Origin of the sequence: Streptomyces sp. NBC_00353 (genome assembly GCF_036108815.1) — a bacterium.
Lineage (GTDB): Bacteria > Actinomycetota > Actinomycetes > Streptomycetales > Streptomycetaceae > Streptomyces.
The window spans coordinates 912194-969864 of record NZ_CP107985.1; the positions used below are offsets into that span (position 1 = coordinate 912194).

45 protein-coding genes and 8 pseudogenes (2 of these 53 running past the window's edge) are annotated in these 57671 nt (G+C 67.3%); 29 read left to right on the forward strand and 24 right to left on the reverse strand.

What is annotated here, in order from left to right; genetic code table 11:
* Together OHA88_RS04405 and nadE are read right to left on the reverse strand one after the other, a co-directional pair.
* Positions 1-531 (reverse strand): annotated as a pseudogene (locus OHA88_RS04405) (hypothetical protein) (its annotated part extends 56 nt beyond the left edge of the window); the annotation flags it as partial.
* Between the two features lie 24 nt (positions 532-555).
* Positions 556-765: pseudogene (gene nadE / locus OHA88_RS04410) on the reverse strand (NAD(+) synthase); the annotation flags it as partial.
* A gap of 995 nt (positions 766-1760) precedes the next feature.
* On the opposite strand from nadE, the gene OHA88_RS04420 reads away from it, so the two are divergent.
* Positions 1761-2213, forward strand: a complete 453-nt coding sequence (locus OHA88_RS04420) for an SRPBCC family protein (RefSeq protein WP_326624364.1) — start codon at positions 1761-1763, stop codon at positions 2211-2213.
* Positions 2214-2371: 158 nt separating this feature from the next.
* Here OHA88_RS04420 and OHA88_RS04425 read toward each other — a convergent pair whose 3' ends face one another.
* Positions 2372-3106, reverse strand: a complete 735-nt coding sequence (locus OHA88_RS04425; protein ID WP_267009686.1) for a VOC family protein — start codon at positions 3104-3106, stop codon at positions 2372-2374.
* 288 nt (positions 3107-3394) lie between these two features.
* On the opposite strand from OHA88_RS04425, the gene OHA88_RS04430 reads away from it, so the two are divergent.
* From OHA88_RS04430 to OHA88_RS04450, 6 genes and pseudogenes are all read left to right on the forward strand, one after another.
* Positions 3395-4549, forward strand: a complete 1155-nt coding sequence (locus tag OHA88_RS04430) for a magnesium and cobalt transport protein CorA (protein WP_328624302.1) — start codon at positions 3395-3397, stop codon at positions 4547-4549.
* A 910-nt stretch (positions 4550-5459) separates the two neighbouring features.
* On the forward strand, positions 5460-5921 hold the full coding sequence (locus OHA88_RS04435; protein ID WP_328624303.1) for a methyltransferase: 462 nt from the start codon (positions 5460-5462) through the stop codon (positions 5919-5921).
* A gap of 164 nt (positions 5922-6085) precedes the next feature.
* Complete coding sequence (locus OHA88_RS04440; RefSeq protein WP_328624304.1) at positions 6086-7216, forward strand: site-2 protease family protein; 1131 nt, start codon at positions 6086-6088, stop codon at positions 7214-7216.
* Positions 7217-7431: 215 nt separating this feature from the next.
* Complete coding sequence (locus OHA88_RS04445; protein WP_328624305.1) at positions 7432-8031, forward strand: hypothetical protein; 600 nt, start codon at positions 7432-7434, stop codon at positions 8029-8031.
* A 567-nt stretch (positions 8032-8598) separates the two neighbouring features.
* Positions 8599-8696, forward strand: a pseudogene (locus OHA88_RS44510) (IS110 family transposase); the annotation flags it as partial.
* Between the two features lie 525 nt (positions 8697-9221).
* The gene (locus OHA88_RS04450; protein ID WP_328624306.1) at positions 9222-11192 is read left to right on the forward strand and encodes an Ig-like domain repeat protein; all 1971 of its coding nucleotides are present in this window, start codon (positions 9222-9224) and stop codon (positions 11190-11192) included.
* 239 nt (positions 11193-11431) lie between these two features.
* Here the strand turns inward: OHA88_RS04450 and OHA88_RS04455 are convergent.
* Positions 11432-11738 (reverse strand): annotated as a pseudogene (locus tag OHA88_RS04455) (GNAT family N-acetyltransferase); the annotation flags it as partial.
* Positions 11739-12063: 325 nt separating this feature from the next.
* On the opposite strand from OHA88_RS04455, the gene OHA88_RS04460 reads away from it, so the two are divergent.
* Positions 12064-12498: a VOC family protein gene (locus OHA88_RS04460; RefSeq protein WP_328624307.1), complete on the forward strand. Its 435-nt coding sequence runs from the start codon at positions 12064-12066 to the stop codon at positions 12496-12498.
* A 69-nt stretch (positions 12499-12567) separates the two neighbouring features.
* Here the strand turns inward: OHA88_RS04460 and OHA88_RS04465 are convergent.
* Positions 12568-12949: pseudogene (locus OHA88_RS04465) on the reverse strand (transposase); the annotation flags it as partial.
* Between the two features lie 172 nt (positions 12950-13121).
* Here OHA88_RS04465 and OHA88_RS04470 point away from each other — a divergent pair.
* Positions 13122-15410 (forward strand): ATP-binding protein, encoded by a 2289-nt coding sequence (locus OHA88_RS04470; RefSeq protein ID WP_328624308.1) that lies wholly within the window; start codon positions 13122-13124, stop codon positions 15408-15410.
* Here the strand turns inward: OHA88_RS04470 and OHA88_RS04475 are convergent.
* Together OHA88_RS04475 and OHA88_RS04480 are read right to left on the reverse strand one after the other, a co-directional pair.
* Positions 15392-15859 carry a response regulator gene (locus OHA88_RS04475; RefSeq protein WP_328624309.1) on the reverse strand — a complete coding sequence of 156 codons (468 nt, stop codon included), beginning with the start codon at positions 15857-15859 and terminating at the stop codon, positions 15392-15394. The genes OHA88_RS04470 and OHA88_RS04475 overlap by 19 nt on opposite strands.
* Positions 15856-17628, reverse strand: coding sequence for a PP2C family protein-serine/threonine phosphatase (locus OHA88_RS04480; RefSeq protein ID WP_328624310.1), 1773 nt, complete (start codon positions 17626-17628; stop codon positions 15856-15858). The genes OHA88_RS04475 and OHA88_RS04480 overlap by 4 nt, the downstream gene beginning before the upstream one ends.
* Positions 17629-19109: 1481 nt before the next feature.
* Here OHA88_RS04480 and OHA88_RS04485 point away from each other — a divergent pair.
* Positions 19110-20477 (forward strand): phosphatase PAP2 family protein, encoded by a 1368-nt coding sequence (locus OHA88_RS04485; RefSeq protein ID WP_443044173.1) that lies wholly within the window; start codon positions 19110-19112, stop codon positions 20475-20477.
* A gap of 517 nt (positions 20478-20994) precedes the next feature.
* Here OHA88_RS04485 and OHA88_RS04490 read toward each other — a convergent pair.
* Both OHA88_RS04490 and OHA88_RS04495 read right to left on the reverse strand, forming a co-directional pair.
* Positions 20995-21468, reverse strand: coding sequence for a hypothetical protein (locus OHA88_RS04490; RefSeq protein ID WP_328624312.1), 474 nt, complete (start codon positions 21466-21468; stop codon positions 20995-20997).
* A 31-nt stretch (positions 21469-21499) separates the two neighbouring features.
* A pseudogene (locus OHA88_RS04495) lies at positions 21500-21763 on the reverse strand (IS256 family transposase); the annotation flags it as partial.
* On the opposite strand from OHA88_RS04495, the pseudogene OHA88_RS04500 reads away from it, so the two are divergent.
* A pseudogene (locus OHA88_RS04500) lies at positions 21714-21908 on the forward strand (hypothetical protein); the annotation flags it as partial. The pseudogenes OHA88_RS04495 and OHA88_RS04500 sit on opposite strands and share 50 nt — an antisense overlap.
* Positions 21909-21924: 16 nt before the next feature.
* A pseudogene (locus OHA88_RS04505) lies at positions 21925-22194 on the forward strand (hypothetical protein); the annotation flags it as partial.
* Here the strand turns inward: OHA88_RS04505 and OHA88_RS04510 are convergent.
* Positions 22175-22678: an AAA family ATPase gene (locus tag OHA88_RS04510; protein ID WP_328624313.1), complete on the reverse strand. Its 504-nt coding sequence runs from the start codon at positions 22676-22678 to the stop codon at positions 22175-22177. The pseudogene OHA88_RS04505 and the gene OHA88_RS04510 overlap by 20 nt on opposite strands.
* A 213-nt stretch (positions 22679-22891) precedes the next feature.
* On the opposite strand from OHA88_RS04510, the gene OHA88_RS04515 reads away from it, so the two are divergent.
* A complete protein-coding gene (locus OHA88_RS04515) occupies positions 22892-23428 on the forward strand; it encodes a GNAT family N-acetyltransferase (RefSeq protein ID WP_328624314.1) in 537 nt (178 codons plus the stop codon).
* A 159-nt stretch (positions 23429-23587) separates the two neighbouring features.
* Here OHA88_RS04515 and OHA88_RS04520 read toward each other — a convergent pair whose 3' ends face one another.
* Positions 23588-23941, reverse strand: a complete 354-nt coding sequence (locus OHA88_RS04520) for an antibiotic biosynthesis monooxygenase family protein (protein ID WP_328624315.1) — start codon at positions 23939-23941, stop codon at positions 23588-23590.
* 1104 nt (positions 23942-25045) lie between these two features.
* Here OHA88_RS04520 and OHA88_RS04525 point away from each other — a divergent pair.
* Positions 25046-25564: a hypothetical protein gene (locus OHA88_RS04525; protein ID WP_328624316.1), complete on the forward strand. Its 519-nt coding sequence runs from the start codon at positions 25046-25048 to the stop codon at positions 25562-25564.
* Between the two features lie 74 nt (positions 25565-25638).
* On the opposite strand, the gene OHA88_RS44515 is transcribed toward OHA88_RS04525, so the two are convergent.
* Positions 25639-25929 (reverse strand): transposase, encoded by a 291-nt coding sequence (locus tag OHA88_RS44515; protein WP_443044347.1) that lies wholly within the window; start codon positions 25927-25929, stop codon positions 25639-25641.
* Between the two features lie 502 nt (positions 25930-26431).
* On the opposite strand from OHA88_RS44515, the gene OHA88_RS04530 reads away from it, so the two are divergent.
* Together OHA88_RS04530 and OHA88_RS04535 are read left to right on the forward strand one after the other, a co-directional pair.
* Positions 26432-29119: a bifunctional acetate--CoA ligase family protein/GNAT family N-acetyltransferase gene (locus OHA88_RS04530; RefSeq protein WP_328624317.1), complete on the forward strand. Its 2688-nt coding sequence runs from the start codon at positions 26432-26434 to the stop codon at positions 29117-29119.
* Between the two features lie 264 nt (positions 29120-29383).
* On the forward strand, positions 29384-30301 hold the full coding sequence (locus OHA88_RS04535) for a pyridoxamine 5'-phosphate oxidase family protein (protein ID WP_328629589.1): 918 nt from the start codon (positions 29384-29386) through the stop codon (positions 30299-30301).
* A 151-nt stretch (positions 30302-30452) separates the two neighbouring features.
* Here OHA88_RS04535 and OHA88_RS04540 read toward each other — a convergent pair whose 3' ends face one another.
* Positions 30453-30722, reverse strand: a complete 270-nt coding sequence (locus OHA88_RS04540) for an SHOCT domain-containing protein (RefSeq protein ID WP_328624318.1) — start codon at positions 30720-30722, stop codon at positions 30453-30455.
* Between the two features lie 399 nt (positions 30723-31121).
* On the opposite strand from OHA88_RS04540, the gene OHA88_RS04545 reads away from it, so the two are divergent.
* Positions 31122-31403 (forward strand): dsRBD fold-containing protein, encoded by a 282-nt coding sequence (locus OHA88_RS04545; protein ID WP_328624319.1) that lies wholly within the window; start codon positions 31122-31124, stop codon positions 31401-31403.
* Positions 31404-31689: 286 nt separating this feature from the next.
* On the opposite strand, the gene OHA88_RS04550 is transcribed toward OHA88_RS04545, so the two are convergent.
* From OHA88_RS04550 to OHA88_RS04570, 5 genes are read right to left on the reverse strand one after another with little or no spacing between them, the layout of a single operon-like run.
* A complete protein-coding gene (locus tag OHA88_RS04550; RefSeq protein WP_328624320.1) occupies positions 31690-33057 on the reverse strand; it encodes a Ni/Fe hydrogenase subunit alpha in 1368 nt (455 codons plus the stop codon).
* Positions 33054-33836 carry an oxidoreductase gene (locus tag OHA88_RS04555; RefSeq protein ID WP_328624321.1) on the reverse strand — a complete coding sequence of 261 codons (783 nt, stop codon included), beginning with the start codon at positions 33834-33836 and terminating at the stop codon, positions 33054-33056. Before OHA88_RS04555 ends, OHA88_RS04550 begins: the two co-directional genes overlap by 4 nt.
* 1 nt (position 33837) lies before the next feature.
* On the reverse strand, positions 33838-34671 hold the full coding sequence (locus OHA88_RS04560) for an FAD/NAD(P)-binding protein (RefSeq protein ID WP_328624322.1): 834 nt from the start codon (positions 34669-34671) through the stop codon (positions 33838-33840).
* Between the two features lie 2 nt (positions 34672-34673).
* On the reverse strand, positions 34674-35132 hold the full coding sequence (locus OHA88_RS04565) for a Crp/Fnr family transcriptional regulator (protein ID WP_328624323.1): 459 nt from the start codon (positions 35130-35132) through the stop codon (positions 34674-34676).
* Positions 35129-36289 (reverse strand): 4Fe-4S dicluster domain-containing protein, encoded by a 1161-nt coding sequence (locus OHA88_RS04570; protein WP_328624324.1) that lies wholly within the window; start codon positions 36287-36289, stop codon positions 35129-35131. Before OHA88_RS04570 ends, OHA88_RS04565 begins: the two co-directional genes overlap by 4 nt.
* 180 nt (positions 36290-36469) lie before the next feature.
* Here OHA88_RS04570 and OHA88_RS04575 point away from each other — a divergent pair, with 180 nt between their 5' ends.
* The 6 genes from OHA88_RS04575 to OHA88_RS04600 all read left to right on the forward strand — a co-directional run bounded on the left by OHA88_RS04575 (position 36470) and on the right by OHA88_RS04600 (position 42878).
* Positions 36470-36973, forward strand: a complete 504-nt coding sequence (locus OHA88_RS04575; protein ID WP_328624325.1) for a hydrogenase maturation protease — start codon at positions 36470-36472, stop codon at positions 36971-36973.
* Between the two features lie 330 nt (positions 36974-37303).
* Entirely contained in the window at positions 37304-38125 is an 822-nt protein-coding gene (gene ppk2, locus OHA88_RS04580) for a polyphosphate kinase 2 (RefSeq protein ID WP_328624326.1), read from the forward strand.
* 45 nt (positions 38126-38170) lie between these two features.
* The gene (locus OHA88_RS04585) at positions 38171-38386 is read left to right on the forward strand and encodes a hypothetical protein (protein WP_328624327.1); all 216 of its coding nucleotides are present in this window, start codon (positions 38171-38173) and stop codon (positions 38384-38386) included.
* Between the two features lie 27 nt (positions 38387-38413).
* Complete coding sequence (locus OHA88_RS04590; protein ID WP_328624328.1) at positions 38414-39760, forward strand: nicotinate phosphoribosyltransferase; 1347 nt, start codon at positions 38414-38416, stop codon at positions 39758-39760.
* Between the two features lie 156 nt (positions 39761-39916).
* Complete coding sequence (locus OHA88_RS04595; RefSeq protein ID WP_328624329.1) at positions 39917-40540, forward strand: CBS domain-containing protein; 624 nt, start codon at positions 39917-39919, stop codon at positions 40538-40540.
* A gap of 640 nt (positions 40541-41180) precedes the next feature.
* Positions 41181-42878: a multicopper oxidase family protein gene (locus tag OHA88_RS04600; RefSeq protein ID WP_328624330.1), complete on the forward strand. Its 1698-nt coding sequence runs from the start codon at positions 41181-41183 to the stop codon at positions 42876-42878.
* Between the two features lie 339 nt (positions 42879-43217).
* On the opposite strand, the gene OHA88_RS04605 is transcribed toward OHA88_RS04600, so the two are convergent.
* The 3 genes from OHA88_RS04605 to OHA88_RS04615 are packed head-to-tail and all read right to left on the reverse strand — an operon-like array spanning position 43218 to position 47586.
* Positions 43218-45791, reverse strand: coding sequence for a cation-translocating P-type ATPase (locus OHA88_RS04605; protein WP_328624331.1), 2574 nt, complete (start codon positions 45789-45791; stop codon positions 43218-43220).
* 35 nt (positions 45792-45826) lie between these two features.
* Entirely contained in the window at positions 45827-46684 is an 858-nt protein-coding gene (locus OHA88_RS04610) for a universal stress protein (RefSeq protein ID WP_328629590.1), read from the reverse strand.
* Entirely contained in the window at positions 46684-47586 is a 903-nt protein-coding gene (locus OHA88_RS04615; RefSeq protein WP_328624332.1) for a universal stress protein, read from the reverse strand. Before OHA88_RS04615 ends, OHA88_RS04610 begins: the two co-directional genes overlap by 1 nt.
* A 271-nt stretch (positions 47587-47857) precedes the next feature.
* Here OHA88_RS04615 and OHA88_RS04620 point away from each other — a divergent pair, with 271 nt between their 5' ends.
* From OHA88_RS04620 to OHA88_RS04645, 6 genes are all read left to right on the forward strand, one after another.
* A complete protein-coding gene (locus OHA88_RS04620) occupies positions 47858-48559 on the forward strand; it encodes a CBS domain-containing protein (RefSeq protein WP_328624333.1) in 702 nt (233 codons plus the stop codon).
* A 128-nt stretch (positions 48560-48687) separates the two neighbouring features.
* Positions 48688-49557: a universal stress protein gene (locus OHA88_RS04625; RefSeq protein WP_328624334.1), complete on the forward strand. Its 870-nt coding sequence runs from the start codon at positions 48688-48690 to the stop codon at positions 49555-49557.
* Positions 49558-49585: 28 nt separating this feature from the next.
* Positions 49586-50275 (forward strand): CBS domain-containing protein, encoded by a 690-nt coding sequence (locus tag OHA88_RS04630; RefSeq protein WP_328624335.1) that lies wholly within the window; start codon positions 49586-49588, stop codon positions 50273-50275.
* A 241-nt stretch (positions 50276-50516) separates the two neighbouring features.
* The gene (locus OHA88_RS04635; RefSeq protein WP_328624336.1) at positions 50517-51119 is read left to right on the forward strand and encodes a CBS domain-containing protein; all 603 of its coding nucleotides are present in this window, start codon (positions 50517-50519) and stop codon (positions 51117-51119) included.
* A 12-nt stretch (positions 51120-51131) separates the two neighbouring features.
* Complete coding sequence (locus tag OHA88_RS04640; protein WP_328624337.1) at positions 51132-51758, forward strand: CBS domain-containing protein; 627 nt, start codon at positions 51132-51134, stop codon at positions 51756-51758.
* A 137-nt stretch (positions 51759-51895) separates the two neighbouring features.
* Entirely contained in the window at positions 51896-52771 is an 876-nt protein-coding gene (locus OHA88_RS04645) for a universal stress protein (RefSeq protein WP_328624338.1), read from the forward strand.
* Between the two features lie 144 nt (positions 52772-52915).
* Here the strand turns inward: OHA88_RS04645 and OHA88_RS04650 are convergent, their stop codons facing one another.
* The 3 genes from OHA88_RS04650 to ppsA form a co-directional block, all read right to left on the reverse strand.
* Positions 52916-55600, reverse strand: a complete 2685-nt coding sequence (locus OHA88_RS04650) for a cation-translocating P-type ATPase (RefSeq protein WP_328624339.1) — start codon at positions 55598-55600, stop codon at positions 52916-52918.
* Positions 55601-56020: 420 nt separating this feature from the next.
* Positions 56021-56476, reverse strand: coding sequence for an Hsp20/alpha crystallin family protein (locus OHA88_RS04655; protein ID WP_328624340.1), 456 nt, complete (start codon positions 56474-56476; stop codon positions 56021-56023).
* 55 nt (positions 56477-56531) lie between these two features.
* Positions 56532-57671: the 3' end of a phosphoenolpyruvate synthase gene (gene ppsA, locus OHA88_RS04660; RefSeq protein ID WP_328624341.1), read on the reverse strand. Its footprint extends 1323 nt past the window's final position; the window shows 1140 of its 2463 coding nt (coding positions 1324-2463); its start codon lies beyond the right edge, outside the window — the gene reads right to left on this strand; it ends in the stop codon at positions 56532-56534.

Below are 57671 nucleotides of genomic sequence, written 5' to 3' on the forward strand. Positions count from 1 at the left end.
GCGGGCGATGGCGCCGCTCCTCCAGGTGCTGCCTGCTCCGCAGTGGTGGGACGGGCGAAGTGATTGCCCGCAGATACATACGGCCGATCCGGCGGATCTCCTCGAGCGCGTACGGGGTCTCCCTGCTCTCGCGCTGGAGCTTGCGAAATAAGTCCGCCATCACTGCGGTGAGCGGCGCATGGCGGGCGAGGATTGCCGCGGCTGCCGCCTCCGGGATTCCCCTGGGTCTCTCGCCCTGGGCGTACGCGCGCACTTGCTCCTCGCGGTCGTCCCTTCCCGTACCCGTACAGGGCATTGCCAGACCGTAGTCCGCAAAGAAAAGGCGCTGGCCGTCGGTCAGGATGCCCTCTCCACCATGGCGCAGGCCCGGTCGGCGGCTTCGCCGCCGGCGTCCATCTGCTCGCCCAGCCACTGGTGCAGGTTCTGTGGGATGTACTCCAGGAACAGCGCGACGCTCGCCGAGGACTGCTGGAGAGCCTCGATCCGGCGTCGTGCATGCGATCCGCCGCCCCAGTAGGCGACGGCCCGTTTGGAAGGCAACGCGCCGGAGCCGTCGGTACACGCGGCGTGGCCGTGGCGGTTGTCGTCGAAGGTGCCCATCCACTGGCGCTCCTGCCTCAGCAGGTCGAGGTCCACGTCGGCCACCGCGTACTGGTCGTCGAGCGGGAGCCGGTCGGTCTCGGCCGGACGGACCCCGTTCTCGTAGATCACGGTCTGGCCCTCCCAGGAGAGGTGAGCGGTCGACTCCCCCAGCCCGCAAGCCGCGTCTCCGGCCTGTGCATGCGAGGCGTCGACTTCGCGCTCCCCCAAGGGCCTGGTTCGAGTGACCATCGATCAGTCAACCCTCGCCGGTCCCGACGGCCGTCATCTCCCCCTCGCCGCGCGCCTCGGCCGCCAGACCCCAGCGTTACGAGGGCCGGGAGGCGCTCCGCCGAGCGGGCGCACTTCCGATGAAAGACGTAGGAAGGGACATCCTCCTCGCACGGTCGTTCGAATATTGGAGGCGACTCCCGTGCGCACACTCGGTGCTATGCGGCATAGACCCGGTATGCCCACCTTCGTAATGAATGGCAGAATTTTTGCAAGGGAGCTGCGAAGAGTTTTCGCGTTCGCAGACCGGACCCCACCCCCCATAGGCAGGCAGGCCTACTCATGCCCAAACATCCAAAGCCATCCCAGCCACCGCACGGCGAAGGTCCGAGCCGGCACAAAGGAACCCAGCAGCACGGCTGGGCGTCGGACGTGGACGAGACTCGCCAACAGGACAATCCAAGCGCGCATCGCTCCTTCCACCCCGAGGAGCACGCACCCGGCCCGGGACGCGGCAGGAAGATCTCCAAAGAGGAAAACAAGGACGTCCCCGGCGACACCGCGAAAAGCACCGGTCGCAGAGGCGAAGAGCGCGCCAAGGGTTCCGAGGAAGGCATGCACGACACGGGCCGTAGAGGCCGTTCACAGCGCCCCAGCGGCACCAAGGACGCCTCGGCAACCACGGGGGTGGACCCTCAAGATCCTCCCGACAAGAAATCCAGGCAGGGGTAGGCCCACTCCATCGGATCATGCCGGGCTCGCGGCAGGGCTGATCCGATAGACAGGCCTCCAGCCACCTGAGGAGATGCGGCGGCAGAACGCACCAGCTCCGTTCCCTCAGAGTTCTGCGTTCGTCCTGGGCCCGCCGGCAGTCGGCGCAGTGCGCTGGCTGCCGGCGGCCGAGCAATCGAACGACCTCGACAGCGGAGCCGAATGCGTAGGAGGCGATCATGGCCGTACGACACCAGCTCATCCTCCGTAAGCCAGGTGTGGTGTGGTCCCTCCTCGAGGACGAAACGCGCTACGGCGACTGGGTCGTCGGCACGCACGAAACCGGCCCGGGGGAAGGCCGATGGCCCGAGGTCGGATCTACGATCGACTACACGGTGCGTCTGGGCCCCAAGGAGTTCCAGGGCCACACCACCGTCCGTCGCATCGATCGGCCCGGTGCACTCGAACTCGAGGCCGACAACGGTCCGCTCGGCACAGCACGAATCTCCTTCGACATCCGGCCCTGGGGCGACAACACCCTCGTGATTGTCGACGAACACCCTTTGCGTGGGCCGGGAGGGCAGTTCCACAACGCCGCCCTCGACGCCCTCCTGCAGATCCGGCACCGCACCATGCTCGGGCGACTGGCCAAGGTCGTCGAGGACATGCCGCCCGACGCCGACCGCCCGTGACGCACTGGCGACTAACCGCAATAGCGGTACGGAACAGCCGTCCGTCAGCGACGGCTCCGAACCGGTCGAAGTGCCCGCGTGTCGTTCGTTCCCGGGCCGTCGGGCGGGGCCTCGGCCGGCTCTCTCGGCGGATGCCCGGCGATCCGCCTCCGGAGGGCTCAGTCCCCGAGCCGGGGCGAGGTGACGGTGAACAGTCCACCCTCCGGGTCACGCAGCGTGATCCAGCGATCGGTCTCGGATTGCTCCACGGGAGAGACGCTGCTGCCTCCGAGGCCAGTGGCCGTGTGAACGGCAGCCTCGATGTCAGGCACCCGGAAATGGACGTGCCAGCGCGGTCGGACCTGCGGGTCGGGAGCAGCCTCCACGGCTCCGCCGCTGAGCCGCGCCACCGTGTCTTCGCCGTGACGGAGCACGACGTGATCGTTTTCGTAGGCGACTTGGCAGCTGCCCGGTCGCTCGCCGCCCCAGTCGAGGACCTCGCCATAGAAGATGGCGGCATCGAAGGCATCTCTGGTACGCAGTTCGAGCCAAGCGGGGGCCCCTTTGCGACCCACCCCCCAGTCCGGGATGACCTCTCCCTCCCAGATCCCGAAGACTGCGCCGTCACGGTCCGCGGCCAGTGCCGCCCGGCCGGTGCCGAAGGAGAGGGGGCCGACGGCCAGCGTGGCGCAGCGCTCGCGGATCCGTGCTGTGGTCACATCGGCGTCGTCAACGGCGAAGTACGGCGTCCACACCACGGCCACAGCGAGATCCCGTGCGAGCGCGCCGATACCGGCGACCGGAATCCCCTCGTGAAGACCGACGGAGCAGGCGTCCCCGACCCGAGCTCGGCGGAACGTCCAGTCCAGGACAGAACCGTAGAACTGCTGCGCCGCTTCGAGATCATGGGTCATGAGGCTGACCCAACACGGAGCGCCGAACATCGCGTGGCTTGAGGTTGACATGCCTGCCATCTCCTCCACCGTCACGTACTACCGGCACGTCCCACAGTAGCGCCGGGCAGGTCGAGCCACTGGGGCTCAGCGCCCTACCGGCCGCGACACGACAGGTGTCGCGGCCGCCCATAGGCTGTTTTGTGCCGAGGGCCGGTTTGCAAGAGACCTCGCCCGGCCAGGTACCACCTGATTCGGAGCCGCCACATGGACCGAACTCAGGTGGATTTCCTTCTGGAGGTTTCTGTCATGTCCGATTGGCGATCGCGTGCGGCCCGAGCGGGTAAGTGGCCGCTGAGCCCGGGCGGACACGGGCCGGACCCGGCCCCCGAGCATTCGATGGATCCACGGGCGGAACAGGAGGAGCCCCCCGCGTCGCTGGCCCGCAGTGTGGTGGACGCGGCGATCTACCGTGCCGGACGGCGGATCGCGACGCCCTCGACGCTGGAGGAGATCTACGAGCGGCTTCCGGGGGAACCTGGCACCATGGCGTGGATCGGGCTGTACCGCCCTTCCCCCGCGCAGCTGTGGGAGGCGGCGGAGCAGTTCGGGCTGCACGAGCTGGCCGTCGAGGACGCCATCGTGGCCCACCAGCGGCCGAAACTGGAGCGCTACGGGGACACGCTTTTCGTCGTGCTGCGCTCGGCCCGGTACATGGACGAGGCCGAGGAGGTGGACTTCGGGGAACTCCATCTGTTCGTCGGCCCCGGATTCGTGCTGACCGTACGGCACAGCCAGGCACCCGACCTGGCCATCGTCCGCAAGCGACTGGAGGGCGACCCCGAGCTGCTGGCGCTGGGCCCCGAGGCGGTGCTGTACGCGATCCTTGACGCGGTGGTCGACGGTTACGCGCCCGTGGTGGCCGGCCTCCAGCACGACATCGACGAGATCGAGACCGAGGTGTTCGGCGGCGACCCGAAGGTCTCCCGCCGCATCTACGAACTCTCCCGCGAAGTCGTCGAGTTCCAGCGCGCCACCCGGCCGCTCCTGACCATCATGCGCGGGCTCGAGGCCGGTTTCGAGAAGTACGGCACGGACGAGGAACTTCAGCGTTACCTGCGAGACGTCGCCGACCACGACACCACCGTGGTCGAGCGCGTGGACAGCTTCCGCGAGATGCTCGGCGACATCCTCACCGTCAACGCCACTCTGGTCAATCAGGCCCAGAACGAGGAAATGAAGCAGCTGGCCGAGGCCGGCCACGCACAGAACGACGAGATCAAGAAGGTCTCCGCCTGGGCGGCCATCCTCTTCGCGCCCACCCTCATCGGCACCGTCTACGGCATGAACTTCGACCACATGCCCGAGCTGCACTGGGTCCTCGGTTACCCCTTCGCCCTCGCCCTGATGGCCGTGGTCTGCGTCGGCCTATACGTAGTTTTCAAACACCGCGACTGGCTCTAGCAACCCCGTGGCCATCGCGCCGGATCAGCACGAGGTCGACGCCGTGGGCACGCAGCGTGCCAACCGCGACGACACCCGGCTGCTGCCTGGTAAGCCGACCGGCCGACGCCAGGACGCAGACCGTCGGCAGACAGCGTCCTGCCGGCGTCCCCACCACCGTCAGCAGGTTGTGAACGTCGGAAAGGCATCAAGGTGCTGCGACCTCGACACGTCAATAGGACGCGAAATATTTCTTCCGGAACGCCCAGGTCGCCGCCCGGGCATCGAACATCGGCTCTCATGGGAGTTGATGTTCTGGTATTTCGCGGACGGTACCCCACCCCCTGAGCGCATCGTCACTGCAGAGGACACCATCAGCGTCGCTGCGGCGCACCAGCTGATCGGCGAGGGCACCGCCGTGCTTTTGGCGCGGCGATTACCCGTCCGCGCGCAGGCTCCTTGCCGCCCTGAACCATCGCGCCGAGCGCAGGCACTCGGCCTTGGTCCAAACCGTTCCTGGGCAGTGAGCAGGAGTGAGTCCTGGATCACTGGCGCGCCCCGAACGGTGTTGGGCGCGCTGGTCCTCCGCTTTCGCGTCCCGGTCGGCGACGCATATCCCGTATGCGGTCCGTCCCGGGCGGGCGGGATCCCTACGACCTGGCCATATGGGTGTGGCCAGAGGCGACGGGGAGGCCCCGCACCATCTCGCTGGTGACACGGGGGCCCCGACCGCTGACGCCACACCCGGCGTCCCAGATCGCACCGAGAACATTACGCACACCCCGCCAGACATACCGACAGACCGTCACACCGTTCACCCAATCGTGGCCAACTGCGCCAAAGCAGCTCGCGTGCGCAGCAGTTGTGAACCCCTGCCGAGGCTTTTCGGCTGCACCGCCGGGAACATGCGCGCCGGGCGCGGCTGCTCGGCATGCTGCTCATTCCCTATGAGGGCGACTGGACGATCTCGCTGTGCCGCGGCCCCCGGGCGCAGGATGCCTGCGCCCACGCGCACGGCCTGTGCGCAGGGCCCGGAGTCGGCTCACTGCGTGAATTGCTCGGCGTGATCGGCGCGTACGAATGGCGCAGGAAAGGCGTGGAGATGCCGGCGCTCGGCGGCAACCGCATCCACCCGCACTACGGGGTCTTCTCCCCGGTCCACAGCGAGTACGTCGACCTGGTGGCCGAGACCAAACTGCCCGCGGGGGACACGGCCTTCGACATCGGCAAGGGAACGGGAGTGCTGTCCGCCGTCCTCGCCCGTCGTGGAGTGCGCCGCATCGTCGCCACCGACCAGGAGGTGCGCGCCGTGGATTGCGCCCGTGACAACGCCGCCCGCCTCGGCCTGGCCGACGGGATCGACGTTCGACATGCCCTAGGAACGGTTGCCTGAGCCTCAGCTACCTCGGCTCCAGCGCCTGTGGGCAGACCAGGGCTGTCGTGGGCGGGAGCTTCCGAGAGCGACAATTGTGGGTGGGTGCGGTGCTGGTCGGTTCACGGAGTCAGGTCGCGAGATCCTGCCCGATGGACCGGGTTCCGGGCCGACAGGAGACGACGATGAACGGATCGGTCCGTGTCGGACAAGTTGTCGGGGTACCACTGCGGATGCACTGGAGCATGCCGCTGCTGGTGATCCTGTTCGCGTACGGTCTTGGCCGCCAGACCCTCCCGGCATGGACTCCAGGGCGTTCGGATGCGGTGTACACGTTCGCCAGTGCCGTGGGGGCCGTCCTGCTCATGGGCAGCCTCCTGCTCCACGAGACGGCGCACGCTGCGACTGCCCGCAGGAAGAAGATCGCGGTACAGGATGTGACGCTGTGGGCCCTGGGTGGGATGACCCGGATGGGGCGACCGCAGACAGCGGCGGTGGCTTTCGCGGTGGCGGTCAGCGGGCCACTCACCAGCCTGGCCATCGGGGGCGTCGCGCTCGGAGCGGGAATCGGACTGCATTCGATGTCCGGCTGGGCGGTGCCCGCCGCCGTGCTGGTGTGGCTCGGCTGGGCGAACCTGTTCCTGGGGGCATTCAACCTACTGCCCGCTGCGCCGCTCGACGGCGGAAGGGCGGTGCAGGCGCTGTTGTGGTGGCGCACCGGAGACCGGGACCGTGCGGATCGGGCTGCCTCCCGAAGCGGTCAGGTCATGGGCGGGCTACTGATGGCCTTCGGCTGGATCTCCCTCCTCCGCGGGGTGCCGGGCGGGCTGTGGCTCGTCCTCGTCGGTCTCTTCATCACGGTCGTCGCCGGCGCCGAACGGCAGCGCGCCGTGATCCACACAGCGCTGCGGGGCGTCAAGGTCGCCGATGCCATGTCCAGCCCGGTGACCACCGGCGCCGACTGGCTGACCATCCGGCAGTTCATCGACGACGTGGCAGTGAACTCCCGCCATTCCTCCGTGCCGCTGCTCGATTTCGAGGGCCGTCCCAGTGGGATCGTTGAAGTACGCAGGCTTGCCCGGATACCGGGAGCGCGCCGGGAGGCCGTGCGCGTGCGCGAGGTGGCGATGCCGCTCTCACAGTGCGCGGTTGCCGCCCCGACTGATCTTCTGAGTGAGACTCTCGAGAAGCTCCGCCCGGGTGGTGGCATGCGCATTCTCGTCGTGGACGGGGGCCATCTGGTGGGGATCGTCACCGCGAAGGACATTTCACGGATGATCCAGCGGCACGGGTTGGGGGGCCAGGGGCCCGACTGAGTTGGGGGCCCGCAGCGTCGTCGGCGATGGTTGGCAGGGGCTGGCCCTGGTGTTGCGCCGCGAGGGCACGCTCGGGCGTGCGGCAGCTCACCTGCTCGCGGACCCGGCCCTGACGCCAGTCCCCCAGCGTGCTGCGCTGCTGTGCATGTTGAGGAGGCAGGCGCCCCAGGGGCGGGGCATGAGAAGGTGCGGTTCGACCCGGCATTGGGGGAAGAATGGGACTGACCTACGGCTACGACATCTACCTGCGTCCCCAAAACGTCGCCAAGGCGCTGGCCAATCTGGCCGAACTGGCGCCACCGGCCTCTCACGTGCCGCCGCTCGATGTCATCCTGCCCGGCGGTGACCGGCTCGTCCTCCCGTTCACGTCCCACTTCAAGAGCGAGCCGGTTGTCTGCTCCACAAGCAGCACGCTCGAGCTCGACACGTCCCTCATGTTCGACGTCGATGACGCACTGCGCGAGTACGCGGAGACGGGCGGCCCTGAACCCGAGGCGGACGGGCGCATCCAGATCGGGTACGTCTACGCGACGATCCGGTTCGAGTCCTTCCTGCACCCTGGTTACGCGTCGGTGGAGTGCTGGGCAGCGACGTCGGGGATGAGCCGCTTGTTCGCGCGGTCGACCAACATCAGGAAGGTGTTCACCGACCTCACCGCCGCCAGCGGCGGAGTGTGCTGCCTGTTCGACACCGGCGACGGCGGCCCCGAGCAAGTGTGCTGGCTCAACGGTGAGACGACCCAGGAGATGGTCTCCGGTCCCCGCTTCCCAGATCGGCGAGCACTTGTGGCGACTTGGCCCGCCCCCGAGAAGTGAGCGCCGGTGCCCTTTGACCAGGCACAACCCCGGACGGACCATCCGGGTCCCGTCTTCAGGAGGAGCCCATGCATGACTTGGCCGCCGTCAATGGCGGGTCTTCGGGAGAGGAATGCGGACCGAAAAGTTCCGCCCGTGCCTACACCATCAGGTGACAGTCACATCACTCAAAGCCTCACCCGCCGGAAGACGTCCTGCCCTGAGCAATCAGGCTTGCACAAATGCCGTCCTCTGCCGGCTTCGCACCACGGTCGCGCTTGCCGTCGCTCACCACGGTTGTCTGCCTCAGGTGGTACGACGTGGTACGCGCTCCGGAGCTGAACTTGTCCTACCTTCCAAGGCGTGGGTCCGAGGCGGTCATTCGTACGATCGTCGGCCCCAGGGGTTCCGGGTATGGCCGTATGGCTATGAGCTTGTCGCCGTCTGATGGCTCAAATGACTTGGTCGCCCGGAGCCCCGCGACGACTCGACCGCTACTTGGGATATGCGACTCGATCGCTGCGTGGGACAACGTCGGCGAGGTCGTCTGCGGGACTGCAGTTGGACGACGATCTGGCGGAGGTGACCGTGCCCCAGATCTGGCCGGCGTGGACATCGGCAAGGAACACCACCACTGCGTGGTGATCGACGCGCGAGGCGAACGCCTACTGTCGCGGCGAGTCCTGCCTCTGGCACCCGCGACCTACGAGGGGTGGCTTCGCCGCTGGGGCTGCAACATCCGGGGGTGTTGCAGCTGTCTGTAACCGGACACCCCGGACAGCTCCCCACAGCCACCACGACCACACGGTGGCTGTCACCGAGCTCGCCAACCGCACCGGGGCGCAGGTCCACGAGTCGTCGTCGACGCCGAACATCGGCCGCTCCGCAGGTCCGACTCGGAGAGGGCTGCACCGGTGCGCAGCCCTCTCATGAAACGCTTCCCTGCCTGGCTCACTCGTCGGCCTCTGGGCCGTACTCCGGGAGCGTCCGGTCGATGACGGCGGCGATGCACTCGAAGTCCCGGTCACGTGGGGAAGGTTCAGTCCGGCCGAGTGCATCGAGTCGCGGAATTCCAGTCCTCAATTGTCACTTGCATGCCATACGCTGCCTCTTCGGCGGCGTCCACGCACCCGCGTCGGTGCGAGGGGGGACGCGCGGCCTGTTCATTTCCGCCCGGTGAGCACCGGGCTTCTTCTGTGGGGGGCATCACTGTGCGCAGGCGCAGCATCTCGACCGCGACGGCACTCGCGGTCGTCCTCAGTTCCGCGTCTCTGGTAACGGGCGTGGCGAGTCCGGCGGCGGCCGACTCCGCGAAAACCCTGCCGGTGAAATCGGTCGGCGACATCGTCGTGGACGGCACCCACCAGCGGGTCTACATCTCCGATCCGACCGGCGGCAAGATCGTCGTCACCGACTACACGGGCACCGTGAAGGCGACGCTGACCGGGCTCTCCGGCGTGACCGGCCTCGCGCTGTCCGCCGACTCCGGGCAGGTGTACGCGGCCGTGAAGAACGGCAACCGGATCGTCTCGGTGGAGACAGGGACGTACACCCAGACCGCGAGTTACCCGGTCGGCGCGGCTCCCGGCGACCTCGAGGTGGTGGACGGCCGGGTCTGGTTCACCTACGACACCAACCTCGGCTCGCTCGACGTCTCCGGCGCCGAGCCCGTCGTCCACCTCGCCCAGCGCGGCGACGTCGACTTCTACGGCGCCTTCGGGATGTTCCTGGCTTCCGATCCGGCCGTCCCGGGCGTGCTGGCGGCGGGTAACGGCGGCAAGCTCGCCGTGTACGACGTCTCGGCCGACGGAGCCACGCTGCGGGTCAAGGGCGATATGGACACCGCGGTGAGGCAGCTGGACCTGACGCCCGACGGCAGCCAGGTCCTCACATCATGGGGCGACCCGGACTACGGCTACGGCCTCGGCGCCTACTCGGCCACCGACCTCACCGAGCAGGCCGGTTACCCCATCGACGCCTACCCGAACGCCGTGCGGGTCGCGCCCGACGGCAGCGTCGCGGGCGGCAGCTCCTCCTGGTACGAACCCGACGTCCACATCCACCGGACCGGTGACCCCACGCCGACGCGGGAGTACGACTTCCCCAACACCGGCAACAGCAGCGGCGCCGACACCCTCGTGGACGGAGCACTCGCCTGGGCTCCTGACACAAGCCGGGTCTTCGCCGTCTCCGTGAACACCTACGGCACGTACACCCTGCGCGCCCTGACCGACCCCACCAAGGAGCTGCCCACCCTCAAGGTGTCGGCCCCCACCAAGTGGGAACGAGCCAAGAAGCTCGCCGTCACCGGCAAGCTGACCTCGAAGACGTCCCTCGCCGCGGGCACCAGCCTGAAGGTGACCCGCACGGACATCGAGTCGTCGAACGGCAAGGCACTGGCCGCCGTCAAGACGAAGGCAGACGGCAGCTTCTCCTTCACGGACACCCCCTCCGTCGGCGGCAAGGTCACCTACAAGGTCTCCTACGCGGGCGACGCCACGCACGCGCCCGCCTCCGGCTCCGACGCGGTGGAGGTCTCGCGCAAGGCCACCTCGCTGAGCCTGAACAACAACGGCAAGCTGTACTCGTACGGCAAGGACGTCACTTTCACCGCGCACCTCGGTGCGACGTACAAGAGCCGCACCGTCGCGATCTACGCGGACCCGTTCGGCACCGACAAGCCGAAGAAGCTACTGAAGACGGCCAAGGTCAATTCCAAGGGCAACGTGTCGGCGATCGTCGACATGACCCGTGACACCACCGTCACCGCGGTCTTCGCCGGCGACGCCCGCTCCGCCTCAAAAACCGTGAAGTCAACGGCGTACGCCCACGCGAAGATCTCCACCACCGTCTCCAAGCACTACAAGACGGGCAAGATCGGCTCCACGACGTACTACTACTTCCACAAAAACACTGACCCGGTGTTCACCACAACGATGAACTACTACGCCGGCCGCAAGCAGCGCTTCCAGCTCCAGGTGTACTACCAGGGCTCCTGGTACGACTCAGGCTCCCAGTACTTTGCCCTGGCCACGAACGGCAAGTCGGCCGTGCGCCTGGAGGCAGCGGGCGAGTCCGGTATCCGCGCCCGAATGCGCTCGTCGTACATCAACAGCTCCTCCGGCGACACCGTCAACTCCACCACGCACGGCGCTTGGAAGTACTTCACCTTCACCAACTGAGCCCATCCCGAAGCGGAACCGGTACGGCCCCCGACTCCACCGGGCCGTACCGGCGGCGGCGCAGAGGCGGCCGTGTGCGTCGCAGGGAAGTCGCGCTGCCCGCCCTCGGCCCCGGACAACGCACCCACAGATGCGCGACGTCCTCCACGCCGCCGTGTTCCGCGACCCGGTGACGCCTTCGACACCCACGGGACGAACGCAGGCACGTCCTATCGTGCGGGGGGCGACTGATCTCGGCAATACCCGACCAGGAGTCCGTCCCGACGAACAGCCCAGACCTCGAACAGGGCCTGGGCATTGACCTTCGTGAAGATCCGCCCGAACAGGGCCCGGTCCGCCGCCTCGGAAGCAGGGCCGTCATCCATCCACTGCGACACCCTGGTGTCCTGGAACAGAGCGACGAAGGCCTCTTCATCCTCGGACGTACGACTCCAGGAGCAGCCGCTCGGTGCGCAGAGTCGGGGTCCCAGACGTCGACGCCACCCACGCGGTATCAAGGGCGGGAAACCACTTCACCTGCACCGATATCGCCCTCCCCGTCGCCATGCTGCCCATCCCCGGAGCCGCAGACCGAGCCTCGTACGCAGCCAACGGTGCGAGACGAGCCACTGGTCGCCGACCGCCCAGGGAAAGGCCAGTTCTGGTGGGAGTTGCGGCGCCTCAGGGATTTCCCGCAACTGATCTTGGAATGAAGGTTGGTTGTCAGGACTGGATCCTGGGGACCACTGGGGCGCTCCCTCGCCACGGTCGCGTCGTTCTCGCGGACTGTCCGGTTTGGTCACTTGGTGTCCAAGGTGCCCAGGGCGCGACGGGTGGCGGGCGGATCTGTCTGGGGAAATGAGCGGCAGAGTCCGCCTGCTATGGTGCGCCGATGTCAGCGATCAAGAGGTTCCAAGTCACCTTTGACTGCGCAGAACCGGAGCGCCTCGCTCGTTTCTGGTGCGAGGTGTTGGGGTATGTCATACCGCCGCCGCCGGAGGGGTTCGCCACCTGGGACGATTTCAACCGCACCCTGCCTCCTGTGGAGCAGGGTTCATGGTTCGCCTGCAGTGATCCCTCAGGCGTGGGCCCGCGCCTGTACTTCCAGCGCGTCCCCGAAGGCAAGATCGTCAAGAATCGGGTGCATCTCGACGTCCGGGTCGGCACCGGGCTCGTGGGGGACGAGCGCCTCGCCACGCTCGAAGCTGAGTGCGCACGACTGGTCGCGCTCGGCGCCACCCACGTGCAAACGCTGTATGCCGATGAGGAAAACGAGTCGTGCATCCCAATGCTGGACATTGAGGGCAACGAATTCTGTATCGACTGAGCATTCTCCGAGCCGGGGAGGCGGGGAGCCGCCTCTCCTGGGCCTCTCTGGTCTCGTACGGGGCGGGAGTTACCCCGTGAGGGCGAGGTTGTGCAGCCGGGCGCTGCCGAGCATGGCGGTGTGAACGCCGTCGCCTTTCAGACGGCAGTCATGAAGGATCTTCCACGCCTTCATCCGCGCGAAGGCGTGCTCGACGCGGGCCCGGACCTTGCGGTGGGAGGTGTTGTGCTCCTCTTTCCAAGCTGGCAGTTCGGTCTGGCCGCGTTCACGTCGGTGCGGGATGAGCAGGCCGGCCGCCGTCCGCGATGACCGTGACCCGGCCGACGGCAGCCTTCGCACCAGAAAGTTCCCACGCCTTGCAATCGTTGCGGTTACCCGTGACCGGTCGGCCGACGGTGACGACGAGTCGGGTATCGGCGTCGATGACGACCTGGTGGTTGGTCGAGTACCGGAGACGTGTGGTCCCAAAGTCTTGTCCACCGGCAGCCTGGCGACAGGTGGCCGCCGCCAGGAGCGACGACACGCGCCGCAGCAGCCCTTCGGCCCCAAGGTGCCGTGGAAGGATCTCGGCGAGCCGGACGGCCGACCAGACCGGATCGAGAACACGGTGCGTGGGAGAAGAGATGTCCCTTCCGGACCCGGGGCGGGAGGCCGAGGCCGCGGCGGCCCTGGGCTTCGACCTCAGCGAATGCGTTGAGGAGCCCATTCATCTGCTGGGCAGGATCCAGTCCCACGGCACCCTGCTGGCGGTGGAGGCCGATACCGGCACCGTGGACACCGCAGCTCTGAACACCGGTTGCTTGCTGGGGATCGAGGCCCAGGAGTTGGTCGGGGGACCCATCACGCGGGTGCTGTCCCCCGAGGACTGGGCCGAGGCTCTTGAGGTCAGCGCTCAGCACGAGGCGGCAAGCCTGGTTCTCCCTGTCACCGTCCACGTGGCAGGCGCACCCAGGATGTTCGACGTGACCGCACACCGGCAGGGGCCCCTTCTGATCCTGGAGTGCGAGCCGCGAGCCGTCGCGTTGCCACATTTCTCGCGCTACTACCAGGGGGTTAGGCGAGCCCTGACACGGCTTCGGTCGGCGACGACGACAGCCGAATGCTGCCAGGCGGCCACCCATGAGATCCGGGCGCTGACCGGCTTCGACCGTGTGGTCGCCTACCGCTTCGAGGGCGAGGACGGGCCAGGAGAGGTGGTCGCGGAGGAACTCACCGACGGCCACGAACCCTGGCTGGGGCTCTGGTTCCCCGCCAGTGACATCCCGCCCCAGGCGAGGCGGCTCTACCGCGACAACTGGATCCGGGTGATCGCTGACGTGGACGACGTCAGTGTGGGCTTGCACCCCCCGCGACGGGCAGGCTCAGGCCTGCCACTGGACCTGTCGAATTCCGTACTGCGCACCGTGTCCGGCTTCCATCTGGAGTACCTGCGGAACATCGGTGTGAAGTCGTCGATGTCGGTGAGTGTCCTCCGGGAGGGCGAGCTGTGGGGGCTGATCGCCTGTCATGGCGACGCCCCCGCCACCATTCCCCCGGAACTGCGAGCGGTATGTGAGTTCTTCGGTGTCGCTTTCTCCCTGCAACTCGCGGTCATCGAAGAACGAGAGCAGGCCGAGGCGCTCACCGCCTCCCGTGAGCGGCTTGATCAGATCATCTCCCGGGTCACGTCCGATCTGGAGGGCTCACTTCTGGCAGGCGACGACGCCCTCAGAACACTGCTGGACGCCGATGGTGCGGTGCTCTGCCGGGGCGGACGCAGCACCTCCAGCGGGATGCGTGTTGCACCCGCCCTGCTGGAGACCCTCCAGGCACGCGCGGCAGGGCTGTCACCGGGCACGGTCTGGAGTACGGACCGCCTGTCCGAGGAACTTGACGAACCCGGCGGCGACATGACGGAAAGCGGCCCTGCGGGGATCCTGATGGTGACGCTGAGCCGCTCGGGCGACTTCCTCGCCTGGTTCCGCAGGGACCGTCCCACCGCCCGCCAATGGGCCACCGACCCTTCCAGGCCCGTACAGGTCGGCCCGCGAGGCGAGCGGCTCACTCCTCGTGGGTCAGGTGCCGTCTTCCGCGCGGTGGTACGTGGACGGAGCCTGCCCTGGACGCCGACCGACCGCGCCACCGCGCAGGAGCTCTGGCGCACGCTGACCGGTCTCGTACTCCGGCACGAGGCCGAACTGACAGCGCTTACCGAACAGCTACGCGTCACCAACTCCGACCTCGACTCGTTCGCCCATGCGGCAGCCCACGACCTCAAGGAACCACTGCGGGGCATCTTCAACGCCGCGACCTTCGTCATCGAGGATGCCGCAGCGGACCTTGACGCGACGACTGTCCGACGGATGCTCACCATGCGGCGACTGGCCGGCCGGATGGATGACCTGCTCGACTCGCTGCTGCACTTCGCGCGGCTGGGCCGAGGTGGGTTGCACCGCATCCGTGTCCCACTGGACCGGGTGCTGGACTCCGCACTCGAGGTGGCCGGGGAACGTTTGACCGAGGCCCACGTGCGGGTCGTCAGAAGGGATCTGCCCGAGGTGTACGCCGATGAGCACCGGCTCTACGAGGTCCTGGTCAACCTCTTGGTGAACGCTGCCAAGTACGCCGCTGATCAAGGAGACCGCACGGTCGAGGTCCTGGTCGACACACTCCGCACGCCGGCCGGCGGGACCCCCCAGCAGACCGTCGTGGTCCGCGACAACGGCATCGGTATCCCGGCCGAACATCAGGGCGAGGTTTTCGAGCTGTTCCGCAGACTGCACGGGCAGGACGAGCGCGGCGGAGGCACCGGCGTGGGTCTCGCGATCGTCAAACGGATCGTCGAACGGCACGGCGGTGAGCTGTGGCTCGAGAGCGAACCAGGCTGCGGGACGAGCTTCTACTTCACTCTGGGTCACGAAGGCGGCGACTGAGCGGCAGGGCCCTCGTCCCCGCCCTTCGCTCTTCTCTGCCAGTAGTCCACGGCCCCCTTCAGGACGGTTTGGAAGAGGTCGAAGTTGACCGGCTTGTAGATGTAACTGTCGGCCCCTGCCTCGTAGGTTGCGTCGACCTCCTCCGGCGCGGTGTACGCCGTGAAGACAACCACGGCCACGTTGTTCAGTTCAGGCATGGAGCGGATCGATCGGAGCACCGCGGCACCGCTGAGACCGGGCATGTGCAGATCCAGGAGGACGAGCCCCGGTCGCCGGGTGGCTTCCAGCAACCGCTCGGCGACTCCCGTCCCCCTGTCGGTGAATTCCAGCGTCAGACCCGGATGAGTGCGCCCGAGCGCCCGCCGAATCGCCTCGGCATCCTCTGCCGAATCCTCGACCACCCAGACGAAATCGTGATCGATCCTCGGATCCTCGGCTGACCCGCTCACGCGACCATCCCCGCCTGCGCGACGAGCACGGCGATGTCGTCCGCGCCCGTCGCCCGGAATTCCACAACGGCCGCTGCCAGCCGTTCGGCGAAACCGTGAGCCTCACCGGCCCCCTCCTGCGCCACCGCGTCCTGCAGGCAGGACTCGAAGAACGTCCCGTCAGCCGCTCTCGCCTCAGTCACCCCGTCGGTGAACAGCACCAGCGCGTCCCCCGGCGCCATATGCGCCGACCCAGATCCGTACTCGATTTCTTCCAGCACACCCAGCAGATCCCCGTGGGCCGCGAGCTCCTCCACAGCGCCGTCCTCACGCCGCACCAGAGGCGCCGGATGCCCGGCATTCCAATAACGCAGGCGAAATCCCTTTCCGTCCGACACCAGCACCGCTACGAGCGCTGTCACGAAGCGGGACGTGCCCTCCCTGACCAGAGCCCGGTTCAGCCGTCCCAGCGCGTGCTCGGGCGTACTGCCGTTCTCGAGCAGGGTGCGCAGGGTATGGCGGGCCAGACCAGTGAGTGCCGCAGCCTCCGCCCCACGACCGCAGACGTCACCGATAAGGAGCGTCACACCGCCCTGCGCCCCCGGGACAGCGTCATAGAAGTCACCACCCACATCGAGCGATTCATCGCCCACTTCGTATGCCGAACTCAGAGTGAGACCCGAAATCTGCGGCAGCTCTCTCGGTAGCAGATGCCGCTGGAGGGAGACCATGTGCCGGCGCCGCTGTTCGTAGAGGGTGCTGGTATCGATGGCCAACGCGGCCCGGTCTGCAAGATCGGCAAGGAACAGCGAGGCCACCTCAGCGAGTTCCACCCGGTGGTAGAGGAACGTCAGAGTGCCCAGAGCCCGCCCCCGAGCCTTGAGCGGATTCACACTGAGCGCACGCACAGCATGCCCCGCCCCGGACGAGGTGGTCCCGAAGGGACCTCCTGCCAGATCGTCACCTTGCAACACCAGCCCCCGCTCGCGGTTGACGACCTGCTGCAACACATCCGTGAGCCAGAGGTCCTCGGTCGCGACCACACCGAGCCACTGCTGCTCGCCCGCGTCCATATGCGCGAAGGCCACGGGAGTCAGTCCGCCGGAAAGACGCAGATGCAGGACGCACCCCTCGGCGACAGCGGGAACAGCCGTCCGAGCCACCCGTCGCACGGTCCTCTCCACATCAAGGCTCGCATCCATTTGCAGCGACGCCTCCGCCAGGAAGGCGTCACTCACATGACGCAGCTCGTCCTCGCGCCGCGCCGCGATGCGCCTGTTGGAGACCATGGTGACCTCGGCCACCTGCTTCAACCGGGCCCGTAGCGTCGCATCGACGGCGTCCCTGTCTGCGGTGCCGACCATGAGCGACGCCCAGCCGCCCTGCCCCAGCGGCACGGCACACAAGGCCACGCTCCGCACGCCCGCTGCCGCCAGAACCTGGACATGCGGCATGGCGCCGTCGAGCTCCGACATCTCGTGAACCGTGACAGTCGGATCGCCCCCCGGAGCCCCGGCGGCGGCAGATTCGCCAAAATCCTGTTCGAATTCCACGAACGAAGGCGTCGGCTCCGTCAGGGTGACACTGCGCAGATAGTGCAGCAGCCCACCGCTCCAGCGGGTGCCCACGACGGCCAGCACACCGGGCATACGCAGCAGCATGTCGTAGAGGGAATCGGCCAGCTCTGTCACGTCCTGCGCCCTGTCGGCGAGACTCCAGAGCTCATGCAGACGGCCGGACCACCATCCGTCATCCGCCTGACAGGAATCTTTTCCCTCGTGCTGCTCCACCGCTGATCCGCCGTTCCGCATTGCCGCTGTCGGCTCCGGCCCGTCAGGGCAAACGCTATGTCACGCCGCGGCTGAGCGCCTCCAGGCGTGGTCCCCGCGGCGGCGCTCCGCACGAGACGCGCGAGGCTGATTGCCATGGGCCCGCACGCGCAGGGGCGCCGCCCGCCCGGTGCTGAGACGGTGCAGTGGATGCCGTTGCCGGTGAAGCGGCGACGGCGTCGTTCCAATCAGCCCACCGTCACTGAGCGCTGCCGACGACGGCCCACGCTCGCGCCCGAGCGGACTGGGGCGACGAGAAGCGGACGTCTCTGGCTCCACCGAGCCAGATCGTCTCTTCGCCTCTACTGCGGGGTACGGGCCCGTATGGACCGTCCGGCCCGGTCTTGCTGGTCACAGCTCTATCCGGACAGTCGGACAGCTGGGACACCCGTAGTCGTGCTGTTCATGGACGTCATCTTCTTGTGTGAAGCGACGGGGGGTGAGCCTGTGAACTCCTTGCTTGGGGACGGTCTGGTGGTGCAAGATCCGTCGGGCCGCCGGGTCACGGGGATCAGGGGCTTGACCTGCGGGGTTGTTGTGGCTGGTGCGGACAGACCGATGAATCTGTTGAGGGAACCCGATGTCCGCGCGAGCCGCCGACGGCAGTGGCTCGTCGCCCTCGTGGGCGTCTGTCTCATGCCCTTCATGACGGCCTGTGCGAACGAAGACCGACCCGGACCGTCGAGCGTCACGGAAGCTCAGGCGCGAGAAGTCCTCAAGAACGTGACTTCCGACATTGCAGAAAACAGCATCGAGCACTTTTGCGAGAAGTCCACTGTTCAGGTTGAAACTTGTGAGGATGCACTGGACGAGGCACGGGCCCAATTCTTCTCCCCTGGCTCAGCGCCGAAGGTAGTGAATTCTGCCCGAGTACCTAGGAAGCCAGGCATTGATGGTGGATGGGTCCTAGCTGTCGAGGGCCAAACTGATGGCGGGCAACAATATATCTCTCACTTCTTCGTTACTGCTCCGAAGGGAATACCTCGCGCTTCTATTGGCATCTACTGGACTGGAATCGGCTTGGGCGACCGTCCTTTCGACAAGTGGCGTACCGTCCTTCCTCGGTCCGAGTGCCTGAAGGGAGCTCGGGGGTGGCTCGATGGCGGCAGTCAGCGCCTTCGAGCTGGACAACAGAAAGCCCGGACCGCCGGCCTGGAGCGGCGGGACGTCGACGTAGACAACTCAGAATCCGTGTTCCCCTCGCCGAACCGGAGCGAGCGATCGGGCGACGCGTCCCATGCCGCACCATGAACGAGGCGGAACCCGGACTGTAATCTTTCCGTCTTCCACCTTCGGGCGGGCTGCTTTTGGTTAGGGAGAAAGCAGTCCCGACCAGAAGGTGGCGAGCGAACCCACCCTGACTTTTAACCAAAATATAGAAAATCGGCCGAAACTTGAGATATATACCATCGCAGGCTTTTTCGCGAATAAACAGCAGAACCGTGTTCTCCGTCTGGCGTCAACCACGGGTGAGACTCTGGGCCGTGGTGGGTGTCGCGGCCCTCGGATTCCTCATCGCGCTGGAGATCGCCGCACGTCGCTACGGCCTGCCGGGGCCGATCACCAACCAGGTGCGAGAGGTGATATACGCCCCCAAATCAGGCTTCCTGCTGTACGCCGGTATGGCGTTGATGATGGTGGTGCTCACCTGGCGGCAACGGTTCATCGCGGTTGCTGCCGCGATCGGTATCGACGTCGCCTTCTTGGCGGTCCGGTGGGCGGTCGACGCCAAGATGACCGGCGGCCACCCCTTCGGCAACGGTGCGTTGTGGGTGCTTCTGGGCCATGCGGTCATCGCTGTCACTCGCCGTACCGGCCGGGAACGTGTCCTGCTGCTGAAGGGCGTCGGGCTGGGCCTGCTGCTGGTGGCCGGCCGCAAGACCGGCGACACCTGGCTACTCATCACCTCAAAGACCCGCCCAGTGGTGCTCGACCAGTACGTGGCAACCGCCGATCACGCGCTGGGCAACCTGTCGTGGCTGGTGGGCCGGATCGTCACGGCCACCGGCCCGATCGGCTTCAATTTTCTCGACTTCGTCTACGGTCAGCTCGCAGTGGCCGCGGTCATCGTCGCGCTGTATCAACTGCGTAACGTGGCCGTCGAGCGCCGCTTCCCGGGCCATCATCTGGTGCGCACCTTTCTGGTGATCGGCCTCCTCGGGCCCGCCATCTACATGATCTTCCCCGTGGTCGGACCGATCTTCGCCTACGGCACCGGCGCCGGGCACTGGGCGACGGTCAGCCTGTGGTCGGATACGCCGCCCAGCGAGCAATGGGCGGTGGCCAACCTGTGGCCGGAAACGCCGCCGCCGATCAATATCCCGCACCACATGCCATTCGACGAGATCACCCCACGGAACTGCATGCCCAGCCTGCACACAGCGTGGGCCACCGCGATCTTCATTCATTCCCGAACGGGCCCACGGCTTCTGCGATTCGCAGGCACGTTCTGGCTGATAGCTACGCTCTGCGCAACGCTGGGATTTGGCTACCACTACGGCGCGGATCTCATTGCCGGCGTGGTGTTTACGCTCACGATCGAGTCAGCTCTGCGCTCGCTCGACCGCGGCTGGGATCGATCAGGGATCCAGCTGGTTGCTTGGGGCACAACCGTCTTCGCTGCACTGTTGGTGTCTTATCGCTATCTACCGTTGGAGATGGCGAAACATCCGTGGGTGTACGGACCAATTCTCATGCTGGCGACGACCTCAGTGGTCTACGGCTACGTAAGGACCAACGCACTGTCGAAACCGAGGACCGCACCAGCGCGGCAACGGGAACCCCAATCCGGACTAGGGGTTGTCCCCTAACCCCTGGTCAGGAGCCACGGGACAACACTTCGTCCCGGATCCGCGTTGGGTGTGAGGCAGAGGAGCAGCGCACATGGGAGGTTCCGCTCAATCGCCGCCGGTCTCGTGACTGCACTGCTCCCGGACCTCTACGACCACTCAAGCCGCTGCAGGGAAAGTCGGCGATATGGGGGCGCGGTGATAGGCGCACTCAAACCGGTGTTTTGGGCGGTCGACCGCTGGTTGGCTGGCGATCAGGCACCCCCGCGGTCACGCGGGCGGTTCCTGCGCCATCCGGTGCTCTGCGGGTTCGTCGGCGCCCTCTTTTTCGGCGGCCTCTGCGCCTTGGTCCTTGGGAGGGTGGCCCGCAGGTCACCCTTTACAGCTTGGCTATGGGCGCGTTTTCGGTCCTTCGCGTCATAGGCAAACGGAAGCGTTTGGATCACTACGGCTACCCATCGAGGAAGGGGCACGACGACTAGACAGGTCTCCCGTAGCCCCTGGTCAGCAGGAGGAATCGTCAAGACCTGTGGCTCGGCTACTTGCCTCGATGGGTGAGCGAGTCCCGATTCTGCGCCACTGCTGTAATGAGGTCGTCAAGTTCACATTCAACGGAGGCATCGGTGAAGGGGTCGAAGTCGTCGACTCTCGCTGCGGTATCGGCGAAGTCCGAAGGGTAGAAGCTCCACCCCTGGATGCCACTGCAGCCCGCCTGAATAGTGGCTTGGTTCCCGTCCGGTGACGAGACGCGCAACCAAGCGGTGCCCTCGTCGGAGAAGTCGAAGGGGAGAAAGACGTTGCCCCCAGAGGGGCGTAGCCGTTGAAGGTGCTCTCCCCACTGGTCGAGGAGTCGCCGGAGGCCGTCCATGACGCCCTGGCCCGCCTGCACGGAATCGTCGTTGGCGAAGTAGAACGAATCACAGGTGTGCCGATAGACGCCCAGCCGTAGCAGCAGGTCGTCGTGCACATCGCGATCGGTGGTGCGCTCCAAGCGCAGTGGAACGTGGTTCATGGTGAAGACTCCAGCCTGGTCGGCTCTGAGGCTATGCCACTGCCTGCTCGGGCCGTTCGACGAGGTGGCCGCGTTCGAGGAAGGCTCCGGCCCGGACCAGGGCGACGAGGTGAGGTGCGTTCACCGCTCGCCCTCGTGTCTGTGCAGACTCGACGAGCTTGAAGACCATCGCCAGGACGGCAGCCGCGCTGCCCGCGCCCTTGGTGACCTTCGTGCGTAGTCGCACGGTGGCGAAGGTGGACTCCATGGGATTGGTGGTCCGTAGGTGGATCCAGCGCTCGGCGGGGAAGTCGAAGAGCCCGCGCTGCCTCGACAAGCTGGTGACCGCGGTACGGCGCGAGTACGCGGCGGACGTGCACCAGGGTCGTCCGTGGAGCCTGCCGTTGGAGGATCGCATTCTGCTGGTCGCGGCGTACTGGCGCGTGAACTTGACGATGCGCCTCCGCTGTTCGGGGTACCTACGCGTCCTGGGCCAACCCGATCGAGGCCCACTTCGGACCGCCGCGGCAGTTCACCCTGGCCAACTCCAACCACCGCAACCACACCGTGCAGACCCGCGCCCGGCACGCCTACCTGCGCCGGCGCAACGCCAACGCGCGCCAGCACGACGTGCTGGCAGCCCAACACCGTGAGCGTGCGTGGATCCGCAGCGAGAAGGGCATTCGCTGGGACGGGCGTCCCCTCCCCGCCGAACGGTTTCAGGTGCTCAAGTCGAGGACTGCATGACGACCTGCTCACCCTCACCGTTCGGTTCCTCGAAGTTGGCAAGGTAGCGGTTGAACAGCGTCTCATCCACCGTGACGGAGTTAGCGCCTTCCTCGCCATTGCGTACTTCGAGGCGCCGCTCCAGCGTCGTCCGATCGGCCTTGAGGTGGACCAGTTCCCAACGGCAGCCGTGGTTCTCAATCAGCGCCTTGTAATCATCGCGGGCGGCACGACTCCAGAAGCTGTAGTCCACCACCACATCGCGCCCCGCCAACATCAGCTCGACCAGTTCCTGCCGCTGCTCGCGGCGGACCTCTGCCTTGAGCTGGTCGAACGCCTCCGCCTCCAGCACCAGGCCGGCATCGCGCTGCCCGAGTCGTTGCCAGACCACTTCGTCAATCGAGAGCCGAACGTAACCGCGTCGCACCAGCTCCATCGCGTAGGTGGTCTTGCCCGCTCCCGGATGACCACACATCAGCACCACCGTGCTCAATTGCTGCGTCACGAAGCCAGGTTAGACCCGAAAAAGACGCCCTCCTCCACGGCGACACGACAAGGGCGCCCGTTGGAAGCGGACCCCACCACAGCCGACCGCCCCGGCGAACCTAATCCGTAGTTAGTGGCGATCTCCAAGGCCGGAGGGTCCTAGGTCGTGTTTCGAAGGCGATTGGCGAGACTGATGCAGCGGCCGGGGCTGGTCCAGAATGCTCGGATGGTCATGCTTGAGACTCCCCGTCTACTCCTTCGCCGTTGGCGGGAGGAGGACGTTGCGCCCCTCGCCGCCGTCAACGCCGACCCTGAAGTCATGCGATGGATCGGTGATGGCAGCGTCCGTGATGAGCAGCAGACGCGCAGAGGGATCGAAGCGATGGAGCACGGGTGGGAGGCACAGGGCTTCGGCCTGTTCGCCGTGGAGATCCGCTCCACTCGGAAGCTGGCAGGGTTCACGGGCCTTTCGGTTCCCGACTTCCTGCCGGAAGTGCTGCCGGCGATCGAGGTCGGCTGGCGGTTGGGACGTGCCCACTGGGGACACGGCCTGGCCACCGAGGCCGCTGCGGCAGCGGTCCGGTTCGGGATCGAGGACCTGGGGCTGGAGCGAATCGTCAGCGTTGCTCAGGTGGGCCACGATGCTTCCGAACGGATCATGGTCAAACTGGGGATGCATCCGCTCCGTGAGACCGTCGACCCCAGCTGCGGCCGACGAGTACGCATCTTCGAGCTGTCTTCGGACCGGTACGTCACAACCACTCGCTGATGGCGGCGACGAGAACGGTGGCTTCGTAGCGGGTCGCCAACCCCGTGGTTACCCGCTGGATCGGGCTCGCGAGTGGCACGCCGACCCGTTCGATGCGAGCTTGTGGCGGGACGGTCGCTGCGGTGACTTCGGTTGGTCGGCCTGCTGGGTCTGCGGAACCTATGCTCGCGTGAACCCGTGGCTCCGCTCCACTTTCGCCACATGCAGCGTGTAGCTCTGGTACCACTCGGCTCGCCCGCGCTTTTGCGCCGCGCGGTGCTCGGCGTTGCTTCGCCACTCTGTGAGGGCATCTGCGTCACGGAAGTACCCGACGGTGATACCCAGCCCGCCCGGAGTCTGCGCGTGGTCCATCCCCAGGAACCCAGGAACGTCCTTCACCAGGTCTTCCATACGTGCGTTGGTCTCGCTGTAGCCGCTCTGGTCCTGGGTTCGCACCGTAGTGAAGACAGCCACGTAGTAAGGGGGTTCATAGGCCTCGACGGGCGCGACAGGCGCTTCGGAGTGATCGCTCATGGCGCCACCGTATGGCGGGATGCGCCCAACGATCCAGTGTCTTTCCTGAACGGGACACATAAGGGATCCGGCTCTTGGCCAAAGCTGTCCGAGCTGACGTTCTCCGGCCACCTTTTTGGTGACGGCGGCGCCGACGGGCGTAGAAGAGGTGGTCAGCGGTTCGCGCCCGGGACGAAGTACATCCCGCCGGATCGGCGGCTGAGGCACGTCTGACGGGTGTGCGCCAGAGCGGAGCGAACGGGGTGTGCGCAGCCGTCTCGCTGCGCGGCTGGTGCACGGGCGCTCAAGTCCGCCCCTCGGGCCGCCTATGGATCTTGTGGGTTCCGCTCCTGGTGGGATCCGCTTGTCGAGCGACGGCTGAGCTCGGCGGCGTACTGAGCGCGGGGGCCGCCGACGACGGCGGCCCAGCCGGTGGCCGTTCCGACGGAGACGCCGAGGACCTCGCTGAGGACGGCGGGGGCGTGTGTGCTGCAAGGTCCATCAGTGCGCTGTTGCGTCCGCGCCGGGAGGGCAGGCCGTATGAGGCGAGGCGCGTGCGCAGTTGGCGGGGCTGCGGCGCCGGTTGGGTGCCGGGCAGGAGCCAGGCGTGGTCGGTGGCCGAGCGCAAGGCCGAGGAGTCGCCGGGTTATGCCGCCGCCGGTTCCTCCATACCGCCCCCTTGATCGTCGTGCCTGCTCACCTTCTGTGCCCACGGCCGGGCGTCGAGGCTTGGCGCGGGGCCAGGTCGCGGTCCGTGTCTCCACCGCCAGCCTGACGAGCGTGCGTCCGCCGCCTGGGTGACCGACATCAATGGCCTGAAGGTGACGAGCACTCCTTGCGGGCCAGGGGCCAGCCCGAACACCGAAATGAAGCGCACACAGGTGCCCCTCACCGGCGGGAGGCGAGCAACTGGGGTGAGAAGTCTTCGCTGCCCGCCCGGTACAACCGGCCGGACACCATCGTCGACGCCACCGAGACCGATTCACTGGACGCCGTACCGCAATGTTTGACTCCCTGCGGCAGACGCGCCGCCCGAAGTGCGCCCCGACCTGCACGAGTAAGCCCCACGTCCAGCGGAATCTACGGGCTCTGGCCTGCGGTGAAGTCCCGCTCACTCACCAGGGCTTGAGCCAGCTCACCCCTTGGCGTTCAGTGGCCTACCTGCGTGATCTGCTCATCCAGGCCGGAGTCCTGCCACCGGCCGACCGGCACCTGCTGCTGTTCCAGCGATGGCTCGCTGAGAAGCTGCCCGCCATCGCTGACGCCGGGCACCGGCAGATGCTGGAGCTTTTCGCCACCAGTCGCTGTGCGGACAAAGCACGTGGCTTTCGGCAGGTGAGAGCAGACGACTCCTGGCGAGGCTGGCAGCGTGGGTGGGGGAACATTGCCTACTGTCCCGAGCCGACGATCCATCCCGACGAGCCGCTGCCCGTGGTCGTCGAGCGGGTGCTCCGTTCGTCGGTCCCGCCCGATGAAGCTCCTGCGCTGACGTGCCGTGTATGCGGAGACCGGGACAACACCAGCGTCTGGCACGACGGTGTCTACCGGATCCATCAGCTGTGCAGGGAATGCGGGGTCAGCCTCGCGGTGCAGCGGGCCGACGCGCCCGACCCGCTGTTGGCGGCCGACCACGCCCGGCAGTGAAGGGAGATCCGGAGGCTGCGCAATGAATCTCCTCGCAGTTGCCCAAGCTGAGTTTCGGCACACAGGGGTCGGCATCACGGTGGGATGAGGATCCGCGCTCGGCGGAGTGCGAAGGATGCGCGGCCGCACACACTCCGTCTGAGGAGCTTGATTCGGCAGACATGGCCCTCGACCACGCCGGAGCTGTAGGACAAGGTGAGTCCGGCGGTGACTGCATCGAAGTCCTGGCGGAGGAAGTTGGCGAGGGAGCGGATCGGCCTCAAGTCGCAGCCCTCGGCCTGCCGAATCCACTCACCCAGCAGGTGGCCGCGACGGTGACGGACCAGGTCGGCGAAGGCACGGGCCAGGTCGCAGGCGTTGGTGATGTCTGGGCAGCCAGGTGCCCGCGAGACCGCCCGATGCTACTTCATCGAAAACCCTCGAGACGGTTGCGAAGCGGGCGCTCGATAGTCTCCGAGATCCAGCCCGCAGCCAGTCCTGCGGCCAGCCACGGGGGACGGAACATTCATGCCGTTCGGTGACTTCGATGCATGGCGGCGAGAACTTTTGTGGACGGGAGATCTCGTTCAAGACGGTGACAACCTCACCCTCGCCGGATAGACGAGCCGCCCGCACGACGGCCAACGACTCCTGAGCAGCTCGGAAATCATTTACGGGACAGCCTTAGGTCGGCTCGAACCGTGCTCCTAACGATCACCCCGGGTCAGGCCCCCCACCAAGCCCTCAGCCCGGCCAATGCACCTCGGGGCGGCCCGCACGGGCGGGGTACTGGGGCCAATCGGCCCGGCCGCTTACCCGCTCAGCCCCTGTGGCCCACGGAGCACGCGCCGGACACTGAAGAGGAAGCGTTCGGAAGGAGATCTTGCGATGACCGGCATCCAGGAAGCCCCCGTGCACGCACTGCTGGGCGACGGCACCACCGTGCGGATACGCCAGGCGGGGTCGGCGGACCGCGAAGAAGTGCTACGGCTGTACCGGGAGATGTCGCCGGAGAATCTGCGGCTGCGGTTCTTCTCCGCCAACCCCGCCTCCGCAGGGAAGGCCGCCGACCGCGTGGCAGCGGGCGAGCGGCCTGGCTACCGTGCGCTGGCCGCTGAATACGCGGGACATCTGGTGGGCCTGGCGGAATACGAGGTCCTGCCACCAGGAAGCACCGCCGAGATCTCGGTGGCCGTCGCCGATGGGTGGCACCGCCGGGGTGTGGCCACGCTGTTGCTGGAACACCTGGCGGACGCGGGCCGTACAGCAGGGGTGACGGCGTTCAGCGCGGATGCCCTGGCCGAGAATCACGACGTGCTGAAGGTCTTCCACGACCTGGGGCTGCGCGTCACCAGTCACTTCGACGGTCCTGAGGTGCACTGCACGGTCGAACTCACCGAGGACAACGCCTATTTGAATGCCGTCGAGATCCGGGGGCGGGTCGCCGACGTCGTCAGCCTGCGGCCGCTGCTGCGGCCGAGGGCCGTCGTGGTGATCGGTGCGGGACGCAAGCCCGGCTCCGTAGGGCGGGCGATCCTGCGGAACATCCGCACCAGCTCCTACACCGGGCTGGTCTACGCCGTCCACCCCGAAGCGGGCGCGATCGCCGGAGTACACGCCTACCGCTTCGTCGCCGATCTGCCGCAGGTACCTGACCTCGCCGTGATCGCCATACCGGCCGCGTCCGTCGACGGGGTGGCAGAGGAGTGCGGGACGGCTGGTGTGCGAGCCTTGCTCGTGGTCTCTGCCGGACTGAACACGCACCAGGCCGCGGGCCTGATGGGCTCGTGCCGGCGCCACGGTATGCGGCTGGTCGGTCCCAACTGCCTAGGGCTCGCCAACACGGAGGACCGCGTACGTCTCGACGCGACCTTCGCTGCCCGCCATCCCGGACCGGGAACCGCTGGAGTCGCCGTGCAATCAGGCGGTGTCGGCATCGCGCTGCTGGACGGCCTCGCCCGGCTCGGCATCGGCGTGTCCAGCTTCGTCTCGCTCGGCGACAAGTACGACGTCAGCGGTAACGACATGCTCCAGTGGTGGGAAAGCGACGGGCACACGGACCTGGCGCTGCTGCACCTGGAGTCCTTCGGCAACCCGCGCGCCTTCTCGCGCACCGCCCGCCGGGTGGCCCGGGTAATGCCGGTACTCACCGTGGACGCCGGCCGATCCGAAGCCGGAAGGCGCGCCGCGGCCTCCCATACCGCGGCGGCGGCCACCCCGACCATGACCCGGCAGGCCCTGTTCACCCAGGCCGGTATCACTGCCACCCGCACCATCGGCGAACTCCTGGACACCGCTGCCCTGCTGCATGCGCAGCCCCTGCCCGCAGGTACCAAGGTCGTTGTCGTGAGCAACGCGGGCGGGGCGGGAGTCCTGGCCGCGGACGCGTGCACGGATGCCGGACTCTCCGTCCCGGCGCTCGGCGCCGACCTAGTGGACGAGCTTCTTGGCCTGCTGCCGGATGGTGCCACCGCCACCAATCCTGTGGACGTCACTGCGGCGGTCGGCGAAGAGCAACTGCGGTCGTGCGTCGGCCTTCTGGCCCGGCACGGTGCCGTGGACGCCGTGCTCGTCACGCTGGTCCCTACTGCTGTCGCCGCGGCCACCGGCGAGGATCTGGTGCGCGCCCTGACATCGGGCCCAGAGCAGCTCCCCCGTCCGGTCCTCGCGGTCCTGCCCGCCCAGGCGGCCCGTGTCGAGCTTCTGCCGGCCGCCGACGAGACCACCGTCCCTGCGTACTCGGACGCTGAGGACGCCGCCCGTGCCCTCGCCCACACCGCTGCCCGCGCCGACTGGCTCTCCCGGCCACCGAGTTCAGTACCGGATTTGCCGAACGTGGAGACCGGTCGCGCGCGAGATCTCGTTGCCGCATATCTGGACGGCAATCCAGAGGGTGGCTGGCTGGATCCGCAGGCGATCGCGGCGCTTCTCTCCTGCTACGGCATCCCGCAGATCCCCTGGGCGTGGGCGCGGGACGAGGACGAGGCCGTTGCCGCGGCCGAGCCGCTCGCGGGGCCTGAGGGGCGGGTCGTGATGAAGGCCTACTGGCCAGGGTTGCTGCACAAGAGCGAGCAGCACGCCCTCCACCTGGACCTGCACAACGCCTCCCAGATCAGAGCCGCTCACCGTGATCTGGTCACCCGGTTCGGTGACAGGATGACCGGGGTGGTCATCCAGCCACTCGCCGAACGCGGCACCGAACTGTTCGCCGGGGTCGTCCAGGATGAGGTCTTCGGACCGCTCGTGGTGTTCGGGCTGGGCGGTACGGCGACCGAACTGCTTGCCGACCATGCGGCCCGGCTGGCCCCGCTGACCGAGCTCGACGTGAACGACCTGCTGACCTCGCCGCGCTGCTCCCCCCTGCTGTTCGGCTACGCCGGCCGTCCCGCCGCCGACCTCGGTGCTCTGGAGCAGCTGCTGCATCGGCTGTCGCGAATGGCCTCGGATCTACCCCAGCTGGCCGACGCCGACCTCAACCCAGTGCTCGCCGGGCCGCACGGGATCACGACGCTCGACGCCCGCATCCGGCTCGTCCCGCGCCACGCCCACGACCCGTATCTGCGTCGGCTGCGCTGACCCCGTCCCCACAGATCGAGGGAGACCAGCCATGAACCCACGAAGATCGGCGTCGTCATACGCGCCGTAGCGAGCGAACGGGCCTGATCCATCGGTGCGCTGGCAGGGCCGGACGATGTCAGTTGCTGACCAAGGTTCGTTTGGGGGCCGGGAGTCCCGAGACCGGCGCGTTGGCCCGAGCGGAATCAGGGTTTCACCCAGTGCGGCGGCACGCCGCGCGTGGCACGTTGGATACAGCAACATAGTGAGGAAACGGCGGCGATCATGCGAGCTCACCTAGGCGATCAACTTGTGGTCGAGAGCCCAGCCACCGGCGCCACCAGGCGCGACGGCGAGATTGTCGGACTCCACCACGAGGACGGAACCCCTCCATACGACGTGCGCTGGTCGGATACGGACGCGGTGACTCTCGTTTTCCCCGGGCCCGACGCGCATGTCCATCACGTCGAACACGGGCCCGAGAGAGACCACGAGCTTTACCGACCGGGCATGGATGAGGCGGGTGCCGAGTCCGCCAGGACCCCGCTTGGCAGGGCACCCGACCCTGGCGACATCGGTCGGCGCGTGGCGTTCGAACGCAAGCGCCAGGGGCTCACCCGGGCAGAAGCAGCCCGCCTCGCCGGAATGGCGCCGGCCTACCTGGCGTATCTCGAAGAACGGCCGGCCGACCCGAGTGTGGCGAGTCTCATCAGACTGGCCGGCGCGCTGGGCACGAGCGTCGCAGTCCTGCGCGGAGGCGGTATCGACCACCCGCCAGGCCAAGGTCGCGCGCTCGTGCATCCCCGGCTGCGGGACCTCGGCCCCGACGAGTGCCGCGCCCGGCTTGCCACGCATGGCGTGGGGCGAGTCGCGGTGTCGACACCCGATGGCCCAGCCGTCATCCCGGTGAACTACGAGGTCATCGATGACGCGATCGTTTTCCGGACCGCGCCCGACTCGGTGCCCGCAGCGGCTGTGGGAACGGATGTCGCATTCGAGGTCGACCATGTGGATGAGGCCATGAGTCAGGGCTGGAGCGTTCTCGTAGTCGGCCCTGCACGGGTTGTTACGGAACCCGACGCGGTGCGACGGCTAGCCGTTCGCGCCCATTCCAAGCCTTGGGCAGGGGGCGAACGCGAGATGTGGGTGTCGATCCGGCCCACGCGCCTCACGGGCCGTCGCATCAGTCCTGCCGATCAATGAGGGCCACGGACTGCGGCTCGCCCCGCGCGCATTCCACGACCGTAAAGATCTGACCGTCACGGCAAGGTAAGTCCAGGAATGCGGCTCCTCCCCGTCTGTGGCGATCACGGCGGTCCTAGATGCGATTGGTCGGCAAAGGCATCCGCAGGGGTCATTCGTGTTTCGCGGAAGGCGGGGAAGCGCGCAGGGTCGTCAGGCGCCGCCGGTACTCCTCCTCGTCGATCTCGCCGCGGGCGAACCGCTCGGCGAGCAGCTGCTCGGGCGCGGGCCCTGCCTGGACGTGGGTGTGGGGGTGCTCAGGGGTGCGGCCCAAGGCCCGGAAGATGAGCACGCCGATACCGACGATCACCACCCAGAACAGGACCATGCTCACTGACATCGCGAACCAGCCCCAGCCACCACCGTGGCCGTACCAAAACATCGCGTTTCACTTCCCGGTTGTTGCCGGGGGCCGCGAGCGCGGAGCCCGCTGTCCTGCCACGTTCTCTGTCACTGTCACTACCACGGTCCCTCGGCCCTGACCGCCGGTGTAGGGCCGGATGGTCCCCGGTTGCTGGACAGTCAGCCGCGTGCTCGCAGGACGGCCCACAGGGCGTGCCGGACGGACCCGTCCGGCACGCCCTGTGGGCCAGTAGGCCCAAGCCCGGGACAGCTCACACGGCGCAGTATGGAGGCCGGGGCAATTCGAGAAGGATCGTTGCCGCGCCGAATCCGGGAGTCGTTCGTGCTTCGCCGTCGTGGGAACCCGGCGTGCCGACGGCGGTCGACGACGGCCGCGCCCTCGGCAGGCTGGACCATTCAGCGGAAGGAAGTCTTGGCCATGACCCTGCACACCAGCACCGAGAAGCCACGCAGCAAGCAGTGGAGCGTGCGCCTGGACCTCTTCGAGGAGGGTGACCTCACCAAGGTTCACGCTGTCCTCGACACCGGTGACACCACCCTTCAGAGTCGCACCTCCGCCCAGCGCAACCCTAACGACACTCCCATTCCCGAGATCGGCGACGAGTTCGCCGTCGGCCGGGCCCTGATCGACCTCGGCAACCAGCTGCTCAGCGCCGGAAGAACCGACGCCGCGTCGGGTGACCTTGCCGCGCCCGGTTGAATGGGCGTCGCGTCGAGGGCAGCCGCCCCGGCTGGTGGACAGAAGAGATCCGCCACTGCACAACGTCGGCCGTGGCGCTTCCGCCCGATGTCCGACGAGCTCGGGATGCATCTGTACGCGGCCCCGATGCGTGCCGTACGGCATTGCCCTGCTGTCTGCCCAGTTCGCGGGTGCGGCTGACCTGGGGCGGCTGTTGCTGTACGGCCCAGCGAGCTACGTCGACGAGGCGACCTACGTTGGGCCAGTAAGTTGGCATGCCGATTCACGCACCTCCCTTGTTCGGCTTTCAGGTCCGCTCGACGGTGAGATTGAGGAAGTGGGCCGAGCATGAGATGCACGGGTCGTGATTGCGGACCGCCCGTTCACACAGGGCGGTCAGTTCCGCGTCGGTGGGATCGCCGTCTCCCAGGCGTTCCTGCACGATTCGGCGGAGGTCCTCCTCGACCGCACCCAGGTTCTGCGCGGTCGGCGGGACAAGGCTGGCGTCGGTGACGGTCCCTTCGGAATCGAGGGTGTACCGGTGGTACAAGAGACCGCGCGGCGCCTCAGTCGCTCCATGCCCGGTACCGGCTCGTGAGGGCACGCCGACGTAGGGGTGCGGCGGGGGTTCGTAGGCGTCGATGATCCGCAGTGCCTCGTCGACCGCGTAGAGCACCTCAACCGCTCGGACGATGATACTGCGGAAGGGGTTTCGACAGACGGTGCCCTGCCGGGGGTCGCCGAGTCCGGCGTCGTGGGCGGCCTGGAGGGCGATCGGGGACAGCCAGCGGCCGCTGATGGCGTACCGGGCGAGTGAGCCGGTGAGATGGCGGCGGTTGTCCAGCAGGGAGTGGAGGGCGGTGGAGTGAGGTACCTGGCTCTCGGCGACGTGGGCGCCGAAATCGTGGACCTCAAAGGTACGGGTGGGCAGCGCGCGGTCGGATTCGGGGGTAAGACAGGCGGAGTGCGGCGCGGGCATGACGGTCGGGGTACCGGACTCGATGGCGTAGGTGCCGGGCTCGGACAGTGCGAACAGGTCGTTGTCACAACCGGCGTCAGGGAACTCGAAGCCGGCCACCCAACGGACGGTTTGGGCCGCGTCGTCCCGGGCCCGGCGCAACCGATCGGCCAGCGGGCGCAGTTCGGTCGTGGTCGGGATGCGGTGGAAGCCACCGAGGCGGACATTGACCGGGTGGATCGCCCGGCCGCCCAGCAGTTCCAGGATCGCGTTGCCGGCCTGCTTGAGCCGAAGGCCGCGTTCAATGTCGGCGCGCCGGCTGCGTGCAAGGTCGATGGCGCTGTCGCAGCCGAAGAAGTCGGGCGCGTGGAGAAGGTAGATGTGCAGCGTCTGGCTCTCGATCCATTCACCGCAGTAGAGCAGCCGGCGCAGCGCCGCCAGCTGCCCGTCCACGACGACGCCACAGGCGTCCTCGATCGCTCGGCAGGCGCTCATCTGGTACGCGACCGGGCAGATCCCGCACACCCGGGAGGTGATGTCGGGCGGCTCGGCGTAGGAGCGTCCGCGCAGGAACGCCTCGAAGAAGCGTGGCGGTTCGTAGATCGCCAGCCGGGCCTCTGCAACCCTGCCGCCGTCCATGCGCAGATACAGTGCGCCCTCACCCTCGACGCGGGCGAGCGATCCGACTTTCAACACTCTTGAGCCGCGGTGGGTCACTCTTCCAGTTCCTTCCGGGAGGCCGTGTCGAACTCAGGAGCGGCGGTATTGAAGGTTCGCAGCACCCGCACCACGTCGAGAGTGTCCATGCCATCGCGGCGCAGGAGGGGAATGAACGAGGGGAAGTTGGTCGAGTTGGACGGGCCGAAGCAGCCGTAACAGCCGCGCCCGTACGCGGGGCAGATCGCACCGCATCCGGCGTGGGTGACCGGACCCAGGCAGGGTGTACCGTGGGCGACCGTCACACAGACCGTGCCGCGCTGCTTGCACTCGAAGCAGACGCTGTGCGCGGGTACGTCGGGTCTGCGTTCGGCCAGGTAGGCGGTGATGACCTCCACCAGTTGTCCTCGGTCGATGGGGCAGCCGCGCAGTTCGAAGTCCACCGGGACATGGGCGCTGATGGGTGTGGAGGTGGCGAGGGTCTCGATGTAGTCCGGTCTGGCATAGACGGCAGCCTGGAAGTCAGCGACGTCCGCGTAGTTGCGCAGCGCCTGGACGCCACCTGCGGTCGCGCACGCCCCGATGGTCACCAACCGCTTGGAGACGGCCCGGATGTGCTGGGCCCGGTCGACGTCCTGCTGGGTGGTCACCGATCCCTCGATCAGCGACAGGTCGTACGGGCCCGGCGCGTCGGCGCTGGAAGCCTCCAGGAAGTGTGAGATCTCCACCCTCTCGGCGATGCCGAGGAGTTCGTCCTCGCAGTCCAGCAAAGTGAGTTGGCATCCGTCGCAGGAGGCGAACTTCCAGACGGCGAGTTTCGGACGATCGCTCGCGGTCATGTCACAACTCCCTGACCATGAGGAGGGGTTGGGCCTTGCTCCAGCTGACGACGGGGCCGTCGCGGCAGAGCAGGAGGGGGCCGAGCTGGCAGTGCCCGCAGTGGCCAGTGGCACAGTGCACATTGCGTTCCAGCGAGACCTGAATCAGCTCCGGATCGACGCCGCGGTGCACCAGTTCGCCGGCGGTGGCGCGAATCATCGGCTCGGGGCCGCAGATGAACGCCGCCGACGCTGCGGGACCGAAGGCGGCCCGGTCGAGCAGGGTCGTGACGACGCCGACCTCGCCCTGCCACAGCGGGTCCGCGCGGTCCACGGTGGTCAAGACCCGGGCAGCCGACTGCCAGCCGCGAACGTCCTCGGTGTAGAGCAGCTCGTGAGGCGTGCGCGCTCCGATGAGGACGTTCAGCCGTCCGTAGCACTCGGCGGTGGCGAGCGCGTCGCGTACGAGCGGGCGCAGCGGCGCCAGACCGATACCTCCAGCTACGACGAGCAGGTCGTTCCCAACTGCGGCGGGTAGTTCCCAACCGGTGCCGAACGGTCCGCGCACTCCGACCGTGTCACCACGCCGCAGCCTGTGCAGCGCGCCGGAGACCGCTCCGACCGTGCGGACGGTGTGCGTCAGCCGGTGCCCGTCGATCCCGGAGACCGACAACGGGATGTCGCCGACACCGAAGGCGTACACCATCGCAAACTGCCCAGGAGTGAAGGGCTGCAGGGTCGAGCGGACCGGTTCCAGGACGATCGTGGCGGTGTCGGGCGTCTCGGCCTCACGTTCCACCACCCGGTACGGAACAGGGACGGTTCCCGGCCGAGGAGTCAATGTTGCGTATGCCATGATCACGACTCACCGGCGTCGGGGGGACCGTACAGGTCGAGCAGGCGGAATCGGGTGGCCTTCAGCCGCCGTGCGATCACCTGCGCAACGCAGTTGGTCAACGCCAAGCCGAACGACGGATCCTCCTCGCACGCGGCTCGGACCCGCTCCGCGTCGAACTCTGACGCCGACACTGCGCTGCGGGCCTGCGCGCCGAGGTGCCAGCGGTACGGCTCGAACAGCCAGGACCAGCCCAGCAGATCGCCTTCACCAAGGGTCTCCAGGACTGCTTCGCGCCGGGCCGGAACGTGAACGTCGAGCGCAACGAGCCCGGAATGGATGATCCAGAACCGGTCGGCGACACCGTCCTCGTCGAAGATGCGGGTGCCGCCGGGGAAGGAAACATCGTGGGCGAACGTGACCAGCCGCTCGCGGTGGCCGGGCGACAGAGCCCCGAGAAACCCGTGGCGAACAACGGTCATTGCGGACCCTCCCTCGGCTCCTGCCGGGCGGCCTCCCGTTCCAGGTTCAGCGCATGGGCCTCCTCGGTGATGTCGATTCCGACCGGGCACCACACGATGCAGCGCCCACAGCCGACGCACCCGGAGCTGTCGAACTGGTCGTACCAAGTGCCGAGTTTGTGGGTGGCCCACTGCCGGTAGCGGCTACGCGAGGAGTTGCGGACCGGACCCGCCTGCAGGTGGGAGAAATCCAGGTCGAAGCAGGACTCCCAGCGCCGCCACCGCTCGGCGTGTTCACCGGTGAGGTCCGTGACGTCCTCGGTGGTGGTGCAGAAGCAGGTCGGGCAGACCATGGTGCAGTTTCCGCAGGTCAGACAGCGGGCCGCGACGTCGTCCCAGCGCTCGGCTGTGAGCGTCTCGCGCATCAGCATCTGCAGGTCCACCAACGGCATGCTGCGGCCCATGCGATCCGCCGCGTCGGCGACACGCTCACTCGCCGCGGTCCGAGTCGCGGCGTCGGCGGGACCCTGGGGCAGCTCGGCCAGGACCGACGCTCCCTCCTCGCTCCCGATCCGCACCAGGAAGCGGTGGCCGTCGGAATCGAGCACCTCGGTCAGCGCCAGGTCGTAGCCGGGCCCCACGGCCGGCCCGGTCCCCATGGACACGCAGAAGCAGGTGGCACCCGGCTCGGTGCACTCCGCCGCCACCAAGAAGGCCCGCTCACGTCGCCCACGGTACGCCGGGTCGTTGTACTGCCCGCCGGTCAGCACCCGGTCCTGAATTGCGATGGCCCGCAGGTCGCAGGGGCGCACACCGAGGAACGCGTACGACGACGGTGATGTCCGGTCCTCGGTCACCATCAGCTCGCCGTCGGCACCGCGATCGGCGGTCCACTGCCGCTCCCGCGGCGGATGCAGAAACGTCTTCCAGGACTGAGGGCCCGCGCTGTGCGCGAACACGGCGCCGTCCTCGCGGGCACGCAGCCGGTAGACGCCTGCCTCCAACTCGACTCCCCAGCCGTAGGGGAGTTCCGCACCGCCGGAGATCTCGGACAGGACGATCGCCCCGTCGCGGACGGTCGGTCCCACGACCGTACGGCCGCGCCCGGCCAGGACCGTGATCAGCGCGTCCAGGCCGTCCTTGCCGATCACCGCGGCCGTGCCGCCGTCGTCCGCCATCGCCAACCTTCCGACGCTGCCGCCGATGATGCCTTCCCGGCCAGTATGCGCACGGACCTGCTGCCCGGCATGGGCCGACCGGCCCCTGCGTGGTCCAGGTGGCTGTGTCCGACACCCCGTACGGCCCCCGCGCGGACCCGGTACAACTGGCGAGCCTGTCCGGCGGGAAGGGGCAAGCGCGTGAACCTCACTACGCGGATCGCCGTCATCGGCGTCGGGAACGAGTTCCGCCACGACGACGGTGTGGGCTGGGCCGTCGTGGCCCGGCTGGCAGAACGAGCCGCGGAACGGCCACTGCCGAGTGCGACCGCCCTTCTGGTGTGCGACGGTGACCCCGCCCGACTGATCGCCCTGTGGGAAGACGTCGACCTCGCCATCGTGGTGGACGCCGCACATGCACATCCCGGGCATCCCGGTCGGCTACATCGCCTGAAACCGGATGGTGGGCAGCTGTCGCAGACAGGCAGTGCGACGAGTTCCCACGGGCTCGGGCTCGGCGACGCCGTCGAACTCGCCCGTGAACTGGACCGCCTTCCTGGACAACTGGTCGTCTACGCCATCGAGGGAGCCGACAGCAGCCTGGGCACTGGCCTGTCAGCACCCGTCGCAGCCATCGTGGAGCCGCTCACCGAATGGATCGCGGAAGAAATCGCGCTGCACGTGGGTTCTGCCGGCAGCCGATAGGCACGAACTGGCTGCGTGCTACGTGTACGTTCCCTTTCGGGCCGCCATCTCCTACGCCAGAGCGCTTCCGCACCCCGGTCCCCCGGCGCACCCCCGGCCACGCTCCCACAACCCTCAGCCGGCGGATGCACCACACCCACCAGTCCTACGGCCACGGTGACACTCGTCGTCTGCCATCTACCCAAGTCGTTCGCGGACCTGTCGGAGCAGTGTGAAACCGATCCGCTCGCCGACCTGCCTCATCGAGCACGCCGTACCGGGTCCGCGCAGCAAAGCCCGTTCGGCGCTGACGCTTGACTTCGAGCATGGTCCCCTCCGTAACGTCATCCCATGGCAGACGAGAAAGGCACAGGCAAGCCCGGAAAGCTGCGGCGCTCGCTGTACGAGCCGGAGCTGTACCGACTCCAGACCGAGCTCGTGAAGCTCCAGGAGTGGGTACGGGCCGAAGGCGCACGGCTCGTCGTGGTGTTCGAGGGACGTGACGCGGCCGGCAAGGGCAGCACGATCAAACGCGTCACTGAACACCTCAATCCCCGGGTAGCACGCATCGTCGCGCTGCCGCGGCCCACCGAGCGCGAGCGCAGCCAGTGGTACTTCCAGCGGTACGCCGAGCATCTTCCAGCTGCAGGGGAAGTGGTCCTCCTCGACCGGAGCTGGTACAACCGCGCGGGCGTCGAGCGCGTCATGGGTTTCTGCACCATGGAGGAACACCAGCGGTTCCTTCGCCAGTGCCCGATCTTCGAGCGGATGCTGGTGGAGGACGGCATTCTGTTGCGCAAGTACTGGTTCTCGGTGAGTGACGCCGTGCAGGAGGAACGGTTTCGACGCCGGCTGCAGGATCCCACCCGCCGATGGAAGCTCTCGCAGATGGACCTGGAATCGATCAGCCGCTGGGAGGCCTACTCCCGTGCAAAGGACGAGATGTTCGTCCATACGGACATCTCGGAGGCTCCCTGGTATGTAGTCGAGAGCGACGACAAACGCCGGGCAAGGCTGAACATGATCGCCCATCTTCTGTCATCCGTGCCGTACGAGACAGTCGCTCCACCGGTGATCGAAATTCCTCGGCGGCCGCCGGCCAGCGGGTACCAGCGGCCGCCGAGGGACCTTCAGACGTACGTCCCCGACCACGCCTCGGTACTAGGAAAGTGAGGCGGGAAGGTGTCCTACACGGTCAGGACAGTGGTGGAGTAGGGCATGTACGACTCGGTCGAGCTGGAGACCCTGGGCGAGTACTTTGGCGGCTGTCAAGAAGGCCTCTTCACGATCCGTCTGGGCCCCACCCATGACGTGCCACCGCTGCTGCAGCAGCGGTGGCACGCGGTTCACTGGGCGCCGCCTGGCGCCTGGCTGGCCCACGGGGCGCCGGAGGCCGATAGTAGAGAGGGAGGAAGCAGGCAGCCGGGCGCGTGAACCGTACAGGGCGGGAAGGTGCCGTCGATGTCGAATGCCACGAGCACCGACCTCTACGAGGTCACGATGGCCCAGTCGTATCTGAGCGAGGGCATGACCGGTTCGGCGACGTTCAGTCTGTTCGTGCGCAACCTGCCTCCGGACCGGGGCTTTCTTGTCTGTGCCGGGCTGGAATCAGTCCTCGACTTCCTCTCCGCCTATCGTGTGGACGCGGATGACGTGGATGTCTTCGCCTCTGTGATGGGACGACGGCCCGAGGATCTGGCACCACTGCTCGGCCTGGAATTCAGTGGTGAGGTCCGGGCAGTGCCCGAAGGGCACATCGTGCTGGCCGGCGAACCCCTGCTGGAAATCACTGCGCCCCTTCCGCAGGCCCAGCTGGTTGAAACCTACGTAATTAACCAGCTCAACCACCAGACCGCCATCGCCTCCAAATGCGCCCGGTGCGTCCTGGCCGCCGACGGACACCAGGTGGTGGACTTCTCCCTGCGGCGCACTCATGGCATTGAAGCCGGACACCGGGCCGCTCGGCTGGGTGCCATGGTCGGCTTCGCCGGAACCAGCAATGTTGCGGCGGCTCACGCCGAGGGCCTGTCCGCAGTCGGCACGATGGCCCACTCGTACATCGAGGCATTCGGTCTTGAGGAGGACGCGTTCCGGGCCTTCGCCCGGTCCCATCCAGGCCCTGTGACACTCCTGGTGGACACCTACGACACCGTGACGGGCGTGGCGACGGCGGCACGCGTGCTGCGCGATCTGGGGCTCGGTCCGGGGTGTGCCATACGGCTGGACAGCGGTGACCTCGGAGCCTTGTCCGTTCGGGCTCGGACGATCCTTGATGCCGCCGGTCTACAGGAGACACGCATCGTGGCGAGTGGTGGTCTCGACGAGTTCGCCGTGGACAGTCTGGTCGGCTCCGGAGCGCCGATTGATACGTACGCCGTCGGGACCCGGATTGGCGTCTCCGCGGATGCCCCTTACCTGGATTCCGCGTACAAGCTGGTCGAGTACGACGGTCGGCCGGTAATGAAGCTTTCTTCGGCCAAGGTGACGGCGCCGGGGCGCAAGCAGGTGTTCCGAAGGCCGGGATACGCGGATCTCATAGCTCTCATCGATGAACCGCCGCCTCCGGATGGCGTCCCGCTGCTGGAGTCGGTCATGCGGGAGGGCCGACGCGTTTCGGAACGCACAGAGCTGGACACAGCCCGGCAAAGGTTCGCCACTGACCTCGCGGCACTGCCACCCGGGGCCCGCACCATATGGGCACCCGTCGCGCCGAAGGCGGAACTCTCAGGGCTCCTCAGCTCACTCGCGGCACATGTCCGCGGATATATCAAGAAGAATCTGATAACGGACGCGGGCGAAGTCATTTGATTCGATCTCACCACCACGCACAATCCATTGTTCTCGCCAACCGATTGCAGGTCTCTCGGATCCGTCTCTCTGGCCTTTACGCCCCTCACGGTAGCGGCAGTTGTCCGTGATGAACGCCGCCGCGCCGCTGCAATAGCCCCGCCCGAGGAGCACCCCATGACTGCATCCCGGTACATCGTCAGCGACGTCATGACCCACACGGCCGTGGCCATCGGCCGCGAGGCCTCGTACAAGGAGATCGTCGAGCTGATGCACCAGTGGAAGGTCAGCGCAGTGCCGGTACTCGAAGGCGAGGGCCGTGTCGTCGGGGTTGTCTCCGAGGCGGACCTGCTGCCGAAGGAGGAATTCCGGCAGGATGAGCCGAAGCTGCCCGACCAGCTCGAGGAGGCATCCAAAGCCGACGCGGTGCTGGCCGAGGAGCTGATGTCGAGTCCCGCCGTCACCGTCCACCCCGATGCCACGCTCGCCGAGGCCGCCCGCATCATGGCGCGCAAGCGGGTGAAGCGTCTGCCCGTCGTGAACAGCCTCGACATGCTGGAGGGTGTCGTGAGCCGCAGCGACCTACTGAAGGTGTTCCTGCGCCCGGACGAGGAGATCGACGAGGAGATCCGCTCCGCTGTTGTCGCGGAGCTCGTTCCCCCGGTCGAGCTGGACTTCTCGGTGCTGGATGGTGTCGTCACCCTGCGAGGGCCTCTCCAGAACCGTTCTCTGGTGCCGCTTCTCGCTCGGGCCGTTCGCGCGGTCGAAGGCGTCGTGGACGTGCGCATGGAGCTTGTCTGAAGCTCCCCCCAGGCGCTGCGTCCTGCAGCAGCCGGTCCGGCTCCGCCGTGCGGGTGGTCGCGACTCAGCAGGGGTATCGACTGAGTGAAGTTCCTCCGGCGGAGTGGAGACTCGACCTCCACGCTGCGGGGGCAGTGTCGTGACTGCGCTGCTGCTGAAACGTGGCCGGGCCGTACCAGTCTCCTTTATCAAGCCGACTGTCGCCACAGTCGTAGGCGATGCGCCGTGAACGCCACGGGGTGGAGATCCGGGCGACCTGAAACGCTGCACTTGCACGAAGATCTCGGCCCGCGACGTTCCGAGTGGCTCTTCCTCGTTGTGTCCGAAACACTGGAACGGTTTCTGGGACTACAGCCGATGGGGGGCCGTGTCCAGGAGGACTCAGATGGCCACAAGGCGCCAATTCATCAAGGCTGGCCTAGGCGGCGGAACCTGCCTCTTCCTCCCAGCCGGGCCTGCCTCCACGCCGGCCTGGCCGGGGTTCCCCAGTCGCGTCCTGGACCCGACGACAATCAACAAGTACGTCACCGAGCTCGCCGTCCCGTCAGTCATGCCCTGGGCCGAGAGGGACGAGGCAGGACACGTCGATCACTACACGATCGGTGTTCGGCAGTTTCGGCAGCAAATTCTGCCAGCCGGTATGCCTGCCACGACGGTGTGGGGGTACGGGTCGACCCGGCATCCGGGAAGCTTCGCCTACCCGTCATGCACCGTCGAGGCGGCCTTCGGCCGGGCCATACAGGTCACGTGGGTGAACCAGCTGCTCGACCGCCACGGCAACCATCTGCCGCACCTGCTGCCGGTAGACCCCACACTGCACTGGGCCAACCCTGAAGGCGGCATTTCATGGCGTGATGCCCGACCGACCTTCACCTCGACACCCGGCCCCTATACCGGGCCCGTGCCGATCGTGACCCACCTGCACGGGGGGCACAACACGCAGGAGAGCGACGGCTACCCCGAGGCGTGGTATCTACCCCGTGCATCCGACATCCCCGACGGATATGCACGGGTGGGCTCCTTCTATGAACAGTTCAAGATGATATTCGAGGACCAGTTCAATGCAGCCTGGGAGCCAGGAACCGCCGTATTCCAGTACGCCAACCAGGAGCGTGCCGCCACCTCCTGGTTCCATGACCATGCCCTGGGGGTCACTCGGCTGAACGTCTACGCGGGGCTGGCGGGCTTCTACCTCCTGCGTGGCGGGCCTGCCGACCTTCCGAGCGGTGTGCTTCCGGGGCCGGCACCGAAGCTCGGTGACCCCCCGGGGAGGCACTACTACGAGATCCCGGTCGTCATCCAGGACCGGTCGTTCTCCACCGACGGCAGCCTGTTCTACCCGGCGAGTCGCGCATCCTTCGACCACTTCACCGGTCCCTACATCCCCGGCAGTGACATCTCTCCCATCTGGAACCCGGAGTTCTTCGGCAACACGATGGTGACCAACGGCCGTACCTGGCCCGCTCTCTCCGTCGAGCCGCGCCGCTACCGCCTGCGGTTCCTCAACGGCTGCAACGCACGCTTCTTGATCCTGAAGATCGTCACCGACCCGATGGCCGTTCGTCCCGCAGCCCCGGTGCTCCCCTTCTGGCAGATCGGTTCGGAGGGAGGCTTCCTGCCCGCACCTGTGCAGCGCGACCAACTGCTCACCGCCCCGGCCGAACGCGCCGACGTCATCGTCGACTTCACCTCGATCCCGGTCGGCACTGATCTGTACCTCATCAACGAGGGCCCCGACGAGCCGTTCAAGGGTGGGCGAGCGGGCACAGACTTCCGGCCGGCGGCGCCCGGGACCACTGGACAGGTCATGAAATTCACGGTGTCACGACCGCTCGCTACGCCGGACCGGACCGTACCCCCCGCCCGCCTCGCCCTTCCGCCGTTCGAACCGTTGGGTCCAGCGAGCCACACGCGGCAGGTGTCCTTGCAGGAGCAGAACTCCGCGGTCCTGCGGGGTGTGGGTCCCCGCGTGGTAATGCTCGGCACCGTGGACCGGAACGGAAACCGGACCCCCCTGGGATGGGATGACCCCATCACGGAGAACCCGGCACTCGGGGCGACCGAGATCTGGGAAATACATAACTCCACCGGCGATGCCCACCCGATCCACATCCACGAGGTTCAGTTTCAGGTCGTCGACCGGCAGAGCACCGGGCACAGCGCAAGACCTCCAGAGCCCGGGGAGAGCGGTTTCAAGGACACGGTGATCGCCTATCCGCACGCCATCACTCGGGTCAAGGCCACCTTCGACCGGGCGGGACAGTATGTGTGGCACTGCCACATGCTGGAACACGAGGACAACGAGATGATGCGGCCATACCGTGTCGGCCCTCCCTGAACGCCAGAACATCTCGCCTTGAGCTGCCATCGCTCTATAGCGGTGATGATTCGTTCACTCGGCCTGTCGAACCGGCACCTTGTTCCGGTCGCTGGTGACCGGCCGGTTGAAGCTCGTGCGGCACAGCGAGGATGGTGGATCTGGTCGACCAGTCCGGCCTGGCACAGTCGATGGTGTTCAAGCACCTGGTCAGTCCGTGCGAGTGCGGGCTGGTTGACTCCCGCCCTGTGGGCCAGGTGTCGGTGTTCGCTCTGCCCGGCCCTCGATGCTGGGCGGGCGGCAACCGAGTGCGTGGGGTGCCTCATCAGGCGGGTTCTTGACAGACTCGCACCAGTCTCATCACTTCGCCTCCGCGGCCTTCTTTTCCCGGAATGCGTGTCGTGTGATCCGAGCGGCCAGATAGCCACACATGAAGGCGGCCGTCGCAAGCGCGACCCCGGACCAACCGAGCGGCTCGGTCTCCAGGACCGACCGCAGCGGCTGAGCGTACAGGGCCGCCAGCGCCAGCAGGGCGGACGCGAGTACAGCCAGGGGGAGGAAGAGGTTCTGCCGGGTCAGCAGACGCGCCCGCAGGCCCAGGACGACGCCGAGTTGTGCGCCGAGCAGCGACAGGAACAGGACGCTCTGCCATGGAAGGTCCCAGGCACGTGCGACAACGCCTGCCGCCAGACAGACCGCGGTGACGACCGTGGCCAGCACGGCGAGTCGCTGCCAGGCTCCGGCGCCGAGGATGTGCTGGGCGGGTGGCCGCGGTGGCCTGTGCATGGCGTCCGGGGAGGCCGGCTCTGCGCCCATGGCCACACCCGTCAGACCATGGGTCAGCAGATTGATCCACAGGATTTGGCCGGCCCGGAGCGGCAGCGGGAGTCCGACAAGGGGACCGACCAGCATGACGAGGATCTCCGCAGCACCGCCGGCCAGGCCGTAGACGAGGAAGCGCCGGATGTTGTCGTAGACGCGCCGGCCTTCCTCGACGGCCGCGACCACGGTCGACAGGTCATCATCGGTGAGGACGAGGTCGGCCGCCTGTCGTGCGACCTCCGTTCCCCGCTTCCCCATCGCCACACCGATGTCGGCCCGGCGCAGGGCCGGGCCGTCGTTGACGCCGTCGCCGGTCATGGCCGTGACCGCGCCTCGAGTACGCCAGGCGTCGACGATATCCAGCTTCTGCTGCGGGTTCGTCCGGGCGAACACCCGTGCTGTGGTGAGGTCGACCACGCGCCCCGATGCCAGATCAGGGCCACTGAGCACCGATTCGTCACCGCTGTCTCTGTCAATGAGTCCCACGCGAGCGGCCACCGCGCGTGCTGTGGCGGGGTGATCGCCCGTAATAAGGACTGGTGTAATCCCCGCTGCACGGCAGGCCGCGAGAGTGGCGGCCGCCGCAGGTTTCGGGGGATCGCTGATGGCGACGAGGCCCAGCAGCCGCAGGCCCGTCTCAGCTGTGGCCGCGCTGCTCGGTTCGTTCCGCCGCTCGGTGGACGCAACGGCGAGCACCCGGAACCCGCGGGAGGCAAGGATCGACGCCTGTTGTCGCGCGCCCATCAATACGTCTTTTCGGTTGGCGAGCACAGACACGTCGAGGACCACTTCCGGCGCGCCTTTCAAGCACACCAGCAGAGCACCTGAAGACATTCGGTGCACCGTGGTCATGCGCTTGCGGAGGCTGTCGAACGGCGCTTCCCACCTCCTCGGGTACAGCCGCCTGATTTCCGCCTGATCCGCACAACCCGCTTTGGCTGCTGCCGCCAAGAGAGCGGCTTCCATGGGGTCACCGACCGCAGTCCACCGGTCCTCATTGGCGGTGTGATCCTGCGGTGGCCGCAGGGCGGCGTCATTGCACAACGAAGCCGCCGTCAGCAGGTCCCGCACGGGGCCCAGTTCAGCAGGCGTCGGCCGCCTGCCATCGACCTGGATGTCTCCGTACGGTTCGTAACCCACTCCGAAGAAATCCGCCGCGAGCCGCGGCGTCCATACGTGCTGGACCACCATGCGGCCTTCGGTGAGGGTTCCGGTCTTGTCGGTGGCCAGCACCATCACGGAGCCGAGCGTTTCCACGGCCGGGAGCCTGCGTACGAGGGCGTGCCGGGCCGCCATACGCCGGGCACCCAGCGCCAGCGCGAGGGTCACGACGGCCGGCAGGGACTCGGGGACCGCCGCGACGGCCAGGCTGATCGCCGTCACGGCCATGGTGCCGGCCGGCAGGCCGCGTGCAAGCCCGAGGACGAAGACCACCAGGCAGAGTCCCAGCGTGACGGCAGCCAGGATGCGCCCCAGGGAGGCGAGACGGCGCTGTAGTGGTGTCGGCTCGCGTGCGCCGTCGAGGAGTGCGGCGATACGGCCGAGCGCACTTTCGGCGCCGATGGCTGTGACCGTCGCGACGCCCCGTCCGCGGACCACGACAGTCCCGGCGCCCAGTGGCGCGCCGGCATCCTTGTCGACAGGGACGGACTCCCCGGTAAGCATGGATTCGTCGATGAGTAGGGCGGATGCCTCGATGAGCTCTGCGTCGGCAGCGACGATGTCGCCTTCGCCGAGCAGCAGTACGTCACCGGGCACCACAACCGCTGCGGCAATCTCGCGTGCTGAGCCGTCCCGCAGAACACGAGCGCTCGGTGCCGACATCGCCGACAGAGCTGCCACGGCGTGGTCGGCGCGGATCTCCTGCGCGACCCCCACCGTCGTGTTGAAGACGATCACCAGACCGATGACCACCGCATCCGCGTGGTCGCCGATCACAATCGTCAGCAGTGCCGCACCGAGCAACACCATGATCAGCGGATCACCGAGCTGCGCAATGACTCGGCTGTACAGAGGTGCGCTCCGTACCTCTGCCACCTCGTTGCGGCCGTGCTCGGCCAGACGGCGCTCGGCCTCCGCCCCGCTCAGCCCGCTGGGCTCCTCTACTGGCACTCGTCCGCGTCCGGGGTGGTCATCACGATGAGGCTTCACACGAGGGGAACTGTGATCACCGGGCAGTGCGCGCGGTGCAGCAGTCCGTGGACAACTGAGCCGAGCCGCATGCCCGTGTAGCCGCCCCGGCCGCGGCGGCCCACGACGACAGCCAGCGCGTGCTCGGACGCCCTGGCGAGCTCCTCCACCGGATGTCCGGTCGGCACCTCGTGGGCCAGGTGCACGTCCGGGTGCTTCAGCGACCAGCCTGCTGTGGTCTCGGAGAGCATCCGTCGCTGAGCCTGCACGGCGGCCTTCGCGTCGTGCAGCGTGATCACGGGCGGCTGCCACACCGAGACGGCGCGGAGCGCAGCCCCGCGGAAGTCGGCCTCCTCGAACGCCAGCCCCAGCGCCGCCTTCGAGGACTCGCTGCCGTCAATTCCCACGACCAGGTAAGTCGGCTGTTGGGTGACGTGCTCCGCATCGCCCACGACCACCACGGGACAACGTGCCTGGGCGGTGACGGGGACGACGAGGGAGCCGGCGCTGAAGTACTCCGTCGTACGGTTCAGGTGTCGGGATCCGAGGACGATCATCCGGGCCTGCTCGGACAGTCGGGCAATCACGGAAGCCGGCAAGCCGTCGAGCAGATCGGTGACCGGCTGCAGTTGCGGATGGCGCGCCCGGGCCCAGTCGGCACCTGCATCGAGAGCTTTCGACCCGGATTGGAGCATGGACATTCTGCGCGGGCCGTCATCGCAATGCTGCGTGTCGTGTTGTGGAGGTACGGCCACTACGAGCCGAAGCTCCAGCCCGCGTCGATGGGCCTCGTCCGCCGCCCAGGCCAATGGCAGGTGCCAATCCTGGGCCGGATCGATGCCGACGACGAGCTCGCGGCGTTCAGCTGCGCCCATCACGACTCACTCCCGTGTCCGGGACCGTGCCGTGGAATGAGTTGCACCGGACAGTGCGCGTGGTGCAGGAGACTGTGCGTCGTCCGCCCAAGGGTGCGTCCGATGTAACCGGGTGACCGCCGCCCGCCCATCACCAGCAGATCCGCGTGATGGGATGTCTCGACCAGAACTCCGGCCACGGTGAGACTTCCCTCAGCATCCGCCTGCACGGTCAGGGCCGGGAATTCGTTGCGGATCCCGTCCGCCACAGCCGTCAGTTGGTGAACCTGTTCGCCGGCGATTCCTTCAACGTCGTCGAGCATGGTCACGGCTCGTCCGGCGGACTCCAGTACGTTCCACACGTGCAACAGTCGCAGCGATGCATGGCGGAGCTCGGCTTCGCGCGCCGCGTACCGGGCGCATTCGCCGTCGTGCTCGTCACGGACCGCGGCGAGCACGACTCCGACCTCGCCCTCCTTCTCAACGCCCCTGACCACGATCACGGGCGTCGTGGCACCTGCAGCAACCTTCAGACCGACGGATCCGAGCATGAGGGATTCGAACCCGCCGAGACCCCGGTTCCCCACCACGACAGTTCCGCGAAGGCCGGCGGTTCGGTGCAGGCTGGGGACGGCGGAACTGCGGCTGAGTTCTGTGGTGATGTGCACGCCGGGATACTGGTCCCTGATCGCGGCGGCAGTGTCCTGCAGCAGCTCGTGGCCCGCGTTGCGTACACGCTCGATGCTCTCCACTGAAAGGTAGAGAAACCGGCTGTCCGTGTCGGCCGCGTGGACGATGTGCAGCGGACTGTCACGGCGTGCAGCCTCGGCCGCCGCCCACAACGCTGCCCGCCGAGCCGGCTTGGAACCATCGACGCCGACGATGACGGCACCCAGATCCAGGCTGCCAGTGGTGCCTTCCATGGTTCCTCCTCACCGAGAGCCCGCAAAAAGGGTCAGCTCTCACGCTGGCACCGCGGGGCCCCGCATGTGGAGGGCCGCTCAGGACCGCCCGGGGCCCAATGGTCCCTTTCGAGGGAATCTTGCCCTGCCCGAACACCCGAGCCGGTCCGACCGGTCCCGGCTGAGACCCATTCGGCCCTCCTTACTTCGGTACGGCCCGGTGGATCGTGGTTTCTGAACGGCCTCCGGCATTACGTCCGTGCGGGTCGGCGAGACGGCAGGAGGTGCCTCCATGAAGCACATCAAAGTGGGCGACCTGATGACCGACGAGGTCGTCTCGGTCCTCTCGGTCACCTCCTTCAAGGAGGTCGCGAAGCTGCTTGCACAGCACAACATCAGCGGACTGCCTGTGCTCGACGACGAGGACCGGGTTGTCGGCGTGGTCTCCGAGAGCGACCTGCTGAGCCGGCAGGCGGCGGGACATCCGATGAGAAGCGGCGCTCCTGACGCCGCCCCTTGGACCACGGTCTCGTCCTTGGGCGCAGAAGTCACCGCTGCTGAGGTCATGTCAACGCCGGCGGTAACTGTCCGCGCGGAGGAGACCGCTGCGGACGCCGCCCGGCTGATGGCACGCCGGGGCGTGGAGAGACTCCCGGTCGTCGACGACGAGGACCGGCTCGTCGGTATCGTCACGAGGCGGGATCTGCTCCGCCTGTTTCTGCGACCCGATGCGGAGATACGACTACGCATCATCGAGGACGTAGTTGTGGGCACCATGGGGCTCGAAACCGACGCGGTCGCCGTCCATGTGATGGACGGCGTTGTCACTCTGGAAGGCCGGTTGGAGAACCGGAGCCAGATTGCGATCCTGACACGCCTTGTCGAACAACTCGACGGGGTGGTCGCGGTCATGGGCCAGGTGACTGCACACGCCGATGACCCCGTACCCGCTCCCGCACGGTATGCCGCGCATGGGCTGGCCGGAGAGCGGTGAGACGCATGCCCAAGACACAGAGGGGCTGATCGGCCCCGCAACGGGCCACATGGCCCCTCCTCCGCTCCTGGCCCGCGGGCCACACTGAGAGTGGATGACAGCAGAGCTGCGAGCGGGAGGTTTGCGGCATGAAGCACCTCGTGACCGTCGGCGTCGACGGCTCCCCAGAGAGCCGGGCGGCCGCCGTTTGGGGTGCCCAAGAGGCGTCCTTGCGGGAGGTGCCGCTGAGGCTCGTCCACGTGATCGACTGGCCCATCAGCCCAGCCATTCCGCGATTGGACTGCGAAACGGCCGACCGATGGGCCGATGAGGCGCTCGCCGAGGCATTGCAGGATGTGCGTCGTCGGCACCCGAATCTGGAGATAACCACCCGACACCTGTCCGGCAGACCGGCCGCCGCCCTGGCCGTCGAAGCGGTCGATGCCGACCTGCTCGTCCTCGGTTCCCGCGGCCTGGGCGGTCTGCTGGGCTTCCTCGTCGGCACGGTGGGCACACCTACCCTCGTAGCCACCGAAACGCCGGTGACCCTCGTACGGGCGGCGGACGAACCGGAGGACGCCGCACCAACCCAGTACGGGGAGATGGTCGTGGGGGTCGACATCCACGACGCACCCGACAAGGTTCTGGCCTTTGCCTTCGAAGAGGCCGCCCTTCGAAGTTGCGCCTTGCGGGCGATTCACAGCTGGCAGCTCCCTCGCGCCTATAGGTCCTTCCCCGACGTCGACCCCGACAACGAACGGGAAGCGCGTCGGAATGTCACGCAGATGTTGGACGAACTACTGCGGCCCTGGCGCCGCACATTCCCGTCGGTGAGCGCCGACCAGGTGGCGCTCATGGGACCCGCGGGCCCTCACCTCGTCCAGGCCTCGGCAGGCGCGGACCTCGTCGTTGTCGGCCGGCACCTTCGCCGGTCCCCTCTGGGTGCACATCTCGGGCCGGTCGCCCATGCCGTCCTGCATCATGCCGCAGCCCCCGTGGCCGTCATTGCCCACGGCTGACGGCCCTGAACGAAAGGGAAATCGGACCATGTTGCACCGCACTGTCTCCGAAGTCATGACCCGGGACGTGGCCACGGCCGGCCCCGAGGCAACACTCAAGTCGGTCGCCTGGAGCCTCGACTACAACGATGTGTCGGCTCTGCCCGTCGTGGACACCCGTCATCACCCCATCGGAATCATCTCCGAAGCCGACCTGCTCCGCAGGCAAGCCGGGCTGCCGGACACAGAGGGTCGTGACCAAATGCGCGAGACGGCCGCTGTGGACCGTCACACCATGGACGCCCGCACGGCCGGCGATCTGATGTCCACGCCCGTACTGACGGCCCGGCCTGACTGGGGCATCGTCGAAACAGCCCGCTTCCTGCACACGCGCGGTATCAAACGCCTTCCGGTGATCGACGACACGGGCACACTCGTGGGCATAGTCAGCCGCTCCGACTTGCTGCGCCCCATGCTCCGCCGCGACGATGCCATACGCGATGAGATAGTCGACGAGGTGCTGGGTCGAACTCTCCGCATGACGCCAGGGGGCGTGACAGTAACCGTGCAGGAAGGGATCGTCACCCTGAGCGGCAGGGTTGAGGAACGCTCAACCATTCCGATTATTGAACACCTGTGTCTTTCCGTCGATGGTGTCGTCAGCGTCGACCAGTCCCTCGAATGCGCCGTGGACGATCTATCGCCGGGCCTCGATCCAGCGCGCGACGTCGACAACTGAGCGCTCACGCAATGGGACGGAAAGAGCCGCCCGCTTCTCGCGGATCCCGATCGTGCGGTGCACGGCCGCCAGCCGCTTCTCCGCATCCTGGCAATGACTCTTTCCGTCAATTTCATGAAAGCACCCATCGCGCCAGGACAACAGGGCCAACCGGTCCCCGGTGGACCCCGGGTGGTCCTACCGCCGACAAGCAATGATGTCGACGCTCGGACATATAGGGCCCGTTGTTCTTGGAGTAATCATGAAACATCTGCGCACCGTCGACGACGTGATGACGCATGCCGTTATCTCGGCGAACCGCAGAACGCCGTTCAAGGACATTGTGAAGACCATGCGGCAATGGCGGATCAGCGCTCTGCCGGTCCTGACGGACGAGGGGCGAGTCGTCGGCATGGTCTCCGAAGCAGACCTCCTGCTCAAGGCACAAGGTGGGGACGAGTCCCGCGCCGTCTCCGCCGGCCAACTCATGACCGTACCTGCCGTGACGGTGACCCGGTATGCAAGCATCGCGGGTGCCGCTCGGCTGATGGCCCGCGGCCACCTCAAGCGGCTGCCGGTCGTCGACGACGACGGCCGCCTGGTCGGCCTGGTCAGCCGGGGTGACCTTCTGAAGATCTACCTCCGCCCGGACGAGGACATCGCCGCGGAACTTCGCGAGTTGATCATGGCTGAGCTGATCCCGGCCGGCTCGGCGGCCGTGCGCGTCCACGTGGCCGACGGTGTCGTCCATCCGGACGGCTGCATCCCCGACCCATCGCTCAACGATGTGCTGGTACGGGTCGCGCGTACGGTGCCCGGAGTCGTGGACGTGACGGCCCGGCTCGACGTCGAAGTCCCCGCCTGAAGGAGAGGGACGATGAGGCATCGCAGAGTCTTCGACCTCATGACGCCGACGGTCGTAAGCGTCCAGCGCGGCACCACGTTCAAGGAAATCGCCCGGGTCCTCGACGAGTTCGACATCACCGCCGTGCCCGTCGTGGACGAGAACGAATGTCCCGTAGGCGTCGTCTCCGAAGCCGACCTGCTCCGCAACCGCATCTCCACGAGCCGTGCGAACACCGCCGTCGATCTCATGAGTCACCCGGCGATCACTGCGGCCCCCGAATGGAGCGTCGTCCGCGCGGCCCGCGTCATGGAGAATCACAAGATCAAGAGACTGCCCGTCGTCGACAGCGAACGCCGACTGATCGGCGTCCTGAGCCGCAGCGACCTCCTGCAACTCTTCCTGCGCAGGGACCATGCGATCCAGGAAGAGATCCTCGAAGATGTCCTGACGCACACACTCCGGCTCAGCCCCTCGTCGCTGACCGTCGAGGTCACCGACGGTCTCGTGACCCTCAGCGGCACCGTGGGGCGGCGCAGCCTCGTCCCCATCATCCTGCGTCTGTGCCGTGGCGTCGACGGAGTCGTGGACGTGATCAATCGGCTCAACTACGAGCGGGACGACATACCGGTCGATGCACGGACGGACACGCAGGGGTAGGAGGAGACCGTGGCACATCGACACGTGACCGAGTTCATGAGCACCGCGGTCGTCACCGCAGTGGAACACCTCCCTCAGATGTACGGAGGCGGCGAATCCCGCAACCGCAAGCCAGTCCCTATCCGCGGAAGGCCATCATGAACCAACGCATTGTCGTCGGCCTCGACGGAACCACGGAAAGCGTCGCGGCGTCCCATTGGGCCGCTCGGGAGGCGCTCCTGCGCGGCGCGCCGCTGCACCTTGTCCATGCCGAAGAATGGTCGGCGCCCCCCGCCATCCCGGCCGCCAGTTCCGATGTGCGTCGCCAGTGGACGGAGGCCCTCCTGCGCGAGGCTTATGACGAGCTTCGAGAGGAACACCCCCAACTGGACATCACCACTGAGGCGTTCGATGGTCGGCCGGCTGACTCGCTGGTCGGTGTGGCAGCGAGCGCGGGCATGCTCGTCCTCGGCTCCCGAGGGCTGAGCACCCTCACGGGATTCGTCCTCGGTTCCGTCGGCATGGCGGTCATCCAGGCCACGGAGCGGCCCATTGTCCTGGTGCGCGCGGCAGAGGACGCGACGCCGCACGTCCATGGGCGGCACATGGACCGCGACATCGTCGTGGGCATCGACATCAGTCGACCGTGCGACGATCTCCTCGCATTCGCATTCGACGAGGCGTCACGGCGGGCCTGCACACTCCATGCTCTGCACAGCTGGATGCTTCCCCCGCTGGTGGGGTCCGGATCCGCGTACAACCCGGAAGTCAATGCACAGATCACTCAAAGCCTGAACACCGGCCTGGACAACATGCTTAAGCCCTGGCGGGAAAAGTACCCGACGGTCGACATCGACGCACAGGTGACAGTCGGACGTGCCTCCGAGCAACTCTTGGAGACAGGTTCTGAAGCAGGCCTCATAGTCGTCGGCCGTCGCATCCGCCGGTCCTCGATCGGCGTACACATCGGACCGATCACTCACGCGATCCTCCATCACGCCACCGCACCCGTCGCCGTCATCGCTCACGAGTAGGGTCCCGGAGCGCCGCAGCTCGGCACACCGTGGTGGGCTGCACGGCGGGCGAAACGGGCACGCATGACCGCATGAGTAGCCCCTCACGTTCTTGGCAGCGTCAACGGACACACCGTGCGAGCACGTGAAGCTCCGGAACATGCGTCAGGACTGTGCTTTTCGGTGTGCGCGTCGGGCCCAGCGCCGCAGTTCGTCCGTGCCCCAGACAAGGACGGGGAAGAGGGCAATCAGAGCGACGACGTCGGGGGGCAGGGCGGCCGTACCGAACATCCCCTGAAACAGCGGCACATAGACGAGTACTGCGGTGAAGGCCAGCTCGAAGGCGATACCGGCCAGGAGCAGGGGGTTGGTGAACAGGCCGATGTCTCGCAACGCGGCGTGGTCGGTGCGGGCGGCCAACGCAGTGCCGACCTGGCAGGTCACGATACCGGCGAACGTGGCGGTGGTCGCAGTGATGTACGCGTGGTGCAGTGCAGTGTCGGGGCCGGTCGCACTGCCGGGGTGCCAGCCCGCCCGCCACAGCACATAGAAGAAGGCGGTCATGATCAGAGCTGCGGAGACCGCGCCGAGTCGGCCCCAGCTACGGAGAAGCATGTCGCGCGAGATCACTCCCTGCGAACTCGGACGTGGTGGGCGGCTCATGACACCCGGCTCTGCTCGTTCGCGGCCCAGCGCGAGCGCCGGGAGAGTCTCGGTGCCGAGGTCGATGGCCAGAATCTGCAGCACGGTCAGCGGCAGTGGGATGGCTCCGGCAGAGAGCGCGAACACCAGGAAGGGGACGACTTCGGGAGTGAGGTGGGCAAAAATGTAGACGATGAACTTACGCACGTTGTCATAGACCCGACGTCCCGACTCAATGGCATCGACGATGGTGGCGAAGTTGTCGTCGGTCAGCACCATGGTGGCCGCCTCACGGGCGACATCCGTGCCGGAGCGGCCCATGGCGACACCGATGTGTGCCCGGTGGAGGGCGGGGGCGTCGTTGACGCCGTCGCCTGTCATGGCGACGATCTGACCGTGGGCGCGCAGGGTGTCGGCAACTTTCAGCTTGGTCTCGGGTGAGGAGCGCGCGAAGACGACCTCTGCCTTCCCGTGTGCCAGAACCTGGTCGAGTTCGTGGTCGCCGATGGCCTCGGACTGCGCTACCACGTGCAGGCTCGGTTCCCCGATGCCCACTTCACGGGCCACTGCTGCGGCGGTGGCCCCGTTGTCGCCGGTGACGATGTGGACGCGGAGTCCGGCCTCGTGACAGCGGCGAACGGCGTCTGCGACTTCGGGCCGTGGCGGGTCGTACAGGCCGACAAGGCCCACGAGCCGCAAATCCGTCTCCGCGTCCTGACGCCGAACCGGCAGTTCAGAACCTGAGGACACCTCACGGCCGGCGACAGCCAACACGCGCATGCCGTCATGCGCGAGCTCGTCCGCGGCAGCCAACGCCGCTGCAGCGCGGCCGTCGGACAGGGAGCGGGACACCGATTCCGGTGCGCCCTTGACGATGACGTGCAGATCCTGCGAATCGTCGCCCTGAACGACCGACATCATGCGCAGCCGTGGGTCGAAGTGGAAGAGGGCATGACGCCCGGTGTCCCGCTGGTCGAGGTCGACAGGAGCGGCGTGGGCTGCGGCACCCTCGATCAGAGCGATCTCCGTGGGATCTCCGTGCAGTTCGCCCTCGGCGTCGCGGGTAACGGTGGTACACAGTGCGCTGGTTCGCGCCAGGGCTCCCGCCCAGGGACCGGTTTCCCGACCGTGCTCAGGGGTCCACACGGCCTGGAGCCTCATACGGTTCTGGGTGAGAGTACCCGTCTTGTCGGTACAGATGACGTTCGTGGATCCGAGCGTCTCCACGGCGCTCAGGCGTTTGATCACCGCCCCTTGGCGGGCGAGTACGCGCACACCGACGGCGAGTGCGAGGGTGATGGTCGGCAGCAAACCCTCGGGCACGTTGGCGACGAGCAGGCCGATCGCGAACATGAGGGAGTCGGTCAGCGGCAGCCCCACGGCAACACCGGCGATCAGGAACACCCCGCCCATGGCGACCGCTACGGCGGCAATGAGCCAGGCGACCTTCTTGACCTGCTTCTCCAGGGGACTGGGGTCGCGACGAGTGCGCTGGCTCAGCGCGGCGATGCGTCCCAGTTCTGTGTGGTCGCCGGTGGCGAACACAATCGCCTGGGCCCGGCCCCCCGTGCACGTGGTGCCACTGAAGATGAGGTTGGGCTCCTGCAGCAGGGGCGCCCCGACGAGTCCGGGACCGGCGATGCGTTCGGCCGGCGCGGACTCGCCGGTCAACATCGACAGGTCGACCTCGATGCCGCCCTCGGCCAGACGTGCGTCGGCGGGGACCTTGGCGCCCTCCTCGAGAACGACCAGGTCGCCCGGCACCAGGTCCCTCGCCTCTACGGCCGACGGGCGGCCGTCCCGGATCACCAAGGCCTGCTCGGGCAAGTACTTGGCCAGGGTCTCCACCGCCTGTTCGGCCTGCCGCTCCTGAAGGAGCGCAAACCCTGCGTTGACGATGACAACGGCGACGATGGCCCAGCCGAGCACCGGGATGTCGGCTACGAACGCCAGCGCTGCGGCCGCCCAGAGCAGCAGGGCGAGCGGGTGCACCAACTGCCGGACGAGTTCACGCCCCAAGGATGACCTCGCCTTGCGGCGGACCTCGTTGGGGCCGTAGACGGCGAGGCGGCGGGCCGCCTCCCGTGTGGAAAGGCCACGCGCCTCGGTGCCGAGTTCGTGCCGCAGCAAGGGCAGCGGCTCCAGTGGATCCGGGCTCAGTAGCGGACCCTGGCCGGTGGTTGGGCGGGTGGTGCCGGCCTCGGTCATCTTCGGCTCCCGGCCCCCGCCGCGACCGGTCGGCCCAGCGTGGGTGCAACGTGCCCGTGGCCGCACTGTCGGTCAACGGCGCGTCGCAGCTCGTTCGCGCGACAGTCGAACAACCGCCGCAGCGGACGTACAGTCACGGTCCGGGATTGCATCGGTTCGGGTCCGGTCGAGTTGACATCGGGCATCTTGCGGCTCCGCACTGCGTCCCTGCGACTCCGCTCAGTGAGGAGTGGCGCTCGGCGCTGATGCGATGGGCCCCGGTCGGCATGTGTTCGGTATTGCGGAGCACCCGGATCCTGCCCGCGCGGACCGGGGTCCGAGCGGGCAGGTCCCGGCCTGTCGGCCGTCATGCGGCCGCAGATGGTGAGCCGGGACCACGATGGGGTCGAGGTCGTCATCGCGGATAAACCAGCAGATTCGTCACGACTCGTCGTGACCGCTGGTTGTGGCCCGCTTCACGGGAATGCTGCGTGCCGTGTCCGGTATCTCGGGCTCCATCGCCACGCGCACGGTGAGGATGCCGTCCTCGTACTCCGCCTCGACCCCGTCGGACGGAATCTGAGCCGGCAGGCGAACGGTGCGATGGAAGGAGCCGTAACGGAACTCCGAGTGTTCCTTCTCCTCCTTGCTCTCGGTGTGTTCGGCGCCGACGGTGAGCGTGTCGCCCTCGACCGTGATGTGGATGTCCTTCGCGGGGTCCATCCCGGGAAGCTCGGCACGCAGCACGTACCGCCCCTCCTGGTTGGTCACCTCGATCGGGATCGGGTGGACGTCGGGCATCGGCCGCCACATCGGGAAGCGGGGGAGGTCGGTTCCGAACCAGTCCATGAGGTCGGGGAAGAGGCTGCGCCTGCGCTCCATCTGGGTTCCGGACATGGTGTCCTCCATCTCCAGCGCCTTGGCGGCGCCTTCTGTGGTGCCGGATTCAGTTTCAGTGGCTGGACGTCAGGTCCGCTTGGGAAGGTTGGGTCCCGAACGGGGCCGTTCGTTCCTCACCGTGCAGGTTCATTTCGGCAGCAGCCACGTGCTGCTTCACCGCGGCAAAGCTGTCCGGTGCCACTGAAATCGAGTCGATACCGGTCTTCACCAGGAATTCTGTGAAGGCGGGGTCGTCGCTGGGACGCTGGCCGCAGAGGCCGACCGTACGGCCGACGGCCTGGGCACGCGGCACAAGGGTCTGGATGCTGCGCGTGACCGCGGGGTCGGTCTCGTCGAAGACATGAGCCAGGGCTTCGGAGTCGCGGTCGACGCCCAGGGTGAGCTGGGTCAGGTCGTTGCTCCCGATGGAGAAGCCGTCAAAACGCTCGGCGAAGTCCTCGGCCAGGACGATGTTGGACGGGATCTCCGCCATGACATACACCTTGAGGCCGTTCCCACCCCTGCGCAGCCCCTGCTCCGCCATGACGTCCAGGACCCGGTCGGCCTCTTCGAGGGTGCGGCAGAAGGGGATCATGACGATGACGTTCGTCAGGCCCATCTCGTCGCGAACTCGGCGCAGTGCCCGGCATTCCAGGGTGAATCCTTCGCGATAACCGTCGCTGTAGTAGCGGCTCGCGCCGCGCCAGCCGATCATCGGGTTCGCTTCGACCGGTTCGAAGGCCCGGCCGCCGAGCAGCCGCGCATACTCGTTGGTCTTGAAGTCGCTGGTCCGGACGACGACCGGGGCGGGCCAGCGGGAAGCGGCGATGCGGGCCACGCCGTAGGCCAGTCGGTCGACAAAGTACTGGCCGCGGTCGAGGCAACCCTCGGTGAGCTGCTCGATGGCACAGAGATCTTGCTGGTCCACTCGCTCAGGGTGCAGCAGCGCCATGGGGTGGGCCTTGACCTGGTGGGCGACGATGAACTCCAGGCGCGCGAGCCCGACGCCGTCGGTGGGGAGGCGCCACCAACGGAAGGCTGCGGACGGGTCAGCGAGATTGAGCATCACGCGTGTCCGGGTGGCAGGAAGCTCGGCGAGGTCGGTTTCGCGCTCCTCGTAGGCCAGGAGTCCCGCGTAGACCTGACCGCGGGCACCTTCGGCACAGGAGACGGTCGCCTCATGGCCACTGCGCAGCACCTCGGTGGCCCGGCC

What these genes read in the sequence shown, in the direction of transcription:
- OHA88_RS04420 (WP_326624364.1), top strand. Translation starts at nt 1,761, where the DNA reads ATGGCCGTACGACACCAGCTCATCCTCCGTAAGCCAGGTGTGGTGTGG.
- OHA88_RS04425 (WP_267009686.1), bottom strand. Translation starts at nt 3,106, where the DNA reads ATGACCCATGATCTCGAAGCGGCGCAGCAGTTCTACGGTTCTGTCCTG.
- OHA88_RS04430 (WP_328624302.1), top strand. Translation starts at nt 3,395, where the DNA reads ATGTCCGATTGGCGATCGCGTGCGGCCCGAGCGGGTAAGTGGCCGCTG.
- OHA88_RS04435 (WP_328624303.1), top strand. Translation starts at nt 5,460, where the DNA reads ATGCTGCTCATTCCCTATGAGGGCGACTGGACGATCTCGCTGTGCCGC.
- OHA88_RS04440 (WP_328624304.1), top strand. Translation starts at nt 6,086, where the DNA reads ATGAACGGATCGGTCCGTGTCGGACAAGTTGTCGGGGTACCACTGCGG.
- OHA88_RS04445 (WP_328624305.1), top strand. Translation starts at nt 7,432, where the DNA reads ATGGGACTGACCTACGGCTACGACATCTACCTGCGTCCCCAAAACGTC.
- OHA88_RS04460 (WP_328624307.1), top strand. Translation starts at nt 12,064, where the DNA reads ATGTCAGCGATCAAGAGGTTCCAAGTCACCTTTGACTGCGCAGAACCG.
- OHA88_RS04470 (WP_328624308.1), top strand. Translation starts at nt 13,122, where the DNA reads ATGTCCCTTCCGGACCCGGGGCGGGAGGCCGAGGCCGCGGCGGCCCTG.
- OHA88_RS04490 (WP_328624312.1), bottom strand. Translation starts at nt 21,468, where the DNA reads ATGAACCACGTTCCACTGCGCTTGGAGCGCACCACCGATCGCGATGTG.
- OHA88_RS04515 (WP_328624314.1), top strand. Translation starts at nt 22,892, where the DNA reads ATGCTTGAGACTCCCCGTCTACTCCTTCGCCGTTGGCGGGAGGAGGAC.
- OHA88_RS04520 (WP_328624315.1), bottom strand. Translation starts at nt 23,941, where the DNA reads ATGAGCGATCACTCCGAAGCGCCTGTCGCGCCCGTCGAGGCCTATGAA.
- OHA88_RS04530 (WP_328624317.1), top strand. Translation starts at nt 26,432, where the DNA reads ATGACCGGCATCCAGGAAGCCCCCGTGCACGCACTGCTGGGCGACGGC.
- OHA88_RS04535 (WP_328629589.1), top strand. Translation starts at nt 29,384, where the DNA reads ATGCGAGCTCACCTAGGCGATCAACTTGTGGTCGAGAGCCCAGCCACC.
- OHA88_RS04540 (WP_328624318.1), bottom strand. Translation starts at nt 30,722, where the DNA reads ATGTTTTGGTACGGCCACGGTGGTGGCTGGGGCTGGTTCGCGATGTCA.
- OHA88_RS04545 (WP_328624319.1), top strand. Translation starts at nt 31,122, where the DNA reads ATGACCCTGCACACCAGCACCGAGAAGCCACGCAGCAAGCAGTGGAGC.
- OHA88_RS04555 (WP_328624321.1), bottom strand. Translation starts at nt 33,836, where the DNA reads ATGACCGCGAGCGATCGTCCGAAACTCGCCGTCTGGAAGTTCGCCTCC.
- OHA88_RS04560 (WP_328624322.1), bottom strand. Translation starts at nt 34,671, where the DNA reads ATGGCATACGCAACATTGACTCCTCGGCCGGGAACCGTCCCTGTTCCG.
- OHA88_RS04565 (WP_328624323.1), bottom strand. Translation starts at nt 35,132, where the DNA reads ATGACCGTTGTTCGCCACGGGTTTCTCGGGGCTCTGTCGCCCGGCCAC.
- OHA88_RS04570 (WP_328624324.1), bottom strand. Translation starts at nt 36,289, where the DNA reads ATGGCGGACGACGGCGGCACGGCCGCGGTGATCGGCAAGGACGGCCTG.
- ppk2 (WP_328624326.1), top strand. Translation starts at nt 37,304, where the DNA reads ATGGCAGACGAGAAAGGCACAGGCAAGCCCGGAAAGCTGCGGCGCTCG.
- OHA88_RS04585 (WP_328624327.1), top strand. Translation starts at nt 38,171, where the DNA reads ATGTACGACTCGGTCGAGCTGGAGACCCTGGGCGAGTACTTTGGCGGC.
- OHA88_RS04590 (WP_328624328.1), top strand. Translation starts at nt 38,414, where the DNA reads ATGTCGAATGCCACGAGCACCGACCTCTACGAGGTCACGATGGCCCAG.
- OHA88_RS04595 (WP_328624329.1), top strand. Translation starts at nt 39,917, where the DNA reads ATGACTGCATCCCGGTACATCGTCAGCGACGTCATGACCCACACGGCC.
- OHA88_RS04600 (WP_328624330.1), top strand. Translation starts at nt 41,181, where the DNA reads ATGCCTGCCACGACGGTGTGGGGGTACGGGTCGACCCGGCATCCGGGA.
- OHA88_RS04610 (WP_328629590.1), bottom strand. Translation starts at nt 46,684, where the DNA reads ATGGGCGCAGCTGAACGCCGCGAGCTCGTCGTCGGCATCGATCCGGCC.
- OHA88_RS04615 (WP_328624332.1), bottom strand. Translation starts at nt 47,586, where the DNA reads ATGGAAGGCACCACTGGCAGCCTGGATCTGGGTGCCGTCATCGTCGGC.
- OHA88_RS04620 (WP_328624333.1), top strand. Translation starts at nt 47,858, where the DNA reads ATGAAGCACATCAAAGTGGGCGACCTGATGACCGACGAGGTCGTCTCG.
- OHA88_RS04625 (WP_328624334.1), top strand. Translation starts at nt 48,688, where the DNA reads ATGAAGCACCTCGTGACCGTCGGCGTCGACGGCTCCCCAGAGAGCCGG.
- OHA88_RS04630 (WP_328624335.1), top strand. Translation starts at nt 49,586, where the DNA reads ATGTTGCACCGCACTGTCTCCGAAGTCATGACCCGGGACGTGGCCACG.
- OHA88_RS04635 (WP_328624336.1), top strand. Translation starts at nt 50,517, where the DNA reads ATGAAACATCTGCGCACCGTCGACGACGTGATGACGCATGCCGTTATC.
- OHA88_RS04640 (WP_328624337.1), top strand. Translation starts at nt 51,132, where the DNA reads ATGAGGCATCGCAGAGTCTTCGACCTCATGACGCCGACGGTCGTAAGC.
- OHA88_RS04645 (WP_328624338.1), top strand. Translation starts at nt 51,896, where the DNA reads ATGAACCAACGCATTGTCGTCGGCCTCGACGGAACCACGGAAAGCGTC.
- OHA88_RS04650 (WP_328624339.1), bottom strand. Translation starts at nt 55,600, where the DNA reads ATGACCGAGGCCGGCACCACCCGCCCAACCACCGGCCAGGGTCCGCTA.
- OHA88_RS04655 (WP_328624340.1), bottom strand. Translation starts at nt 56,476, where the DNA reads ATGTCCGGAACCCAGATGGAGCGCAGGCGCAGCCTCTTCCCCGACCTC.